This is a genomic window from Bacillus coahuilensis m4-4 (assembly GCF_000171615.1).
Taxonomy (GTDB): Bacteria; Bacillota; Bacilli; order Bacillales; family Bacillaceae_K; genus Bacillus_T; species Bacillus_T coahuilensis.
This window is the reverse complement of the sequence record NZ_ABFU01000042.1, coordinates 1-57,671: the sequence shown is the minus strand read 5'-3', so window position 1 is coordinate 57,671 and position 57,671 is coordinate 1. Positions and strand designations below refer to the sequence as shown.

The window sequence follows — 57,671 nt, the reverse complement described above, 5'->3', positions numbered from 1 at the left end:
GACTACTCGAAGGGAATCCTTTGGAAGATCTTTGAACGTATAGATTCCTCTATTGTTCAACTTAGTGTTTAACCACTTTTCTAAAGCCTTTCCTTTATATAAGCCTAATTGAAAGTATATGGATAACCATTTACCAACAGGTCCTGGTATGAGTTGAAGACTCGGGTCTAACAGTTCTGCAAATTCAGTTTCATTCATTATTTGAAGCATTTCATCACTTGAATAGCCTGCTGCAATAAAGGCTGAAATGATTGAACCCGCACTGGTGCCCGCCACACGCTCGAACGTAAATCCGCGCTCTTCAATTGATTTAACAGCTCCGATTAAAGCAAACCCCTTTATTCCTCCTCCTGAAAACACTCCATCAATCTTCATTCTCCTGTCTCCCTTAGAAGTGACTTGTTACAGTATAAGAAGTGGGATAAGAAGTTTAGAACAAAAATTATCAGGTGCTAGACATTCAATCATATGTATATAGGTTGTCATTCTCTTTACCTAGAGAAATATTCTTTGAGCTAATTCCTCAAGATTTTCTCCATCTTTTTTCCTTTGGCTAATTCATCAATAAGCTTATCCAAGTATCGAATCTCTCTCATCGTTGGTTCTTCTATTTCTTCTACTCGAACACCGCAAATGATACCTTTAATCAACTCTCGTGAAGTGTTCATTTGCGGGGCATGTTCAAAAAACGTTTCAAAGTCTGTCTGTTTTTCAAGTTGCTCCTCAAATTCTTCTTGTGTGTAACCTGTTAGCCATCTGATAATCTCATCCACTTCCGCTTTTGACCGTCCTTTTTTCTCAGCCTTCGTAATATAATGGGGGTACACTGTTGCAAAACTCATGGTATATATTTTATGCTTCGTCATAATCAATCCTCCTAATTTGTATATGGTTTAATGATTCGATCAAAACTAGAATCTATAATTTATATCTATCATTTGTAATATTTTCATGCCTTCTACAAAACCTAAGATAGGAGGTGATAACATGGAAAGACAAGAAAAATCAAAAGAGATTGGGCAAAAATCTGATTCAATGAATACCGTTGATCAAGGACTAAACCTAGTTGCACAAGTAATCAATAATGTAACAGGGATTGATAAAGGGAACGATGGAAAAGTTGAATAAGATTAAAATGGAGCGCCTTTGTAGGCGTTTTTCTCATCATGTTTTTTATTGTCTACCATGTCCATAGCTCATTTTTTTAATTCAGCTAATACAAATGTTTCTCTTTTCAGCCAACTATTATCCCGAAATTGACTCATAAGCATCTTATTTTGGGTGATAGCTTCTTCAAGGGTAACCCATTTAGGATTGAACTCTAGAAAATCTTCATAGTCATCCAGTTGTTGAGAAACTCGTTTTTTGTTGGATAGTTCACACCAATAGTAATGGGAAGTCATCTGAAACATGAGAGTATGGATTCGTTTAAATGTGTTGCTGCTTACAAATTTGCTCTCTTCAAAGAAAATGCCCATCTTTATTCCTCTTGATCTTTAGAATGTTTCATATTGGGCTATAAGGTTATCACTTCATTTTAATTGGCTAAAGGAAAACATTTGATAAATAGGATTTAAATCCTTGTAAGTAAGAGTAAGTAATATGTAGTGACTACTGCTTGAATATCTACTTTTTCCAACCATAGTACTTGTTACAAGCAATGTATCTATTGTATTACCTAGTTTTATCTATCTTTTCTTTTTGAAAAGAATCATACACCAGTATACAAGGATGTATAGTAAACCAATAATCACAAGTAAACTCCAAATTTCTCCTTCCAGTAACTTGCTTATCAGATACTCTAGTTCATTCATTCCCTCATATCTAGACATACTATTCAATATGCCTACAATTGGAATTAAAATTGTGACAACAATGGTGAAAAGGGCAAGCTTATACCGTTTCTTTGAGCGTAAATTCCATATAGATAGTCCAATGGTCGAAAGTAAAAATAAGTAGAATAGAACCCAAACGAATTGAGGTAATGTTTCCCAGTACATTTTTATTCCCCCTTTCTATCATCGGTAATATTTCCTACCACTACCAATTATCCATTATTTTCTAAATATTCACAATACAAAAAACTAAGAACTATGATAGAAAAAAGAGCGCACATATCACTAATGATTGGCACCCTTTTCCCTTAATGAATCACTATTATTAGTTCGCCCGGAACTTAGGCTGTCCTTCTAATATCATCTACATAAAATTTAAAGTCTGAGCTAAAATGGCTACAAATAAACTTATGAATAAAGTAAGAAGCCAATTAATTTTTTTTGTTCATATTTAAGAGAATATTTAACACTGTACCTATACACATACAAAGTATAAAGACAAATAAAAACATAATTAAGAATTCCATAGCTTATACCACCTCTTAATAAATAGATAAGGGGACAGGGACTTTGTCCCTCATAAATAGACCACTATCCATATTCTCCTTTTTAATAGTAAGAAAGATTATGAATCTTAAGTTTATCAAAAAATATACGTATCTCAAAACATTAATTTTATTATTTACAATTTTCTGCTAATAATGTAAAGTTTAATAGAAGTTAAATTATGGAATATGATGATAGGTAGGGAAAAATCTATGTATTTGAACATCAAAATAATAATGAAAATAATTACTCTTAGTATTACTATTCTTTTTTTGTGGGGGCTGCCCAAGATAGGAAGTCTACTATCTAACCGCCCGACTATAGAATTCACCCTTATAATCGGTGTGTTAATTACATTGTGTGTATTTTATCTTCATGCAACTGGTCTTAGTCTTTCAAATCGTGAGGATGATGAGGTAGAAATTAGAAATGATTTTTATCGGTCACTTTCATTTTGGACAGCCTTTATTTATACGTGTGTAGCATGTTATCACACTTACCAACTATATTATCGTTTTGTTTGATCAACGATTTAAAATCCCGAGTTAATGGTAAGAATCTCAGATTTTTAGCCAATGAATATTCATTCTATCGGATTACTATTAGCCAATTTCAAGCTTCTGTCAAACTTTAGATTAACTTTAACGGCTACAATGTAAATGTTATAAAAATTGAAATAAATCGGTCCAGATATATCAAATCTCCCACCCCGGTACTGTACAGTGATTCTTCATTAGAACTTACTTCATTTTAATAACACTATTTAAAATGAAGTAGTATATATAACTTTTCAAATTAACTTCAATTATCTCTGTCCTCTCATCTAATACCAATTATTTCAAATTATTAAAAATCCAGCAAGCCCCTAATCTACAATCTAGACCTAAATTTGAATAACCATAACAGTCCACTTACATTACACTAAACTGATATTTTCAATGATTATTCTAGATTGCAAAATAGATCTCTACCAAAAACACCCCTTTAGATCCTATCAATCTAAAGGGGTAAAAGTTAATGCTGAATGAGTATGATTATAACCCACACTTCAGCTGTGCATTACAGTTCGTACATGTATTACACCCACCGATTTCTTCAACGGTTCCTTTTCGGCAAACTGGGCATGTGTTTCCTACTTCAGAACCAATGGTTACGTTAGTAGAGCGTAATTCTTGGATGGTATCAACTAGAACCACTTTGGCTTCCTCTGTTTTGTGTTCTTCTTCAAATGTGTTGTCTTCCGCTTTTAATGTTAGTACCTGTGCGTCACGGCTTCCGTCAACGTATACGGTACCACCTTTTGCTCCACCTTTATACAGACGCTCATACACCTTTTCAACTTGTTCCACCGTATATCCCTTTGGTGCATTCACTGTTTTGGAAATAGAGCTGTCGATCCAGCGTTGGATGACACATTGAACATCTGCGTGTGCCTCAGGCTTTAAGCTCATGGCTGTTGCGAACCAATGAGGGAGAGCGTGAGGATCTGCATCAGGATGATGATCTAAATATTCTTGAACAATATCCGCTTTCACTTCAATAAATTTACCTAGACGACCACTTCTGTAGTACGTAAAGGAGAAATACGGCTCAAGTCCTGTACTTACCCCAACCATCGTACCAGTACTTCCAGTAGGTGCAACAGTTAGTAAGTGAGAGTTACGAATACCGTATGTTAAGATATCTTCACGAATATCCTCAGGCATGCCTTTCATATACCCAGTCTCAGTAAAAGCTTGGCGCAGTCTGTTTGTTTCTTCTTCCGTTGAGCCTTCAAGGAACGGGAAGCTACCTTTTTCTTTCGCAAGATCAATAGATTCACGGTAAGCGGTTGTGGCGATGACTTCAAAGACCTGATCCACTAGTTGATTGCCTTCTTCTGAACCATATTCTTTCTCACAGTAGATTAATAGATCAGCAAGTCCCATCACTCCTAAACCAACACGTCTTTCACCAAGCGCTTGCTTTTTATTGTCTTCTAAAAAGTATGGAGTAGCGTCAATCACGTTGTCTTGCATTCTAACACCAATGGCCACAGTTTGTTTTAGTTTTTCAAAATCTACTGTTTTTGACTCTTTATTTGCGAATTCTGCTAGATTAATGGCAGCTAAGTTGCAGACAGAATATGGAGCAAGTGGTTGTTCTCCGCAAGGATTTGTCGCCACTACTTTTTGCCCATATGCCGTTGCGTTTGTTTTATCGTTTGCATTATCGATAAAGAAGATCCCTGGCTCAGCCGAATACGTTGCACAAATGTTAATTAAATTCCAAAGCTCTTTAGCACGGATGGTGCGATACGTTCTTACAGCATATCCTTGCTTTTCCCATTCACGAACATCTCCAACCTGATGCCAGTTTTCATTGTAATACTTCATTTGCTCTTCGTTGTAACTTTCAACATCTGGGAAACGAAGCTCGTAATCTCGATCTTCTTCTACGGCTTTCATAAAGTCATCTGTTAAACAAACGGAAATATTAGCCCCTGTAAGAAATTCTGCATTATGAACTGTGTATGTTCCACCTTTAGATAACTTTTCTTCTGCATCACGAATAACACCAGCTTCAAATCCACCACATCCAGGAATGGATTTGTAGTTCAAAATACCCTGATACATAGACTTTTCTTGAGCCGTTAGTGGAGTGAACTTCAATTTGTTGGTTGCCGCTTTGCGAATATGCTCGTCTTCTGTTTGTTCTAAAAGGAAGCGAAGAATGCGTGGATTTTGCATTTTACTTATAATGAATTCCACAATATCGGGATGCCAATCTGATAGCATGATCATTTGGGCCCCACGTCTTGATCCACCTTGCTCAACAAGATGTGTCAGTTTGGCAATATCATCTAACCAAGAAACCGAACCACTTGATTTCCCGTTAACTCCTTTAGCTAATGTGTTTCGAGGGCGAAGGGTTGAACCGTTCGTTCCTACACCACCACCGCGGCTCATAATTTCCATTACCTGCTTGCGATGCTCTGAAATGCCTTCTCGTGAATCTTGGACAAACGGCATAACGTAGCAGTTAAAATATGTAACATCCGTTCCTGCTCCTGCTCCATATAATACGCGTCCTGCTGGGACAAACCGCAAATGAACAAGCTCGTTATAAAATTTTTGGAACCATTCTTGACGCAATTCTTCTGTTTTTTCAGCAGAGGCTAGACCTGTCGCATTTCGTTTTGCGATTTGTTCATAATATATTTCTAAAGGTTTTTCAATGACATCTAGGTTTCGTGTCACCACCCCTTTTTTGGCTTCTTCAGGGTGATCAATAGCACCACGATATTCTTCCTCAATTAAAACGTCTGCTGTCTTTTGCTCCCAGTCTATCTTTTGAATAAAGCCTAACCCTCTTGCAGGAAACTTCGGATCATCCTTGATCGTTAAGACAACAAAATCTCCATCAGTCAGCGTTACCTTCTCAGTATCCTTAAATGTGTAACGATCAATCATGACTAAACGAGAAACACCCTTGTGAGTGATGTTCATATCCTCTTTTATTGGGTGTACCTGTGGAAATAATTGAATATCCTTGTTTAAACGTTCTACATTTAATGACACTTTTTGCTCAGAAGCAATTGACATAAATACAACTCCCTTTCTCCTCTGGTACTATCATCTATGGAAATCTAGTTGTATTCTATTAGTACCCATATTTTGAGGTTCAAATCCTCTTTACACAACATTTACACAATATATAGTGTTTGTTCACTTTAGAACTATACTACATATGGATATATCGGTCAATAACCTAAATTTGTGTCAAATCACAAAAAGCAAGATATTCAGAGATATTGCTAGATATTTCGTGAAAAATATCTATTTGAAGCCGTTATAGAATTAATTTTACAGTTGCAAACTTTACAGAATTTCGATAAAGAAAGACAAAAATTTTATAGGGACAATGAAGAAGAGCTTAGAGAATTTCTCTAAGCTCTATTTTCGCAAAATAATAAGGTACTATGTTATCTTCTATAATTCCAATCATGACTTGCATATTTTTCATCTGCTAGTCTTTCAACGTACATTACTTCTTCTTCAGTTAAAGTATAGGGTTTTAATTCAACACTTAATCCTTCTTGAATCCTTTAAAGAATGCTTCTTTTGCTTGCTCGATTGTAATCGTATCTTTGGCAATATCATTAATAGGAACGGCTTTACTCTTAAAGGCCCGCTGCATTCTTTCTTTCACTCGATCATTTGGATAATGGAAGACACTGAATAATTTATCTTCATCTAAATCGAGCAATATTGAACCATGCTGCAGGATGACTCCCTTTTGCCTCGTCTGTGCACTGCCTGCTACCTTACGGCCTTCTACCACCAATTCATACCAGCTAGGTGCATCAAAGCAAACGGATGACCTTGGATTCTTTAACGAGTTCTTTTCTTCTTCTGTTCGAGGAACAGCAAAATACGCTTCAAGTCCTAGATAATGAAATCCTTTTAAGATTCCTTCTGAGATGACGCGATACGCCTCTGTTACGGTTTTTGGCATGTCAGGATAGTCTTCTGCCACAATAACACTATAGGTAAGCTCATGCTCATGAAGAACGCCTCTTCCTCCAGTTGGCCTTCTGACAAAACCTAAACCTAATTCTTTTACTCTGTCTAAATTGATTTCTTTCTCTACTTTTTGAAAATACCCGATGGAAAGAGTGGCAGGATTCCAGCCATAAAAACGAATAGTTGGCGGAATCTTTCCTTCACTATGCCAGTCTAATAACGCCTCGTCTAATGCCATAATTAAAAAAAGGGGAACAATTTCCCGAATCAATATATCTCCATGTTTCCTTCGCCATCCAAATCCCTCTTCCTAGAACAAAATCTTATCATAGTCTACCAAATGTCATGAAAAAAACAAAGAATTGTGAACTAGATGAAATTTACTTTGAAAGATTCACCCGAGATGAATATAATAGAAATAGCGTAGAGAAAAGAGAGGGGTTTCATTAGTGGATACAGTAAGTATTATTTTAATTATTCTAGGAGCTATCATTGTTTATACGGTGGTATCTTACTTTTTACAAAAACGTTCTGTTAAACCGTTAACTCAAGATGAATTTATTGCTGGTTACCGAAAAGCACAGCTTGTAGACGTTCGTGAGCCAAATGAATTCGAAGGTGGTCACATTCTAGGTTCCCGTAACATCCCTGTTTCACAAATAAAAATGCGTATGGGGGAATTCCGCAAAGACCAACCGATCTATTTGTATTGTCAAAGCGGACTTCGTAGTGGACGTGCAGCTCAAATGCTATACAAAAAAGGCTACAGAGATATCTACCACTTAAAAGGCGGCTTCAGAGGCTGGTCTGGAAAAGTGAAAAAGAAATAAGAAGAAGGCTTGAAGGGATATTCCTTCAAGCCTTTATTAATTAGCAGTTGATGAGAATGTAAGTTTATTCTTTCCTGTACGCTTCGATTCATATAATGCTTCATCTGCATAACGGATGATATCTATTCCGTCCTGCTCTTCACTTTTCCAAACAGCTGCTCCTATACTACACCCAATATGAACCGCCCCTTGAGGAAGCTCGAATGGTAAATTTAATCGATGAATCACTTCATCACCTATTTTATTTGCAACATCTTGGTAGTTATGTTCAGAAGTGTGAAGGATTAAAAGGAATTCGTCTCCTCCTATGCGAAAGGCTTGGTCATTTAGGGATATCGATTGTGTTAATCGATTGGCAACCTCTTTTAAAAGAACATCTCCTGCTTCATGACCATATTGATCGTTCACTAATTTGAAACCGTCTAGATCCAAAAATAAATAGGTTAACGTATCTCCGTTTATCATAGCTTGTTTACTTTCTTTTTCTATATACGTATCTAAGTAGATTCTATTATATAAACCTGTTAACTTGTCATGATGAGCGAGAGACTCCATGTCATTTAAATCTTTCACAGATTTCACTAGAGAGGATACTAAGTCACGTAAGGTTGTAGATAAAATCTCTATGTCTTTAATCCCCTTGTACTCGGGGATTTCAACATTTTGACCGAGCATCAATTGATTAGCAGAAATCGTAATTTTACGAAGAGGCTTGGTAAAGAATCCTGATAGGTACCATCCTAAAAATGAGAACAAGACAGCAAAGCCTAATCCGATTAGTAGAATAGATTGTTGAAGATCCTCTAACGGTTGATAGGCAATCTCCTTTGGAATTCGCACAAGGACCGTCCAGCCTAATCCTTCATAATTTTGATACCCTTGACCATAGGAATACCCCGTCACATATTCTTTCTCATCTGGCCATGTCTCTAATTGCCAGTCATTCTTTCCGTTTTGAGCCTGCTGAATACTTCGCAACTCAAGCTTCGAACCAACCATTTTATTTGGACCGAGGAGCACGGTTTCATCTGATTTACTAATAATAAACACTTCTGCACCTTGTAAATTGTTCTCTAAAGGGCGCAGCAGATCGCGTTCCACCTGTTTTGACCAATCCCAGCTTAAATGAGCAGCTAATACTCCAATAGGCTCGCCCTCATCATTTTCAATCGCCCTGCTGATATCTACGAACTTCATAGGTTCTCCGCTTGGATTTGGTAACAAATCGGCAAGCAGCACCGCATCATGCACATCCCCAATAAACCGTCCTTTTATTCCTTCCATATAGACCGGACGCATACTGATATCCGCACCTTTTAGGATGTTATCTGTTGCTGCTATAACCTTTCCATCCTTGTCTGTAATTCCTACCCATGAAAAGGCTGGGAAGCTTTCTTGCAGTTGCTCGAGTAAATTACTCATTTCTTCTATATTGTTTAAGTCTTTAAGTGCTTCTAATTCACTTAGTACTTCAATTTCACCTTCTCTAGACCACATAAAAAAATCTAACTTATCGGCCATTTGATAAGCCGTTGTAGATAAAGAATTTCCAATTTCAGCTGTTACTTTTTCGCTTGATTGCTGACCGATAAAATAACTTAAACTAACCGTTAAAAGAATAATGATAACAGCAAAAAGTAACGCCACAAAAGTGCGCAATTTAATCGTCATATATGAACTCCTATCAATTAAATTAATTCGACATACTTCAACTTCATTCTACATAAACATTATATTCTAACTGTCACACTATTACTAGACTAGATAGAGAGAACCTGATATCTTGACTCCCCCTATATGCCCTAGATCTCCGCAAGTTTACGTAACGTGATGGGGTAATTTTAACTTATTCATCATCGTTTCAGAATCATAAAGAAAAAGGCATCCTGATGGATACCTATTATGAACTATTCCATTAGAAAGTTGACAACTTCTTTAGGATCTAACCATTCCATATAATTAGCGTTTGAGCTAGCCAATACTACAGGATCACCTTACCCATTCATAAGTATTCCTACAACAGGTTCTATTTTATTTGCAAATAAAAAGCAATCAACCTAGCTCATCCCATCTTTTCCAATCCTTTTTATCTCGGATCGTATATTCTGATGATGATCGGTCCATAAACCCTTGCACAATAAATTCCCTTCGTATTGTACAGAAATCTTCATGATAGGTAAGAATCACTTCGTTTAATTCTATTTCATTGTATGTTCTCGTTGAATCCAGCCCTTCTACTATATGTTCTAAAATAATTAATTTCTTTTTTAACTGAGAAGGAATGTATTTTAACTTACCGTCTTTTGTAAAAAAATTATTGATGATGATTTGTTTAACCTCTGGTTCATTTTTCATTCCTGTCCCTCTTTCCTTTTTTCTATCCATTCTTCTCGTAAGATTCCCATCTTAATAGAATCGTAGTATTCACCCTCTACTACTCGAGCTTTTCTAATCCTGGCCTCTTCAACCATTCCTAATTTGTATGCAACTCTCATCATTCGGTCATTCCCAGACCATGTGCTCATTCCTAGCCTATGTAAATTCGTGTGCTCAAACAGATAATCAATCCATAAAGCGTAAGCCTCTGTACCGTATCCGCCATTCCAATAAGAAGGGTCGTATATCACAATTCCTGTTTCAAGCCAGTCAGTATGTTGATCAACCCAATAGCATCCTACTGTACCGATTACTTTTCCATTTGCTTTTATGACGAGAGTAGAAGGAACACCATTTAGTACCCTGGCACTCTCAAAAAAACTATCGTTGAATTCACTTTTGGTCATAAATGGCTCAGGGATATATGGACCATTCCATTTTTTGCCTCTTGTTTTTCTTCTTCAAATTTCCAGTAATATAAGATAGCTATATCTTCTATTGTCGCCTCCGTTAAGGAGACTTTCTTACCTTGAATCGTAATCATTCGTTTCCTAGTTCCCTTCTTCATAGCTGATTAAAAAGCTTCTTATCTTACAGCGAAAGCTGACCCATACGGTACATGCAACAACCGATGAGCCAGCTTCCTGAACATTTATTTTTGGTAACGTAATACAGGCTTTCTAGCCGCTAACGTTTCATCCATTCGTTTTACAACGGTTGTATGTGGAGCTTCCTGGACAATTTCAGGCGTCTCTTCTGCTTCTCTTGAAATTTGAATAAGTGCATCAATAAAATGCATCAAGGGTTTCTTTTGATTCCGTTTCAGTAGGCTCAATCATCATACACTCTTCTACATTTAGCGGGAAGTAGATAGTCGGAGGATGATAGCCAAAGTCCAATAACCGTTTGGCAATGTCTAATGTCCGTACACCCAATTTCTTCAGTCTTCTTCCGCTAATCACAAATTCATGCTTACAATGACGATCGTATGGTAAATCAAAATGAGGGGCTAATCGTCTCATCATATAGTTCGCATTTAAAACCGCGTTCTCTGTTACAGCCTTTAACCCATCAGGGCCCATGGTACGTATATACGTGTACGCACGAACGTTAATACCAAAGTTTCCATAGTACGGCTTAACTCTTCCAATGGATTCTGGTCGATCATAATTAAAGAAATAGCCGTGTTCGCCTTTCTCTAAGACTGGCTTAGGAAGGTAAGGAATTATATCTGCTTTCACCCCAACAGGACCTGACCCTGGTCCACCCCCGCCGTGAGGACCTGTAAATGTTTTATGAAGATTCAAGTGAACAACATCAAAGCCCATATCTCCAGGTCGAGCTTTTGAAAGAACGGCGTTTAGATTGGCACCATCATAGTATAATTTTCCGCCTGCCTCGTGTATAATGCTGGCCATTTCTAGTATATTTTCTTCAAACAAACCTAGTGTGTTCGGGTTCGTCAGCATAAGAGCAGCTGTGTCCTCTCCCACTACACGTTTTAAATCGTCTAAATCAACTAGACCATTTTCATCAGACTTTACGGTAACTGTTTCAAAGCCCGCGACTGTAGCTGATGCTGGATTCGTTCCATGAGCAGAATCTGGTACAATCACTTTCGTTCGGTGGAAATCACCATTTGCTTCATGGAAAGCACGTATCATCATTAGACCTGTCCATTCACCGTGAGCACCAGCAGCAGGCTGTAGTGTCACCGTGTCCATGCCCGTAATTTCTGTTAAATGCTCTTGTAGGTCATACATTAATTCCAAGGCCCCTTGAACACTTTCTTCTGGTTGAAGTGGATGAATATGTGCGAATCCTGGAATTCTTGCCACGACTTCATTGACTTTAGGATTGTATTTCATCGTACAGGAGCCTAAAGGATAGAATCCAGAATCTACACCATGATTACGTGTAGATAGCGCCGTGTAATGTCTCATAATATCCAGCTCTGAAACTTCTGGAAGCTCCGGAGAATCTTTCCTAATAAAGGTTTCTGGTAAAAGCTCAGAAAGATCTACTTCAGGGATGTCTAATACGGGTAAACTATGACCAACACGGCCTTCTTTAGATAACTCAAAAATAAGGGCTTGATTCTCGTTATGCAATGATCGCACCTACTTCCTCTACGAATGTATCAATCTCTTCTTTTGTACGAATTTCTGTAACCGCTACAAGCATATGACCTGATAGCTCATGATCGTCTCTTGCTAGATCATACCCACCGATGATGCCTTTTTCTAATAGCTTGCGATTCACTTCTTTCACTTCAAGTGGAAGCTTAATCACAAACTCATTGAATGACGCCCCTTCATATACCACTTCAATCCCAGCCTTTTTACATGCTTGTTTGGCATAATGAGCTTTTTGAAGGTTTTGAACAGCCATTTCTTTTACACCGTGTTTTCCAAGGGCTGTCATCGCAACGGACGCTGCTAACGCATTTAATGCTTGGTTTGAACAAATGTTAGAGGTTGCTTTGTCTCTTCTTATATGCTGTTCGCGAGCTTGAAGCGTTAATACATACCCTCTTCTACCTTCTTCATCAACAGTTTCCCCAACAAGTCGACCAGGTACTTTACGTGTTAACGCTTTGGTGACAGCAAAGTAACCACAGTGAGGCCCACCGTAAGAAGCTGGAATTCCAAACACTTGAGCATCCCCAACGACAATATCAGCACCTAGCTGACCTGGAGGCGTTAATACCCCTAAGGACATGGGGTTGGATGAAACGACAAACAGACTTTTTTCACGATGAGTGATTTCTTCTACCTTCACAAGGTCTTCCACTCGTCCATAAAAGTTAGGATATTGCACAATGACAGCTGCTGTTTCCCCGTCCATCATAGTATCTAATGCAGAAAGATCCGTAATGCCCTCATGAGAAGGAATCGTCACAACTTCAATGTTTTGCCCCTTACAATACGATTCGACAACCGCTTTGGATTCAGGGTGGACTGCTTCAGAAATTAACACTTTCTTTTTACGCGTATGACCTGCAGCTAACGTGGCTGCTTCTGCTAAAGCCGTACCTCCGTCATACATAGAGGAGTTCGCGACATCCATTCCAGTTAACTCACAAATCATCGACTGAAATTCGAAGATAGCTTGCAGCTCTCCTTGAGAAATTTCAGGCTGATAAGGAGTATACGCTGTATAAAATTCAGAACGAGAAATCACATGGTCCACTATCGAAGGAATGTAATGATCATAAACACCTGCACCTAAAAAGTTGGTGTAGGTTTTGAAATCAGCATTCTTATTGGCTAGAATAGTTAACTCTTTTACTAGAGCCGTTTCTGTTTTAGCTTTTTTAATGTTATATTCTCCTTGAAATCGAACCTTTTCAGGTATGTCAGCGAATAATTCATCAACTGACTCTACACCAATTGCTTCTAGCATTTCTTTTCTATCTTGCTCAGTTGTTGGTAAGTAACGATGCTTCATCCCTATGGACCTCCCTATTTCCTTTTATAGAACGGTGTGGATACGACTTTCGCTTCAACCATTCTATTTCTAATTTCTACATTCACTTCTGTACCCTCTGCTGTATAGTGTGTATCGAGTAGCGCTAACCCAATCGCTTTTCCCAATGTAGGCGATTGAGTACCTGTTGTCACTTCGCCTATTTTCTTTTCACCAACATATACAGCATACCCATGGCGAGGAATTCCCCTGCCTGTCACTTCAATCCCTACAATCTTACGATCTAGTCCATCCTCTTTTTGCTTTTCTAATGGTTTTTGACCAATAAAATTTTCTTTTTTGTGTTTTCACAGCAAAACCTATGCCTGCTTCTAGAGGGGAAATGTCTTTTGAAAGCTCTTGACCATATAGTGGTAAGCAGGCTTCAAAACGTAGGGTATCTCTCGCTCCTAAACCACAAGGAACAAGACCCTTATCTTTTCCTGCTTCTATAATAGATCGCCACAACGTAGCGGCGTCTTTTTGATGACAATAAATTTCAAATCCATCTTCTCCTGTATATCCTGTACGAGAAACTAAGGATGTGACTCCGTCAATCACCACATTCTCTTCAAACTTTAAAAAACGAATCTCACTAAGATCTTTATCTGTGATTGTTTGAAGGATGGCTTCTGCAAGAGGTCCTTGAACAGCTAACTGTGCTGTCTGATCTGAAACATTCTCTATCCTAACATCCTCTTCTACATGGGACACTAGCCACTCTACATCTTTTTCAATATTGCTTGCATTCACGACGAGTAAATATTTTTGGTCACCAAGCTGATACACTAGCAAATCATCAACTGTCCCACCATTGTCATAGCACATTGCCGTATACTGAGCTTTTCCTGGTGATAACTTAGACACATCATTTGTCATAATACGGTTTAAGTAGGTAAGACTATCAGGTCCTGTTACCATTACCTCTCCCATATGGGACACATCAAAAAGTCCAGCCTTCGTTCTAACCGCCTCGTGTTCTTCTTTAATAGAAGAAAATTGAACAGGAAGCTCCCACCCACCAAAATCGATGGTTTTTCCTCCATGCTCACCATACATTTCGAATAATGGTGTTCGTTTTAATTCACTCATCGTCATCCCCCTTTTATTCATTTCGCCGCAACATTCCCAACATTCAGTCTTTAATCCCACTAAAAAAGGACAGAGATATCCTCATACGTACGATGAGAATTCTCTGTCCTTTGACCTGAAAGTTTACCAACTGGTTTCCTCTTGGGTGGCTTCAATCTTTACTGAAGCTCTCTCCAGAGCCGCGTCCAACAAGAGTCTTTTTGCCTGAGAGATTCACAAAATAGATTGCTTGCTCCTTCGGCGCTGAAATATCAGTCTCTCCCCTTGCTGTCATCCGCAACTATTCAATTATTTATAGAACGGAATTAATGGATAATGTTCGGATTTGGCTATTTTAAAAAGATTAAAAACTCTTACAACCATCCTACCACTTCCTTTTCTCTGTATCAATCATTTTAATTCCTGAATACGCTACCAATTCTATTATTCATATTACTAAGTAAACAAAATCTAGAAGATTTATGAATTTTATGATAGAAACAGTTGAATTTATTTAGCTTTTCTACTTATAAGAAACGATCTAAAATGCGAACATTATAATTAAATACCACAGTAACATTAAGTTATTATTCTTTTACATACTGTCATCTTCTTATGGTTATACTACAAAAAAACCCGTTTTAGTAGATCAATAAAAAGGAGAGGCTTTAATGAATGTATCCATCCGGACAGATGACACATGGACAAATGAATTAATGGACCGCTTAGAGCATGATGGCCCTTGGTCGAATTGGGAACTCATGAAGCTATCCACGAATATTGAAAGAAAAAATGTTATTCCAAGCTTTCAGGGACTACAAGCCCCGAAACACTTACCAGATTTCACACCCCTTCCTCATCAACTTGAGGTGGCTCAGCAAGTGGTAGAACGAATGAACGGAAAAGCGATACTTGCTGACGAGGTTGGATTAGGAAAAACAATTGAAGCAGGTCTTATTCTCAAAGAATATATGATTAGAGGACTCGTAAAAAAGGTTCTGATTTTGGCACCTGCCTCCCTTGTTTCTCAGTGGGCTATGGAATTGAATTCGAAATTCTACATTCCTGCCGTCGCGCAAAAAAAGAGTTATGTATGGGATCAGTGTGATGTTGTGGTCAGCTCATTAGATACAGCAAAACGGCAGCCGCATAAGGATAAAATTTACGAACAAAATTATGATATGGTGATTATTGATGAAGCCCATAAATTAAAAAATCACAAAAACGAAAAACTATGAATTCGCTCAAAATTTGAAGAAAAAGTTTTGTTTACTACTGACAGCGACGCCAGTACAAAATAAATTAGAAGAAATATTTCACCTAGTTTCCCTATTAAAGCCGGGGCATCTAGGAAATGAAAGTATATTTGCAGAGAACTATCAAACGGGCAAATCTACAGAAAACGATCAGTATTTAAAAGAACTCGTTAATAAAGTGATGATTCGAAATCGCCGTGAAGATACAGGAATAGAATGGACGAAACGAAAAGTGAATACACATGTAATTGAGTTTTCAAAGGAAGAACAAGAGCTTTATGACAGTATTTTAAACCTTAAAAGCCAATATGACGAATATGTAACGAGTTCTTTCTCCTTATTAACCCTGCAAAGAGAAGCCTGCTCTAGTAGAGAAGCTGTGTACTACACCTTAAAGAATATGCTAGAAAAAGAAGACATATCTGAAAGAATGAAAGAAACCATTCATATGATGCTACAGAAAGTGGATCAGGTTCAAACCAATTCAAAGGCAATGAAAGCTCTTGAACTTATCCGTAGTATTAACGATAAGGTTATTATTTTCACAGAATATCGGGCAACACAGCTTTACTTACAGTGGTTCCTTAAGCAACATGGAATTTCGTCTGTTCCTTTTCGAGGTGGTTTTAAGCGCGGGAAAAAAGATTGGATGAAACAACTCTTTCAGCAGCACGCCCAAGTTCTCATAGCAACTGAAGCCGGTGGAGAAGGAATTAATCTTCAATTTTGCTCCCATATGATTAACTTTGACCTCCCGTGGAATCCCATGAGACTAGAACAAAGAATAGGAAGAATTCATCGCCTTGGTCAAACGGATGATGTGCATATTCACAACTTTGCTGTGAAAGGCACAATTGAAGAGCATATAATGAAGCTACTGTATGAAAAATCCAGCTATTCGAACGCGTAGTTGGAGAACTAGATGATATTCTAACAAAAATAGAATTTGGAAAAATCGAAGACCATCTAACGGATATTTTCTCACAATCTAAATCAGAAGGTGAAATGAAAATAAAGATGGACAACCTTTCTAGCATGATTGACTTTGCCCGGGAAATGAAAGAAGGTGAACAGCATGCAACAAGCTGAAATATATGAGTTTCTTGAAGAATATTTTAATAATAATCAATGTGAAATTGTTGATCGATCACCTGGACACTTGAAGGTGCAGCTAACGATTGATATGGATAAAGAATTAATGAATCGCCCCTTCTACTGGCATTATCTTGAAAAAACTGGCGGCATCCCAAACCCAGCATCTATCACATTTATCACAAATAAAGAAAAGGCTCCCGAAGGGTTAAAAGGGGAATTTATACACTTTGGTTCTCCTCGTCTACATCAATTGTTTCAATCTACTAAAAAACTTGCAGGATTTGTCAGACTCTATGAAAAGACTCCTGTCATGCCAAACAAACAAACTTCACTTTTTCCTTGGTTGTTAGTGAATATTAAAATCTCCTATGAATGTGATACAAAAAAAAAGATAGCTTTCGTTCATATGGCTTAAATTTAATTAACGGTGGGATGAAAGAAGATTTTTTTGACAGATTACTCACAAAGGAACTTCATGCGACAATCCCTGATTTCACCTTCACCCTGACACCAATCATTAAGCCAAAAAGCGGGGTCTCTAGAATATTAAATAGCATTTCAGATGAGCTTAGGCAAGAAGAACACGAGTGGGCAACGGAAGCAAGGAAACGATGGGACGAGGATTTAAGTTTGCTCGATGCGTTCTATAGTGAAGTGGACGAGCTTCCTGAGTCCTATCATATCGAAAAAGAGGCACTAAAAGAACAGTATGAACCACGAATATCATTAGAGATTGTGAACGGGGGAATTATATATTTAAGCTAATAAAAAAAATAGAGCAAGATTCAGTCGTATTACTGAATTCTTGCTCACTTTTTCTTAAAGAATAGCATAATCGCATAAGGAATCATGCCAAACCATCGAAATAGAATTGGTTCCTTCTCTTGCTTTTTTTGCTTTCTCTTTGTGGAACGTTGTTCTTTCGGTTGGTCAAAATGCTTCACAAGTGACTGAGTGATATACTTGATCAAATCATTTAAGGACATCTACTTCACCTCAAATGACAGTTTGGACAATTCAGTTCAGTTTTAGACCTTTAAGAATATGATGAATCGTATTCACGACATCATCGTCTTCTGTGTTGACTTTAAAATGAGCGGCTTCCTCGTAAAGGGCGTAACGACTAGTGTACCTATCAAACAGTTCTCTGTAGCTTGCTCCATTAGATAAGGGACGATTATGATCACCACTCACCCTCTGCCAGATTGTCTCAAACTGACAATCTAACCACACAACGACTCCGTTATCATGCATCCACTTTCGGTTCTGAGAAGATAGGACCATCCCTCCACCCGTTGTTACGATAACATTCTCCTTACTCCCGCACTGTACCAATATTTTTTCTTCCAGCTCTCTGAAATAGGTTTCGCCGTGCTTACTGAAGATAATGGGTATTTCAACGCCTTGCTGATTCACCATTTCTTCATCTGTATCAACAACAGATAGGGCAAGCTCCTTACCAAGCTTTCTGCCAATTGTTGTCTTTCCTACTCCCATAAATCCAATTAAGAAAATCGGTTTCATCATTCGCTTCCTTTCCACTGTAACAATGTTCCTGTGGTATTAGTATATCGGAAAGTCATGCCTTTTTCTCCTTGAGAAGTTTGGGTGGTCAGGTTGATCGTTGTAGTATTTGAAAGAACTTGTTTTTGAAATCTCACGGTTCCCTTGTTCCAGTGTAATTCACCAGATAATGCTTCACTCTCTTTCGCAGTGATTGCCGTTAATAAAAATAGCGATTCTCTTTCCTTTAGTTCATTTAATTCATGGATCGTACGAGTATGAGTGTGAATAATCGATGTTAAACTAACCAAAAACAGTAAGAAGGATGTGGTGAAGAGTAGCGTATAAGGAAGAATATATCCTTAGTTTTTTCTTTTTTATTTAACATAATAAAAGTTCCCACTATAAAATTCTCCACTTTGTGAATGAACCGTTAACGTTACTCCATTTTCAATTTCTTGGAATGTAAAACTTTCAAGCCGTTGAAGCATAATTTCATGACCTTTATGATTTAATTTCCTTCTAATATTGAGCCCATATTTTTCATACGTCACCAATTGACCATCCATAATGAATTCTATTTTATTCGGGCTAATATTCATGCTCTCTGCTTGTAGTACTTCATTTGTTAACGTTTGATGGAATAATGACCACTCAAAAGGGAGAACCGCTAATCTCGTATCGATTTGATGAAGAGAACTAAGTGTTAAATACAATCCTTGTAGAATCATAACAAACAAAATAAATGATACAAGAGTTTCTAGTAAGGTAAAACCATGATTATTTGAGATAGAAGCACTCATGCTTATCCTCACGTTCTAGACAAATGGAAGCATCACTCCCTACAACTATATTAAACGTATTGACAGGAATAACACTCTCCTTTATTTCATCATTCTTAATAAGTTTATTTAAAAGCTGCTCATTTAATATATATAACGCTTCGTTATATTCTTCTCCCTCTCGTAAATGGACAAAAGCAGAGATAGTAAGAAACATCAGGCTTAATACAAAAAGAGTAATGCCCACAGACACGACTGTCTCAGCTAATAAAAACCCTTTTCATTCATAGATTAGATGTCTTCCATGACCAATTTGTACAGTAATGTAATAGGGTTGGTCGTGAACATACAACTTTAAAGTTCCGAACTTATCAACAGTTCCATCTTTGGTATAGGACCAATTTAATAACGAACTATATGGATCTACTTTTACATAATGAGGTAATGGCTTATTCAATAGAATCTCTCCCGTGTTAAAATTTTTTACAACAAATCGATTTACTGATACCAAAAATTGTATATTGGTTTTTTGTGCTCTATTGATGGAAGTGACTTGACTTGAATATAAATCCGATTCTATCTCTTTTAAAAACGAATGAGATTGTACGGTTTTACGATACTGATCGACCACTATTATTCCTAATGATAGAAATATCGAAAACACCACTAATACTAGTAATAATTCTATATAAGTGAATCCTTTCTTACTCATTCCATTGAACTAATGGACACCACTCCATTTGTAACAACAACTCTATCACCATTCGGACAGGTATTTTGATTTGTTTTTAAATACTCTGCAGCAACGAGCTCATCAATCGTCGATGGGACTTCATGCTTTTCTAATTCATACGCTTCCACTTGACCCGATACCATATTCACTAAAGCTTCGCAGCCTTTGGAGTTGATGGAATCACTTTGATCAGATAGATTGGGGACGGTCACAAGAAGAATCATACTGATGATTAATAGAACAATCATCATCTCAATTAGGGTAAATCCTTTTTCATTTTGTTTGAAGCGTTTAGACACGAAAGCTAGCATAGCTATTCCTCCTTAAATAGTTTGAATCATTTGGTACATAGGGAGCATAATCCCTAAATAGACTAAGACTAATAGAAGACCGACCCCTCCAAAGGTTATAGGGTGTATCAGTTTCATAATAAAATCCGTGCGCATCTCCATTCTTTCTATACAAATCGTGCTATACAGCTCTAATTCTTTATACAACTCACCGTTATTCTCACCATGCTTGACCATTACATAAAAATCATCTGTTAAAAGAGGATAATCTTGAAGGATTTCTGGGAAAGAGTGACCATTAATCAGCTGATTTTGAAATTGTTTTGCCATTTCTGCAAATAATCTCTTCGACGATTGCTTTTCAAAGACTTGCAAAGCGTTATTAATCGACATCCCTGTTTTCAGTAAGAAGCCCAATTCCCTCGAAAGAAAGTGGGTTATATAATTTTTTGTGTAAAAGGAAAGGAAGGGAATCATGACTGAAATTGAGGCTTGAGTAAAAGGAGAGGTACGTTTTCTAATTAAATAGACAAGGATTAAGATGAGAGTAAACATCAAACAAAAAAACAAACAAAATAGTAGGTAGAAAATGGAGAAAGAAAACTAAAACCTCTGCCATTCCTGATGCCTTATAATTAAGAGTCTGTCCTAGTAATGAAAATTGAGGTAATAATAATGTATTGATGACCATGATGATGACGATCACTAGTATAATGAGCACAAATGGGTACTGCAACGTTTTTTGTTAATTTTTCTTTTTCTTTCTTTTTTGTAAGTAAGTAATAGCCTCCATCACTTAGGGTTTTACTCATATTTCCATGCACCTCGGCAAAGTATACTTGACTGCAGATGTGTTTCCCGTAACCAATCATTTCAAAGACATCTGCCAAGGAATTCCCACTTAATAATGCATGATTAATCGTACGGACCCATTCTTCTGGAGCTTTTTCTTGGTAATAGAGCAAAAAAATCAAAGCTTCCTTTAAAGAAAAACCATTCTCTAGCATTTGAGCAAGACGGATTAGCGCCTCACCTTGTTTCCTAATCGTAAATTTCTGTTTGGATCGCCCATTTGGAATATTCTCTCTCCGTAATGTATCCAAGAGCCACTCCCTTTCTTAAGCTTTCATCTAAAGAAATAAATTTTTTTCTTGATAATACAGGACTTCCATTATTCAATACATCGAGTAAAGCGGAACCCATAAGAATTTCCATTACACTCGCTCTTCGATTGTGAAACAAGTGTAGACAATGTAGTTTCTCTTCCTCACCACATAAAGGGCATCTAAGACGAACGAGACGCTGAGCGGTTATGCCTACAACCGTTTGAATGACTTCCTCCTTATTCACTCCGAATTCGAGTAGTCTGTGTACAGCCCCTACCGCATTTCTTGAATGGATAGTAGAAAGTACTAAATGTCCACTAAGTGCTGCCCTAACGGCAATATGAGCTGTTTCCTCATCTCTTATCTCTCCAACCATTATGACATCCGGATCGTGCCTCAATATAGCTTTTAGTCCATTTGAGTAGGTCATTCCCGCTCGTTCATTTACTTGTATTTGTAGAAAATCCTCATTTATTTTTTCAATGGGATCCTCAAGGGTAATCACATGGCGATGCAGTTGATCTGAACAGTATTGAACTAATGTGTACAGTAGTGTAGTTTTACCACTTCCGGTTGGACCACTATATAGGAGGAGTCCATGGGGATTTTTTAATAGAGATACTAACTGCTTTGCCATTGTAGGGAATAATAATTGATGTTGTATGGGCTGAAATGAATGTTGAGGTAAGATTCGAATCACTAAACTTTCACGTTGGTAGGAAGACGGAAGAGTTGAGAAACGTAAGGAGTAAGACTGATGGTTGAAGGTAAGATGAAGTGAACCTGATTGAGGCTTTCGTTTCTCTGCAATGTCCATGGAGGCATCATACTTGAAGTGAGCAATCATCCGCTCTCCTTCTTTTGCATGAATAGAGGTGAAGTGAGAGAGCATTCCAGCCGCTCTAAACTGGATGATGTATTCATTTTTTCTTGGTAAAAAATGAATATCTGACACTCCGCAACGAATAGCAGCTTCTATAATACTAACTGCTTTAGTTTGTATGCTCATTTTATTTGATTCACCACCTTTCAAATGAGCTAATGGAAATATTCGCCATCCACTTCTAAACTCCTCTAAAAGACACAAAAAAATTTGCATATTTTTTTCTGATTATGTCATAATAAGATTACATTCATATCAGTGGGCTATAGCCAAGCGGTAAGGCATCGCACTTTGACTGCGACATGCGTTGGTTCGAATCCAGCTAGCCCAGTATTGTTAAGGAGGTGTCAATGACACCTCCTTTTTGTTGTACAACCATTGTACAACAAAAAAGAAAGGGTTTCCCTCTCTTTAACTTGATAATTTCATGATATTTTTTTTATTTCGTCAAGCTTCTAAGAGCTTCTGGATTATACCCAACTACTAATTTTTGTCCATCCGTTAGAATCGGTCTTCTTAATAGCTTCGGATCATCTACTAATAATTTCACTACTTGTGATAGAGGAAGTTCATTTAGATCTAGGTTCAGCTTTTTGTAAGATTCACTTCTTGTCGCTAAGATCTCGTCAATCCCTTCGGTTGTCATTGACAGTAGCTTTATTACATCTTCATAGCTAGGAGTTTCTCTGAATAAATGTCTTTCATTAAAAGCAACCCCTTCTTTCGTTAACCACTTTTTCGCTTTTCGGCAAGAAGTACAGCTTGGATACGTATAAAAGATAACCTCCATGATCAATCTCTCCCTTTTTATTAATAATAGAATCCCGTGAATGCATGTCGACGTTTAAGTTATATTCATTGTATACCTTATGTATAACTTTTGTACACTGATAAGCCTTATAAATTTGTGAACATTTTTTGAACATGAAAGGATTCACATTTCTTCCATACTTTCTTTTGATGAAAAGTTTTATAATAAAGATAAATACGGTGAAGAAGGTGAGATCATGGATCACACGCTCAAAATAACCAACACACTCGCAGATCCAACACGATATGGGATATATCATCATATCTTGAAAACAAAAGAAGATGTAACGGTGCAAGACATTGCAGAAATGTTTCACATCCATCCAAATGTAGCCCGTCTCCATTTAGGAACTAGAAGACGTTGAGCTCATCCTGTCAGATGTCTATAAGACTGGAAAAGGCGGTCGTCCGGGACGTGTATACAGGACGAATGACAAAGTCATTGAATTAACATTTCCTAGAAGAGATTATTCATTGTTAATGGAAATGACTCTTGATTTAGTAGGTTCTTTAGGAAATGAGCATTCTTTTTTAATAAAGGAAATCGGACAAAAACACGGAAGGAAATTAATTGAAGACAAAATAAATCATGCTACAAAGGAGCTAGCTCAGTGGAATTTTGATGAAAAGATGGAGCTATTTAACGAAATATCCCACTCCATTGGGTATTTCACTCGCGTTCGTAAAGACTATGAGGGGTATACTTTATCCTATGAAGTCTATAATTGCCCCTTTAAAGAGCAAGCATCCGCACATCCTGAACAGGTTTGTACTATGCATACAGCGTTTCTTGAAGGAGCATTTAAAACCCTTTTTCAAGTAACAGAGTTTAAGCAAACGGAAAATATGACAAAAAATTGTCCATCTTGTCAATATCACATTTGTATTATGAACTAACCTTTAGAGAATCATTTACTTTTCTTCATTTGTTCCTTATAATAAACATTGACTAAATGTGCAATAAAGGAGGGGGATACATATGGACCGTATGTTTAGAGTTCTTGGTTTTTGGACAGCTATTTTTGCTGTTATGTTCTATCTGGGTGATATGAAGACGACATCATTAATCTTCCTAGGCCAAACAGGATTCTTTATTCTGCTAAGCTATTTACGTTTATCAGAACGTATGTATATTTATGTATTTGGTGCATATTTAACAGTGTTTTTTGCAGGCTTCACATACTGGACAACTTTTATGATGGTTCCAGGAGCTGGCGGACATTAATAATAAAAAACCCCTACAATCAAGTTGTAGGGATTTTTTATTTCTTTTATATTTTTGTAGTAAACCTATTAAAAACTGGCTCTGTTAAACAGAACAGTTAATAGGACAAATAGCCTTACATCAAAATGATGATCTAACTAAGCAAAAATTAAAACCCATTTAAATAAGGATTACTCACCATCTCTTCTTCAATCGTAGTGGTTGGTCCATGTCCTGGTAGGACAATGGTTCTCTCCGGCAAAGATAGTAGCTTCGTATGAATACTCTTCAGTAGTTGATCCATGCTTCCTTTGTATAAATCGGTTCGCCCAATACTTCCTTGGAATAATGCATCACCAGATACAACGATTTCTTCCTTTTCTAAGTAAAAGGATACACTGCCTGGAGAATGCCCTGGAGTCTCCATTACATGAATAACAAAATCATTAAAGGTTAACTGCGTTTCTTCTGATATCACATGTTCGGCTGCGGCTGCTGTTATGCTGTATTGCAAGAAATTTTGAGAGCCGTTTTTCATCCCATCTGATAGCCATGTTTCTTCTTGTTTATGTATATAAACAGGCACCTTATATTGGTTTCTAATTTTGTCTACAGCACCAATATGATCAAAATGAGCGTGGGTCAGCAAGATGGCAAGAGGCTTTAGTCTTTGGCCATCAATTTTGGCCATAAGCTTAGCCGCTTCTTCTCCAGGATCAAAAATTACGCATTCTTTTTGATCGTTGTATACGATATAGCAATTTGTTTGAAGTGGGCCAAGTGGAATTTTCATCCATTTCATACAGTATCATCTCCTCAGCTTTAGTTTAGCATGTTCCTTTTCCACTAGGAAAGAGAAGTTGTCTATTACATCTCGACAAACGGATGAAAAGATAATAAAATAATAATGATGAATAGATGTGCTTTACATAAACAGTTTCTTGGACTGTTTCAAAGATAGCGCTTTACGAAAGGAGCAAATACGATGGGATTAATCATTATTACGGCATTAGCTACTCTTTTAGCTTTATTTGGAAGCATTAGTGCACTTAAAAATAAAACGTTTAGGTATCGTGTTCGGTGTTGGAACTCTTGCTGTGTTCGGATGGTTCACAGTTCTAACGATCATCCATCAAGGCTTCCCTGCTGCTCATTAATGTATGAGAGGGTAAAGTAATGAGGTTTCTCTTAATGAGAAACCTCATTTTTTGTTATTCTTTTCATCCATGATGAGCTTCCAATCGATTGTAAAATGCTCCTTTAGTGCTAGAATCCACTCAGACTGGGAGGTTATATCTTTTTTCACTACTTCACCACCTGATGTTTTCTTTATATACTGATCCGTTAATGAAACTCTCCCCTGATCATTCATCAGACTACATAATTTCTTTTGAGTAAAGATACTGTCCCTATCGGTTTGTGTGATTTCACACATTTCTTCAAATTCATGTAGTGCTCTTGGAGTAGTACTTATTTTAAATAATCTTTCCCATTGTTCTTCCACACGCTTCACTATTATAAACTCATTTTCACTAGCTGTTTTCTCCACCTTAAATTCACCATGATGATCCAGGTGAATACATCTATCTTGAATAAGAAGTGGGGTTAAGAATCCTCCCCCAACACCTACGTCAACTAAGTATTGGTGGTCTTCTATGTTCACCATTAAGGCTAGATGAGAACAGTCCCGGTTCCAGGATTGTTTATCTTCATTCCAAAATCGAGCAGAGATATAGTGCACATCATAAAAAAGCTCTTTTAAGACACTATACAAAAGACTATTTACTTCAAAACATAACCCTCCACGATGGTTCCCTAGTATTTTATGTATGACTTCCTCAGGGTTCATAGAGAGTTTCTTACCCACATGGATGTCTAAGTTTTCAAAAGGGATATGATACAAATGTTGTTGATGTATGGAAGAAAGTAATTCATGCTGTGATAGATTCCTATAATCTGTGATCCCAATATACGTCAAATAATCCTTACTAATCATTTCAAGATTCCTTTCAAGAACAGTCATTTTAAAAAAGGAAGCCAAGCGGGCTCCCTTCTACAAAGCTACGACAACTTACTCTCTACAGCTTTCACTTTATCTTCCATCGTTCTCTTCTTATCTCGGCGGTCATCGATTCTTAAATTGGTAGCCACTCTCTGTATCCCTTTATTAAATGGTGCTTCATGAATTGCTTGAACCACTTCTAATAATACAGCTAGCTCTCCTTCAATTAACGTATTCATAGGCGTTAGCTGAAAGCGAATCTTTCCTTCAGCTTCATATCTCTTCAAAATGTTTTGGATATCTGCCACATAATCACTCACACTCGGCGATGTGGTTCCAATCGGTATAACTGTTACGTCAATAATAGCCATTAGAAGTTCGTCTCCTCTGCATATAATATCATTTCCTTTTTAGTACCAGTCTCCATTTCAATCATAGTCGAAAGATAATATCCATACAAGCACCTCGTACCATTTGGACTACACTCAATCGGCTGATTTTCTATTCCATCTAAGGACGTCTCTCTTTTCCCAGTAGCCATGTTCCACTTTTCTAGTCGAAACCCTTCAACGTATGTATCAATTTGGCCACTCTTATTTGGAGTGAAAATAAACAAACTGTCCTCCATTATTTCCATATGAGGAATAAGCCACCCTGAATAAGTTGAAATCGAAGGCAATTCTACAGAGAAGGCGGGAAAATCCTCAACGGTTACTTCAGCTGTCTTAGAATCATTTTCTATTGTCATCCGTAATACACGATTATTTTCTGCTGTGGCATAAAACAGTGATTCGTCGAGTATTTTCCGGTCAAACTCTTCCGTATCTTCCTCCACTAATGGTGCCATAAGCTTAATTTCATCCCATGATGTATCCTGGTACAAAAAGTGTTGGTCATCCCTCCAAAAAAAGAAAAGGAGGATATCCCTTTAACTCCTTCTGTTGATTTGATTGAAGATCAAGAAGATATGTTGAGTACTCCCATGATTCATCAAAGGCCGCTACCAAAAGTTTAAAAGGATTTACTGGATTCCATGAAAAGGACAATTCAGCTGAGGGGATGGTGTATGTGTACTCCACTTTTCCATCCAATGTAAAAAGCTCAAGCTTCGCTTCGTAAGTAGAAGGCGAGGAATGAATAAGAATATTCCTCTTATTCTGATGAACAAAGCCTTGTACAAATGTACCTTCTCCAATAAATAACTCTTCCCGAACACCTGTATACAAATGGTACTCTACAATCTTATATGTAGACCCACTATACTCCACGATAATTATTCGATCATCGTCAACCCAGTCCACAACCTGAACCTGTTCTTTGCTACTTACAGTTAATGGTATCATCTCTTTTTCTGTCTTTTTACTTTAACCTCTTTGTTTGATTCTTCATTTAAATGTACCTGAGGAACTGAATCTGAATCTGACTCTGACTCTTGACATCCGTGAAGGAGAGGAATGAGGCACAAGATTATTATAAAAGCATAGTTCTTCATTGTCACTCTCCCCTTACCATTCGTCTCTACTAATAGACGTATTATATCGGTAAAAAGTTTACAAAAAAAAGAAAAAAGCCCTTAGACTTTTTTCTAACGATATAACGCAACTAAAATTATTCCTACTACTCTTTCGTAAATGTTTTGAAATTGTGAGAGTGGTAATGGGTTAATACCTAGTCCTGCTTCAATTGTAAAGCCTGCTTTTTGAAATTCTTTTATAAACCAATCTTTATACCCTGCATAACTATCGACATATCTTATCGATCGGTACCCACTAACTCGTTCAAACATTTTTGCTAATTGTACAGACTCCTCTGGCTCTAATCCTTCATATCCCCAATAAAATTCTTGTCCTTGTGTATGAAAGGCAAGAAGTCGGTCAAATCCTCTATCCTTCGCTAATTCTGCCATGGCGATAGCCTCGGGTTCTGTTAACGGAGCATCTCCTGGGTAATCCCGGTAGGCAGGTGACTTTTCTTCTTTGCGTTCCTTTTCTACCTCCCATTTTGCAGGATACTGATTGTTTAAATCTACTCCTCTTATATTTGCTTTCCACCTAGAAAAATCAGAGCTGCCTTTATTCATTTCGATTAATTGTTGCTTTCTTTCTGCAGGTGGCCCATCAAGCACTAAATTTACTCCATCGGGATTCACCATTGGCACTATCGAAAGAGTGACGGATTGATAAATTGGTAACATCGATATGCCTCTTATGGGATTTCCATTTGTTAAAGACAAGGCATAATTATTTAAAAAAGCTAGTAGCAGAGAGGTGGTAATCCATTCGTTAGCATGAAACGAACCATCAAAGTGAACCTGTTTCTTTCCCTTTCCAATCACAATTTCATATATGGGCAATCCATCAACACTCTTTCCTATGGTATTTGCCTTTAAGAATGGATAGATTTCAAGTAATCGATTCAGAGTATTTTCCAATTTACTAAATGTAAAAGCCTGCTGCCCTCTTTCAATTGGAGACGTCACTCTAACAGGTACTAAAATGTCTTGTCCTACCTGTAAATTAGATGGTGACGTATCTTGATTAAGAAGTAACAATGCATCCACATTCATATTTCTATTGTTTGCGATACTCCATAAGCTATCACTTTTTTGAATCGAATATCGTTCAACATAGAAGCCAGGAATTTTAATGCTCTGACCGATTTGAAGACTATAGACATCCATATCCCTGTTACTATCTAATAGTAAAGGTAGTGGCATATAAAACAATTGACTATAATACCATAGTGAATCTCCTTGACGAACTTTCACATCCATTTCTTTCCCTCCATTTCTCTCCTTTATAACGTTTATGAAGGGATAGAGAAAAGGATGACAAAAAAAGCTTGCGAGATTCTCGCAAGCTTTCCTTTATTCTTCCATATATTCAGGATCTTCAATGATGCCATTCTCACCGTAGAAGCGCAACAAGTCTCCATAAATAATCTTATCCGAATAATCTAATTCTGTTTTTACACGTTCACTGAACCTATCACATTCAGCTTTATCGATTGGTTCGCCCGAATCTTTATCCCAGCACGCTTCTCCAGCAAACACTACCTCATCTGTAATGAAACGTCCATCACGTAAAATAAGGAAGTCTTCATGATCAGGAGAGAATAAGTCTTGACCAAATTGTAAATCACCTTTTGAGTCAATTCCAAGTAAGTGAAGTAAAGTTGGACGAATATCAATTTGACCACTCACATCAGAAATAGTTTGAGCCTCAACACCTGGAATATGAATGATAAATGGAACCTTTTGAAGTTCAGTCGTCACATAAGGTGTAACCTCAGTTCCTAAGTACTGCTCCATCGCGGCATTATGGTTCTCAGAAATCCCATAATGGTCACCATACATGACAATAATGGAATCATCATATATACCGCTTTCTTTTAAATCTTCAATAAATAATTTAACAGCCTCATCCATATAACGTACGGTCTGGAAATAACGATTCAATGTTCCAGAATTAGAATCAAACTCATCAATATACTTATCCTCTTCATCTAATGTGAAAGGATAATGATTTGTTAAAGTAATCATCTTTGTAAAAAATGGTTGTGGCATTTCCTTCATATGCTCTACCGATTGTTCAAAGAATGGAATATCCTTTAAACCCCAGTTCACTGAGTTTTCATCATTTACTTCATAATCTGGTAAGGAATAGAAGTAATCATATCCAATCGCATCATACATTAAGTCACGGTTCCAGAAGCTCTTATTATTCGCATGCATAGAAGATGTATAATACTCATGTTTATTTAACTGCTCCGTTAACGAGTGATATTCATTTCCTGCATGAGTAAAGAATACTGCTCCACTATTTAAGGGATAGAGTGAATTATCCACAATAAACTCTGAATCCGATGTTTTTCCTTGTGCAGTTTGATGATAGAAGTTATCAAAATAAATGCTTTCTTTAATAAAGTCATTTAAGAATGGGGTTACTTCTTCACCGTAAACATCATTATTAATCACAAACGACTGAATGGATTCTAATGAAATCATAATAACATTCTTGTCTTTTGCAATACCAAACAACTCATCATTTGGTTCAACATAATTGGCTGCCAGATAATTGTCAATCTCACTTAATTCACTACCATCAGCTAGCGCTCTTTGAGCACTAGATTTCGATTGTAAATAAATATCGTAGAGATGATAATTAAATGTTCCAATGTTTTTCACTAGCATCTCTCGGTCAAATGTTCTAGTTAACAACTCAGGACGTTCAGATTCTGAAAGACCCAAGTTAAAGAAAAGAATCGCAATAGATGCAAAATAATAGGCTCTACGCTTATTACGTTTAATGCTTTCAAATGAAAGGAATGCTGGTTTCAGCTTAATTAACCCAGCCAGTATCACTACATCTAAAAAGTATAAAGAATCCGTCCACTTTATGGTTGCAGAAGCACTACTACCTAAATCTGAAAAATTACTTGTCTGGAACAAAACCGGTAATGTTAAGAAATCTGTAAAGAAACGGTAGAATGCTACATTACCATATACCACAATGGACAGAATAATCGTTGTTACCATAACATATCGTGTTCGTTTACGTTCTGTTTTAATAAAATAACTAACTCCAAAGATTAATAGCAAGAAGCTAATTGGATTGATAAACAGGATGAACTCCTGCATACTATTTTCAATTGTTATAGAAAAGCTAGTTTTATAGACGATATACGTTTTTATCCACACGAGAATGGTAGCAACTATCGGAAGGGATATTATAAATTTCTTCCTACTACTCATACGTTCAACCTCCAAAATGGTTCATTTTCTATTTATTTGTTTACAATAATTTACTTATATTTCAAGAATCAAAGACTATCTTAATACTTTTTTAACAAAAATCAAACAAAAATTTATTTATATAAGTTATAATGATGACTTATACCTTATCAAAAAGCAAGATTTATTTTTTGGATATTTCTATCTAAACATATTAAACGAACAAAAAGACTCCTTTTGGGAGTCTTTTTGTTCGTTTAATACATTCTTAGAAATTAAGCTTTCACTTTATTCTTGACTAACCAACCAGCACCAATAGCTCCTGCATCGTTTTCTAGAGTAGCTATAGCTAATTGTGTAGAGGTTGCAACAGTTGGGAATGCAAATTTGCGGAAATAGCCTTCCACTGCTTCAATTAGTATATCCCCGGCTTTTGAAACGCCACCACCAATTACAATTTTTTCTGGATTCAGAGCATTCCCTAAGTTAGCTAAAGCAAGACCTAAATAAAAGGCTAGCTGATCTACGACCTGCTTTGCGACATCATCCCCTTCTCTCGCACAATCAAAAACATCTTTCGCTGTGATGTTTCCGCTCTCTTCTAAAATGGTACGAAGAGAGGAATCTTCATGATTCGTTATCAGGGTATCATTGGCTAAACGTACAACACCTGTTGCAGACGCAACCGTTTCTAAGCATCCTGTTTTACCACAGTTACATGGATATCCGCCCTCCGGGACAACCGTAATATGACCAATCTCTCCTGCAGCTCCTTTGCTACCATGAACAATGTCTCCATTTGTAATGATTCCGCCCCCGACACCTGTACCAAGTGTAACCGCTATCAAATCTTTGGCGCCATTTCCTGCACCCTTCCACATCTCACCAAGTGCCGCACAGTTTGCGTCATTATCAATAACAGCAGGCAAACCTGTTTCAACTTCTAGCATGTCTTTTAAAGGAGTATTTTTTTCCCATCCTAAATTCACTGCTTCAAAGATAATTCCTTTTTCCATATCAACTGGTCCAGGGGCACCCATGCCTATTCCTAAAATTTTTTCTTTCGTTTCTTGTAATACTTCTAGCTTTTCATCCATTGCTTTTGCTATATTCACAATAATATTTTTTCCGTTATTAGAAACATCAGTCGGTATCTCCCATTTTTCAACAATTTCACCGTAATAGTTTAAAAATGCGAGCTTTGTTGTGGTTCCACCTAAGTCTACTGCCGCTATCCATTTTTCAACCATATTCATCACCTATTATCCCTTCAATTGTCTCTGTATTTCTTGTCTTAATAAAAGTAGAGCCATCTGAAAATCTCTTGGCTCAATTAATTGCGATCGATTAAGCTCCTTGATTTCTTCCTCCATTAATTGAAGATCGGATACTCTATCGCCAACATAAATAATCGTTCCGTATTTTTTTAATTAATTGCTGAACATCATAGATTGAATTCATTTCCATCACCACTTTAAAGTATAGTGGAAAAGGAGTGTGTGAACAAGGTCACAAAAAAGGATTTGTTGTGAATTTTTTTGATATATTAACTCAAGCTTTTTTTGGAGAGTAGACTTTCGAAATCCTAGTCCTAGTTCTATTCGTTGCTCTTTTCTACTTCTTTTGGATTTCCCTTACCATTTTCCATAGAACTAAAAAAAGCAGCAAACATTATGTTTACTGCTTTTTCAATATGCGCTTAACGATCTGGATCCCGAGGGTTTAAAAACCTTGGTCTTCTATTTTTAATGGAAGAGGTGACCTTACAAGTACATCCCGCATGGCTCTATAGTTAAATGGGATAAATGGCCATAAATAAGGAACTCCAAACGATTTCATTGATGCTAACAGGATAATCCAAAGGGTTACACCAATGACGAAACCAGGTAAGGCAAATATACCTGTTAGGACTAGTAACAGTAAGCGAACAATTCGGTTTGCTAAACTAAGCTCATAGCTAGGTGTTGAAAATGTTCCAATCGCAGCAATGGCCAAGTAAAGAATAACCTCATTAATAAACAAGCCTACCTCTACTGCAACCTGCCCAATCATTAAGGCAGCGACAAGACCCAATGCCGTAGCTAGAGCTGAAGGGGTATGAATGGCTGCCATCCTCAATATGTCAATTCCTATTTCAATGATGATGAACTGTAATAGTAACGGCACCTCCCCTAGCTCGTTAGGTCCGACAAATTTTGCCCAGTCTGGTAACAACGTCGGTTGGATCGCGAGTAAATACCAAAGAGGTAATAAGAAAACAGAAGCCCAAACTGCTACAAATCTTACGAATCGAAGATATGCTCCAACAACTGGCTTGTTCCGGTACTCTTCTGCATGTTGTAAATGATGCCAAAAAGTAGTAGGAGTAATTAACACACTAGGAGTTCCGTCTACAATGATACAAACATGTCCTTCATATAGATGAGCCGCCGCCGTATCAGGGCGCTCAGTATACCTGACCATAGGATATGGATTCCAGTGCCTTCCCGATATGTATTCCTCTAGTGTTTTCTCTCCCATAGGTAATCCATCTGTATCTATTTGACTTATACTATCTTTAACACGCTTCACGAATTCAGCATCAGCGATCTCTGCCAAGTAACAAACAACAATATCTGTTTTTGAACGCCTTCCAACCTGCATGTATTCCATGCGTAATGATCGATCTCTAATTCGCCTTCTTGTTAGGGCTGTATTGAAAACAATTGTTTCGACGTAGCCATCTCTAGATCCTCGAACGACTCTTTCTATGTCAGGTTCTTGTGGACCTCTTACTGGATAGGTTCTAGCATCTATCAAGATAGCTTTGTCAACGCCTTCTACTAATAAGGCAGTTGGACCCGCTAGCACACCGTCTACCACTTTCGTTAAATCATCAACAGACTCTACCTCGACGTAAGGTATATACGTTTTTAATAGCTTCTCTAATGGCTCTTCTTCGAGCTGATCTGGCGTTAAGTCAGCTAATAGCTTCATAATGTAATGAAGAATATCGTCCTTAACGAACCCATCTACGAGATACATGGCCATTTTTCTTTCTGCATACAAAAGGTCTAGTTGAATGACATCAAAACTTTCATCAACGGCCAATATGTCATTTAAATAATCTATATTTTCTTGAAAATGTTTGGAAACTTTTTTACTTTCTCCAAAACACTACCTCCTAAGACATGCGACACTTTTACCATCCTAGACAAGGAGGAAGAAATTCATACGTGTCTTTCATATTTCTACGAGTTCATTCATAAAGTAAAAATAGCTTGTATACATAAATTACAGGGGAGTGTCAAAAGTATGAAGAGAATCGTTCTCGTAGTAATACCCCTTGTTCTCATTCTTTTGGTCATATGGATGAAAGGGTCGACTGTTAAAGAGAGCATTATTTATTTTCCAATTGACGAGGATGCTCGATTTGAATCGGCTACTACATTTCTTTCATTAGAAGAAAAAAAAAGAATGGTCATTTTAGAGTTCGATGGGATATTCAGTCTAAACTAAATGAACAGGCGTATTTACGCCAAGATATTAGCCTTTTATTTATTAATGGCCGTTTAAAGGGGTTAATCAATGAATGGGAACAAAATACGGATCAAATGATTGAAGAAACCGTTGTGGAAGGAAAAGAAAGCAGTCTATTCGAAGCGATCACATTTCATTACGGAGAACTCCATGAACAAAACGATTTGATCACCTCTGCTCAACTTATGTCAAAGGACTCTCTCTATATCATTGATTCCAATTTCAGTCCATTGAATTCTTTTAGAACTCCCCAAACGGATTCAGAAAAAGAATGGAAGGATATTCTAGATCGTGTAACGACTCAGCAATTAGAATCCGCGTGGGAGAAGAGCCTGCAAGAATTGTCCATCGATAAGGATAACTTTAACGTTTTTACCCTTTCTGAACTTGTTGATTATAATGAACGGCCGCTCCCAGGCTTTACAGAAGAGGAAACAGAGAGACTTATCGGCAACCTTTGGGAGGGATTATATAAGAATTACTTTCTTGGAATAAAAAAAGAAGAGTGGTGAAGTAGTTGAACCTTTTGACAGCACCATCCCTCTTCTATTAATAAGTAAAGACAAAAAATTTCTATATGTGTTAATCATTAAAGATAATGAACCTGTTATATTTAAGCAAGTACTAGAAGAATCTTGATATGACCGGTATCCATAAGGATACAAGGAGAAACAAGATTGTACCCGTTACATAATAAAGTTGAGATACACTTTTCTTTCTAGGAAAATAGACAATTCCTGTTGCAATGAATCCACCCACTAATCCACCGATATGACCTGCATTATCTATACCAGGAACAGTGAAGCCTAATACAAGGTTTAGTCCTACAATCACTAGGATGTTCATTCCCATCGTTCTAAAAAAGACTTGAGGAAATGTATAGCCAAAGTATAATAACGCTCCAAAGCACCCAAAGATTGCACCACTTGCACCAGCAGATAAACCAACAGGATTAAAATAAAAACTAGCGATACACCCAATGATTCCTGCCAGTAAGTAAATAAATAAAAATCTCCATTTACCGAATATCTTTTCAACTTCTCTACCAATCAACACTAAGGCAAATGTATTCATAAGCAAATGAAAGAATCCAATATGTAAAAATATCGGTGTAATAAAACGCCACCATTCTCCTTCTAGTATCAGTGGGTTAAATTTTGCCCCAAAAAACACTAATGTTTCGGGATTGGTGCTTCCCCCAAATAACTGTAAAATGAAAAACATAAGAACTTGAATACATGCAAACATATATGTAAAGAAAGGATTGGCTGTTTGAAATAATTTCCGGTCTTCTTTTACCTTATGATTAGCTAGGTTGATGGCTTCCTTCTGTTCTCTTTGTACATCAAATAAGTCAAGAGGGGACGGGATCGCAATAGTTCCATTAAATTCTATAAGATTGATAAGATCCTTTATTCCTGAACTGACATTTTCGTCGCTGAGTAGAATGGGTTGAACTTCAATCTTTTGATATTGATTATTCATATAGCTTCGTTCTACTAGTTCCAATTGATCTAAAGGAGGATGATTAGAGATGTATACATTAACAATCTTTACTCTCCGTTTTAGAAATTTTTTCGTAATTCTTTCTCCATTGGCAACCGTTCGATCTAAGTCTTTCTTCATCCAATTTCCCCAATCGAGATTGTAGCGTAGTAGACGAATAATCGGTGCCTGCTTTTGGCTTAGGTTTTCAAGCCACAGCTCGTTTTGACTCTCAGACAGACTTACTACCCGGTAATTTCCTTCCTGAATGAAAGTGCTGGTAAGCTTCCAAAATAAGAAGTCTAATTGTAAACTCAAGACCCACCACTTCTTTCTTTTACAAATTTCATTGGGATCATTCTTCTACATTATAGGATTTGTTTATTCCTTCGAACTGGTATCACTAGGAAGAACAAAACTAGATTAGTTTAACGATACCTAATTAAACTATAACGAAAGAAGGGTGAAGAAGTAAAGAAAGGACTCTTCTTCTTCTTTTAGAATGACATAAAAAAAGAACCTCGTTAAAGGTCCTTCTTACTGAAATGTATTTCGAATGAAGAGGGAACGTAATCCCGGTACATTCATAGATAACTTAATGGCATAAGCACGGATACTTGGATTTCTTAGTAAATAGTTTAGCAAGCGGTAACGATTTTTATAAAGTGCTGAGATCGCAATCGTCAAGACAATATACTTGTAGATGGTTTTCATTATGTATCCCTCCTATCCTTAGGGTTTCACGGATAAGAAGAAAATATTCGATTTAAATTTATTCAACATCTTTCACAGCATCTAATGTCTCTTGTAACACATTAACAGAATGCTGAAACTTTTTCATTTCTTCTTCATTCAATTGTAATTCAATGATTTTTTCAATCCCGTTCCGGTTTACAACCGCTGGTACTCCAATATAGATATCATTTGCTCCGAATTCTCCTTCTAAGTATGCTGACACAGTTAAAATACTGTGTTCATTATGGAGAATCGCTTTTGTGAGTCTAACAAGACCCATGGCAATCCCGTAATAGGTAGCTCCTTTTTTTTCTAATAATATGATACGCTGCATCACGAACGTTTTGAAAAATAGTATCAAGTTCTTTTTCATCAAACTCGTCTTTATCCTTTACCCAATCTAGAATGGCACGCCCTCCAATATCAGCATGACTCCAAACGGGTAGCTCAGTATCCCCATGCTCTCCAACAATATAGGCATGAACATTCCTTGTATCGACATGAAAATAATCCCCAAGCATGTATCTAAAACGAGCGGTGTCAAGAATCGTACCTGATCCTATCACACGTTCCTTCGGTAACCCTGAAAACTTCCAAGTCATGTATGTTAAGATATCTACAGGATTAGTCGCCACCAAAAAGATTCCATCAAAACCACTTGCCATCACTTGTTCTACAATATTTTTAAATATCTTTGTTATTTTTTTCTACTAAGTCCAATCTGGTTTCACCAGGTTTTTGGTTAGCACCCGCTGTTAATACAACAAGATCTGCATGCTCACAATCCTTGTAATCACCATACCAAATCTTAGTAGGTGAAGACGTAAAGGCTAAACCGTGATTTAAATCCATTGCATCCCCTTCAGCTTTATCTTTGTTTAAATCCACCAGTACTAGTTCTTCTGTGACACTTTGATTTAATAAAGCAAAAGCATAGCTAGACCCTACAAATCCTGTTCCTACAAGAACCACTCGATTTACTCGCTTCTTCATGCTTTACCTCCTAATTTATTCATAAAATTCTAAAGTAGGCTTAACTCTATCGATACTGCAACAAGACCTCCAGATAATGAAGCAAGAAAATTAACGACCTCGTTGTTTACTCCCTTCAAGCCTTTTACTTTCTTCGTTGTGAACCCACAGTGCATCTTTTTCTCTGTTCGACTATAACAAGATGGACATTCAAATTCTTCTTGGACAAATGCTCCAATCATCGAGTCCACTAGGCTACCAATAACACCTGCAATCAATAACCCCACAACCATTGAATCCTTCATCTCTACAAGTACCCCAGCAGTCAGAGCAATTAAGCATGCACCTAAAAAAGAAACAGCGGTTCCCCAAATGGTAATGGCTCCAGAAGATCCTTTTTCAACTCTTTTAAAATTTCTAAGAGAGATTGGTGATTTGGAACTCAATGTCCCAAGTTCTGATGCCCATGTATCACTTGTCGAAGCAGCTATTGAACCCACAAAACCAATGAACCAAAGCTGTGAAGGATCAAATATGTACATGACGGTAAATAAAACGGCAGGTCCTCCGTTCGCTATCACTTGCTCTGCATCACGCTTTGAAGATTTCACTAACTTTTCATTCATCATACTTTTTCTATTTCTACCAATTATTGAAAACAAGCTAGATGTAGCAAAAAACATCGCAACAATAACTAGTCCATTCAGTTGAAATGCTTCATAGAATAAGATACCCATTCCGCCAGCAAGAAATGCCCCCCAACTGCTTAAAAGGTGGAAGCGATTCCCCATTACACATCCTACTAAAAGTAGTAGGATAATTATGTAGTCTTCGTGCATGATAGTAATCCTTTTTCAGTTATTAAAAATTGCACAGGTTGATCGTGAGGTTCAACTGGAATCTCTTCATTTAGCTGAACAGAATAAGCAAAAGACAATGTGACAGGTGAATGTATATTAAGAAATCTGTCATAATACCCTCCTCCAAAGCCAATTCGATATCCTTCAGAATTAAATACAACTCCAGGAACAATCAATAAATCAATCGTTTCAGAATCCATTTTCTCTGTTACGAATGGATTGGGTTCTACTAAATCTAGATAGGTGTTGTGCAATTGATCAAATGAATGAATTCTGTAAAATTCCATTTGTTTAGTTTCTGTAAGGCATACTGGGGCCACTACTTTTTTTCCGTCATTCCAAAGAAATGGAATTAAGGATCTTGTATTCCATTCATTGTTCCTCGAGATTGTAATGCCTATTGTAGTGGCTTGTTGGTAAATATCACTATCCCTAAACAGATGGATCATTTCCTTATTCCACTGACTTCTTTGAACTTCAGAAATATGCTTCATTTTATCTAAAATTTCTATGCGTAATCTTTTCTTATCACTCAAAGAGAATCCTCCCTTCTAGCCAAATTTCCTCTATACCTACCATACTAAATAAACATAAACGTTTCACTACTATTTTCTTTTCTTCAATATGTTCTAAAACACTCATCAATCTCTTTTAATCATGATAAGTATATGGAGTATCAAAAGGAGGAATTAAATTAAAACAAAAAAAACAGCGAAGAAATCTTCGCTGTTACTTTGTTTCACGATGGATAGTGTAGCGCTTTAATCTTGGGCTGTATTTTTTAAGCTCAATACGGTCAGGATTATTACGTTTATTTTTAGTTGTAATATAGTTACGATCTCCGCTCTCAGTGCAAGCTAATGTAATATTTACACGCATGTTATTTCCCTCCAAACTCTAAATCATTTATCAGTCCATACGACTTTTATATAATATCATTTTTGAAGGGGAAATGCTAGTGTGTTTTTTATTGCATAGTGAAAATTTAATAATTCATCTCGGTCATGACCAGTTAAGCAACCGATAGACCCCTTTGCCTCTTCAAATTCACCTAATTGCATGGAGAATCTAACAATGGAACATGATTTTTGATTGGATAGAGGAAAATACATATGTTTGTTTTGAAGAATTCTTTCTAAACCATGTACCAGTAAATAATCAAGCGGGACAAGCTCAAGAGTTACCGTTCCTTTAGTTGCCCATCCACATTGTAAAGACAACAAGTCGTCAAACTGGTGCCAAATGATGGAATGAATAGGTGAAACAAAACTTGTTTCACTATTCACACTTTGTGAAAGTTCTAGTAAAAAAATAATCTCTAAATGGTCACGATAAGCACCATTATTTGATATACAAAATGTAAGCTCTTCACCAATAATATTAGAATCTCTATCAAGGGTAATATCAATATTTTGTGAAAGCTTATTCTTTTTATCTACACTAATATACTCTAATTGGTTCTGTTTCAATAGAAATGCTTCAATTCCATACAGCGTATTCTCTTGTAAACATTTATTATAGTAGTTCATTGCGCCACCTTCTGCCACTTTTGAATCTTCTGATAATAGTAATTGGCGTACTCTCTAGATAAACTTCTCTTCATGCTATAAGAATAGATAACAACACTAGATGGTGAATGGTTTTTGATGACTGTATAACAATCGTCTTGATGGTTAATTTTTTATTCCATGAAGGATTTCAAGTTTTTCTATAGGTGTTGAATGAATTAATAATTCTAAAACGGTTCTTCTTACGTGAGAAGGACAGTCAACGACCATCCTAGATACAAATCGATTACTGGGATGAACAATAGGATTGGAATGCTCTTTGACGATTTTTTCATATTCTTCATGGGTACCTATATCTCGCCAGTATTCTGAGGTAATATATCCGTAAATTGCTTCGTTTCTCTCAATTATTTTAGGAAATAGATCGGTGGCAAAATCAACAGGACCTGATAAATTGTGCTTTAAAAAAACCTTTGGATCGAGAATATACATGCCAGTGTTTATATATCCTTCGGTTTCTTTTGGTAGTTCAGGTTTTTCTTCAAATTTCTTTATTTGTTGGTTTTCGTTTACTACACATACACCAAACTGTCGTATGTCATTCATTTTCTTAATGGCTAATGTAACCAAGGCATTTTGATTTCTATGATATTCAATCATGTCTTTAATATCGATGGTCGAAAAAGAGTCTCCACTTATCACTATAGAAGTTTCTTTTGAAGATAGGTTCCTTAAATAATGCACCTGCTGTTCCTAATGGTTCAGTTTCAACTAAGTAAGTTATCTCTACCCCGAGCCGTGACCCATTTTGAAAATATTTTTGAATTTGTTCAGATTTATAGCAGGTTGAAATATATATAGATGTAATTCCTGCTTCTCTTAGCCTATTAATTGTATGTTCCATTACAGGCTTTCCGCCTATTGGAACAAGAGGCTTAGGAATTAGGGACGTATATGGCCTTAATCTTTTTCCTTCACCACCAGCTAGAATGACTCCGATCATACAGAAACCTCATTAATTGTATGTTCCAGGACTAAGTCTTCAAAAAGCTGCTTCGTTTGCTCCGCAACTCTTTCCCAGCTATATAATTTTTCTGCCACCTTATACCCTTCTTCTCCTAGACTCCTTCCTTGATCATGTAAGGATAGTACATGTCTAATCTTAGCAGCTAAGTCTTCTGCATTTCCTGGCTCAAAATGGAAGCCTGTTTTTCCGTCTTTTACAATTCCTTTTAAGCCACCCGTTTTTGCCACAATGACCGGTTTTTTCGCTATCATTGCTTCTAGTGCAACAATACCAAAAGGTTCATAGGAACTTGGGAATACCGCGCCAACTGCATGCTCTAACCATATCTCTTTTTCTTCATCCGTCACATACCCTATAAATTTTACACGCTTATCCAACCCACTCTCAGAAATTTTACGCTGATACATTTCAAGTAGAGGACCTTTTCCGCCAATAACAAAATGCACTGTATCCGGTAGGTAATCCAATGACTGAATCATCACGTCATACCCTTTCTCATAAACCATTCTCCCAACTGAGAAAAAATAAGTTTGCTCATATTCAATTGGTTTGTATGGAAGGTTAGATTCTTTTACATCCACTGAAATGCCATTTGGAATAATGGTTAGTTGTTTGTTGTATTGAAAAACTTGCTCTATTTCTTCTTTCATGTATGAACTGCAGACTATAATCTCATCTGATTGGTGTACTAATTGGTATTCTTCATTGTGAATAGCTTTTTGTAATTCGGTGTAAATTCCATTATTTCGTCCAAATTCAGTTGCATGCACTGTCGATATTAACGGAAGCTGATAGTCTTCTTTCAAAACCCTTGCACATTCTCCCACTAACCAATCATGTGCGTGAATGAAGGCAATTGGATGGTGGTCAAATATTGTACTAATCATTTGTAGCATCGAAAGGTTTAAGTCCTTTATCCATTTCAAAAATTGTCTTTCATGTGATTGTAGTGGCCCAGTTCGATAAACATGGACACCATCCATTAGCTCATACGGCAATGTATTCTCCGTTTTTGCTGTAACCACCACTACCTCTAAGCCAAGCTCGACCAATTGCTTAGACAAATGATAAACATGTCTTGATAATCCTCCTACTACATTAGGCGGAAATTCCCACGTTAACATAAGTACGGCAGGTTTATGATTCATTCTTCTTCGACGTGATCTCCACTCTATAGAGTATGATAGAGATGGGGTTAACCATTTCAAGTCTATTTTCCCTTTTTCTATCCCCTTACAAATCTTGTTGAACTCCTCTTCAATTACAGCGGCATAATCATCTTCTTGTAGCTGAAGCAAAGAAATATAGTTTACCCAAAGTGAAACAATCTTGTGGAACAATGGTGTTTGGCTGCTAATGGTGACCTTAGAAAACATTCTTTCCATTTCATGAATTACAGGTAACTTCCTTATAAATTTATCAGATAAGATAACCCTTCCTTCATCGGATGACGATGTAAATTCCTCTTTAAAGTAGGGAACTTCTCCTGTACTATTTTCAATAGGTCCTATTGTTTCGTATAGATCTATACAAATATCCTTTTGGTATGATTTCTTCACTTGATGCATGAATAACCTATGAGGGGATAGAAACGACGCATGTGGATTGGATTCAGTTTGGAAAGTGAAAATAGAATGAACTTGACATTTTACCAGATTTTTATCGATACCAGGCATGAACGATAAAAAGGGTAACCAGAACTCTCCTTGAAACTGTCCAAATAGTTGTTCATATAAATCAATACTCGTTTGAACCTGAATAGTGATTGCTTCTTCAGTAAGATGATGAGTTATTGGGAAAGATGAGATGGTTGTTGGAATTAACTCGAGTTTAGGTATTTTAGTAAGTTCTTTAAAGAAATCAATGATCGATGTTGGAGAGCTAAACCATGTGCGATATAGCTTGGTATCAGTTGATCTAGAAGTCGGTAGTAATAGATGATCCATTTCAGTTTTAAATTCAGCACGTGCTGTCATTTCTAAAAATGCCGGATTAATGACAACACGCTTAGAATCTTCCACTTTGTTTAATGCTTCCAAAAGAGAATTCAATTCCTTCAAAACATTGACTAAAAATGCTTCCTTTTTCTCTTCATCAAGGAGGTGAAAAGGAACACTGTGTAGTTTAGGAACAAAAATTGTCGTCATAGTGATTCCTCCTTTACTACATAATAAGAATAGGTGCTTACATGCTCTATCCAGTTCGGTTCTGAATCCGTTTCTTGTAAGAACCTTACCAACGGTTCTTGATTTGTTCCTCTTATTGTAGAAGCAGGAGTATGAATACAATTAGAACGTAAATACGAAAAGAAAGACCCGCTTCCATCTTTTACACCAAGATCAATACAATAGGAGCGGTTTCCTTTTAGTCCAGAGAAAAACCAATCCCTTTGCTCCGTTCGTACATAGGTATCAGTATAATAATGGGCATTATGACCATTAAAGACGATATCTGTCACATCAAATAAACGAAGCGTAAGTACTGTTTGAGGTGTGACTTGAGAGAGTATATATGAGGATAGATGCCAATAACAATATATTCGAGTAGGATGACTAAAAGTGATATGAAAATAAGATTCAGATTTTTTTCTCCAAAGTGATTTTACAGGAAGAACGGAATTCACTCTTTTCTTTATACCTTGACGAGCTGGTTTGGTATTTTCTTTTACGACTGTAGGTGTAGAAGATACTTCTTCTTTTTCGGCTTCTAGTTGCTTTTGATATTTAATCCATTGATACTGAACTTTACCTACTGTAGTATTCAAATTTGCCGCTATCTTTCTAAACGATAACCCTTGTTTACGATATTCAATGATTTCCTGTAACAACTTGTCCACCTCTTTAATCGTAATTAATTATTATATGAAAATGTTATACATTTTATGCATGTATTCTTACTTAATATCGTACCATCCATTGATAACTCTAACAATGTACGCATTTTGTCGACCAATAGATAATTGGACTAAATGTAGTCATAATAAGGAAATACCATTCAATGTTTTTTAAAATGAATTCTATACGACAATTTCATCAAAAAAAACCGAACAAAAAAACACAGAAACTTTCGTACTTTATAAAGGAAGTTTTTGTTAACATTAAGATTGAGGTGAAGTAATTTGAACATATTATTTCTTAGTTTGTTCGTCATTTCCATTATTCTATTCATCGTAAGCTTTTTCCAAGAAGATCGAATGAAAAGAGTAGAAATGGACTTAGAAGAGTTATCAATAAACATGATTCAGGAGCATTATCAATTGAAAAAAAGGCTATCGCTCGTGGAGGAAGAAATTCTGGTAGTACAACCACAACCTATAGTCCACAAGCCTATAACCGAAGTAAATGCTATCCTTAAAAATCAAGTATTGAATTTACATGCTCAAGGTATTCCACTTGAACAAATTTCAACACAATCTTCTCTTCCAATCCATCTGGTTGAAAAGATTATAACGAATTCGAATTAAAGGAGTAGAAGAATGGATAAACGTACGACTAGAGCATTTTCAATCGGTTTACTTGTCGCAACTCTTTGTTTGTATACAATCTATCAATTAGATGGAGAAGATCGAGATGCGGCTGTGAGTGAAGCAGATATGATAAAATTAGAACAACAAATACAGAGCTTAGAAGAAAAGCTAGCATCTGCTGAATCAACACAGGAACCTACTGAGGAGACAAATGAAGAAGCGGCTGAGGAGACGAACGAAGCCCCAACAGAAGAAACAGAAACAACTGAACAAGAAGAAAAAAATGACGTGAAAGAAGTTACGGTAACAATTGAATCTGGTGTTTCCATTGGAGAGATTTCCTCGAGACTTGAAAGCGAAGGTTTTATTGAGGATCAATATGATTTTAATAACTTTCTAAAAGAAAAAGGTTATGAACAGAAGATACAGCTAGGAGAGTTTAAAATCACTAGCGATATGAACTATGACCAAATAGCAAAGATCATCACTAAACAAAACTAACGATAAACAATAGTAAAAGCAAGAAGCTTCCTACTGAGGAAGCTTCTCGCTTTTTATTCATTGTAGAAAATCTTAATCGTTTAGATCATATCGTTTGCCTTTAACTAAGTAAATGATGTTCTCTGAAATATTCGTAACGTGATCTGCAGCTCTTTCTAAGTATCTACTGATAAATGATAACTGCGTAATCTGACTTGTCATTTCAGGATGGTCAATATTAAGAGCTAAAAGCTCTTGAATTGTTTCACCATATAATTCATCAATCCTGTCGTCGATCTCGGCAACTTTTTTAGCTTTCACCACGTCTTCATCCATATAGGCATCAATGACTAACTGAACCATCTCTGACGTTAAACGGTGCATTTGGCGAATGTGAACGATTGGCTTTATTAAAGGTTCTTTTCCTATACGAATAGTCGATTTCGATATATTTACTGCATAATCCCCAATTCTTTCTAAGTCACCAGCTATTTTTATGGCAACAATTAATCTACGTAAGTCTGTTGCAACTGGCTGTTGCTTAGCAATTAATAGTATAGCAAGATCATTGATTTCTTCTTCTAATACATTTAACTTACGATCATCATCCATGATCTGAAGTGCTAATTCCATATCCTGCTGGTCTAGAGCATCAATAGAATGCTTTAAAGCCTCAACAGATAGATTTCCTAAATCAATTAGTTTTTGTTTTACTTCAAAAAGTTGATCTTCAAACTTTCCGCGAATTATACTCACCTCTATGCCCCCCCATGTGTAAAAATAAAGTCGTACGGTATGTACGACTTTATTTTACCCATTATATCATAATTATTAACCGAATCGACCTGAGATATAATCTTCTGTTCTCTTGTCACTTGGATTTTGGAAGATTTTATCTGTCTGATCAAACTCAATAACTTCTCCATTTAAGAAGAACGCTGTTTTATCGGAAATACGTGCTGCTTGTTGCATATTATGAGTAACAATAATGATACTGTAGTCCTTCTTTAAATCTTGAACTAACTCTTCAACTTTTAAAGTAGAAATTGGGTCAAGCGCAGAAGTTGGCTCATCCATTAAGATAACATCTGGCTCAATAGCTAAACATCTTGCAATACAAATACGTTGTTGCTGACCACCAGAAAGTCCATAAGCATTTTCATGTAATCGATCTTTTACTTCGTCCCAAATTGCGGCACCACGTAAGCTCTTTTCAACGATTTCATCAAGAACCTTTTTATTTTTAATTCCGTGAATTTTTGGACCGTACGCGATATTTTCATAAATAGATTTAGGGAATGGGTTAGGTTTTTGGAATACCATTCCTACTTTTGTACGTAATGCCTCAACACGGTAATCATTGTCAAAAATGTTACGACCGCGGTATAAGATTTGTCCAGATGTTTTAACAATTGGTACTAGTTCTGTCATACGGTTTAACGTCTTAACGTACGTAGACTTCCCGCATCCAGAAGGTCCAATAATAGCCGTAACCTCATTCTCCATAATATCTAAATTAATATTTTTTAGTGCCTGCTTGCTTCCGTACCAAAGGTTTAGTTCCTTCGTTTCATAAACCGGCTTTTTATTTTGAACTTGTTGCTCTGATTGTTGTTTAGTTTCTTTATTTGCTAATGTAATCTCCATAATTGAAGACCTCCTCCATCCAAACTTGTCAACCTAATTAGTAGCGTTGCGAAAACTTGTTACGAATAAATACTGCAATGGCGTTCATTAAAATGAGTAGAGCTAGCAATACAATAATACCAGCTGCAGCTAAGTCTTGGAATTCTGCTTGCGGTCTACCAGTCCAGTTGTAAATTTGCATTGGTAGTGCTGTAAATGTATCTAATACAGAGCCTGGTAAGAATGCTAGGAATGTAGGAATACCAATTACAACTAATGGAGCCGTTTCTCCAATAGCACGAGATACAGCTAATATGGTCCCTGTTAAGATTCCCGGAATGGCTGACGGTAAAACAACACGAATGATTGTTTGCCACTTAGTAGCGCCCATTCCAAAGGAAGCATCACGAAGTTCTCCAGAAACCGATCGAATCGCTTCTTGTGAGGCAACGATGATAACAGGAAGTATCATTAAGGCTAACGTTAATCCAGCAGCTAAAACAGACGTTCCAAAAGCAAATACACGAACGAAGATTGTTAAACCAAGTAATCCAAATACAACAGAAGGTACACCTGCTAGATTTGAAATATTTACTTGAATAAAGTTATTAATTTTGTTTTGTTTTGCATACTCTTCTAGGTAAAGAGCAGTCCCTACTCCTAGTATAAAGGATACTGGAGCAACAACGGCCATTAACCACATAGAACCTACTATAGCAGCTTTAATTCCTGCAATTTCAGGTTTTCTTGATGCAAAATTTGTAAAAAGTCTAAACTAAGATAACCAAATCCTTGAGTCAGTATCCGGTATAGTAGTACAGCTAAAACAAGTAGCCCAAATGTGGTTGCAGCAAAGAAAATCCACTTAAAAATAGAATTCTTGTTTAGTCGGGAAGACATATTTTTTTCAACTGCATCATGATCAATGTATCTCATATTAATATTCCTCCCTAAATCGTTTAGAGATGAACTGAGCTAATAAGTTCATAACGAGTGTAAATACAAATAGTGTAAATCCAACGGAATAAATACTATAGTATTTCACTGTACCGAATCCAGCATCCCCAGTCGTTACTTGTACGATGTATGCTGTCATCGTTTGAATTGATTCCGTCATATTCCAGTCAAGTGATGGTGTAGCACCACCTGCTACAGTAACGATCATTGTCTCACCAATTGCACGTGAAACAGCTAATACGATAGATGCCACTATTCCTGAAATAGCAGCTGGTAATACAACCTTCAAGGTTACTTCTAATTTCGTCGACCCCATTGCTAGTGCGCCTTCTCGCATTGCATTTGGAACAGAAGACATAGCATCCTCGGAAAGTGAAGCAATCATTGGAAGAATCATAATACCTACTACAATACCAGGACTTAACGCATTAAAGATCGCTAAATCTGGAATGACGTTCTTCAAAACTGGCGTTACGAACGTTAAAGCAAAGAACCCATAAACAATCGTGGGAATTCCCGCAAGAACTTCTAATACCGGTTTAATAATTCTTCTAGAACGATCTGTTGCATACTCACTCAAATAAATGGCTGCAGCCAACCCTAATGGAATAGCTACAAGTGAAGCAATTAATGTAATTTTTAATGTACCCACTACTAGAGGTAATACTCCAAAAGTAGCCGTTTCACCAAATGGATACCATTTGGTTGCTGTTAAGTATTCTGAAATCGGCACAATGCTAAAGAATGTTACCGTTTCAAAAATTAAGGTTAGAACGATTCCTAAAGTTGTTAGTATCGACACAGAAGCGATAACAAATAAAATTGCTGGAATCATTTTTTCAATCATTTGGTTAGTTCCAGAAGACTTCTGTTCAATCATCTGTTGTACAGATTAGTTTTTTTTTGTATCCGTTGTAGCCAATTTGAAAACCCCTTTCAGTTACATGACAAGATGAGAAGCTAAGAGCCGCTTCTCATCTTGTCTATTCATCACAAATCGTTAATTATTTTAAACCTTCTAATGTGCTAAGAGCTTCTTCGTAAGCAGCATCTTCAAGTTTAACATATCCTACTTCTTCAGAAAGAGTAGCAGAATTTTCTATAACAAATTTAACATACTCATAAACGTGAGCATCTTTAACTGCAGCGTTATCAACGTAGAAGAATAATGGACGAGAAAGTGGAGCATATGATCCGTCTTCTACAGTTTCAGCAGTTGGTTCTACTGGACCTTCACCATTGTCGATAGGAACAACTTTAAGAGAATCTTGGTTTTCGATATAGTATGCATAACCGAAGAATCCAATAGCGTTTTTGTCACCAGTAACACCTTGCACTAGAACGTTGTCATCTTCAGAAAGAGTAGCTGCTTCAACCATTGGCTCTTCTTCTAAGATTTCTTCGTTGAAGTAATCAAATGTACCAGAGTCAGTTCCTGGAGAATAGAATTTGATTTCTTCTTCAGGCCATCCTTCACGGATATCAGACCATTTTTTAGCTGTGCCGTCTTCTTTCCACATCATAGCTAATTCTTCAACAGTTAGGTAGTCTACCCAGTCGTTTTCAGTGTTAACTACAACAGAAAGACCGTCGTTAGCTACTTTGAATTCAGTCCACTCGATACCTGCATCAGCAAGTGCTTGTACTTCTTCGTCTTTGATTGGACGAGAAGCATCAGAGATTTGAGTTTCACCAGCTGTAAATTTCTCGAATCCGCCGCCAGTTCCAGATAAACCAACTGTTACGTTAACATTTGGGTTAGCCATCATGAACTCTTCAGCTACTGCTTCCATAATTGGATAGACAGTAGAAGAACCATCGATTGTGATGTCACCTTCAAGAGTCGCTTCTTCAGTTTCTGTAGCTTCTCCTTCAGTACCTTCTGTTTCTGTTACTTCTGTGTTTTCTGTTTCTGTTTCTGTAGTTTCTTCACCACATGCACCTAGTAATAGTGCAGAACCGATGATCGCTGACATAGCTAAAAACTTAAAATTTTCATTTCCTAAATTCCCCCTAAGAATTATAGTTAATTTGTCTTACGAGTTATAGATTAATAGATGACTATTAATTCGGTTTTAACATATTGTTAAGACTTTGTAAATTCGACTTTTTTTGCGGAATTTTCGTAGCAAATTGTCAAATTCCCTATAATTAATTCGTAAGCAAATCAACTTGATTGTTGAAAAGCCTGTGCTTTTAGTATTAACTGTATTTTCCCCCCTATTCATGGAATATTATTTTTAGTGATAATCTGCAAAAAAGCTCCAAAACTTATTCAGAACTTTGATAGATAATGTCAACGTTAGATTTAGATGGTTTTCTATTGTTCTTCAGGCTCTTCAACCACTAATTCTTTCTTTTCCGCTTCGGTTTGCTCTTGTGTCTCTTTGATATTTCTTCCTTCTTTTAATTCGAAGTATTTCTTTAGCATTTTTTGTGCAATTACTTTTTCTGAATTAAACTTATCATCATCAATATCAGCCCACGGAAAAATAAACGGAAAAACTCACTTCTGGATTATCATAAGGAGCAAACCCGATTAGAGTATGGGTTTCTGTTTCTATTCCATAGTAGTCTCTGTAAGGTCCATAATATAAACTTTGTGCAGTTCCTGTCTTACCAGCGGCTGTAAAGTCAATAACTATTGGATATTTAAAGTACGAAGCAGCTGTTCCTTCATTTCCGTTATATACTTCATACATGCCTTTTTTTGACCTGCTCTATTTCATCCTCTGTAACATTAACCGTATTCATGATTTTGGTTTCCATTTCTTGATAAACAGGACCAAGTTCTTGATCTAATGATGGTTCTCTTAATTCTTTTACAATCTTCGGAGCTACCCTTGTACCACCGTTAGCAACGGTTGATATATATTGTGCCATTTGCATAGTAGTGTACGTATCATATTGTCCTATTGCCAAGTCAAGTATTTGCCCCCCTTGCCAATTATTACTTTTTAACCCTGTAGCTTCATTAGGTAAATCAATACCTGTTGAAACCCCTAATCCGAACTGACTAAGATAATTTCTAAAGGTTTGAAATTCACCTGTAGATACATCAATGGGCATATCTGGGGTATAATATGGTTCTCCAGCTAGACGTAAAGCAATTTTAAACATATAACCATTGGACGACTTTTCTAACGCCCCTATATCAGTGAATGTTCTAGTTCCAGAAAACCACGATTTTTTACATTTGGAACTCCTTTTAATTGGATTGGTTGATCAACAATCCTCTCTCCAGGTGTTAATATACCTGCCATGTAGCCAGATAAAATTGTCGCACCCTTAACTGCAGATCCAAACTCATGGGCGGATTGGAAAGTTCCAGCCGTATCATCATACAATTCGTAGTCTTCATCTGTTTTCACCCAACGCTTTCCTGACATAGCCAATATCTCACCAGTATCAGGCTCCATCATAACAAAATAGCCACGATCTAACATAGGTAAATGACGCCCTGACTCTTTGATCTTTTCCATTTCTTCAACCATCAACTCTTCTAAGTAAGCTTGAAGCTCCATGTCTACAGTCAGGACTAAATCTTTGCCCCTTTGTCCCTCTGTAATCGTCTCAGTTGACAATACATTTCCAGCTTTATCTGTAATATTTCTCACCTTACCAGGTTGACCTTTTAATACATCTTCATATTGTAATTCTAAATAACTTTTCCCCACTCTATCATTTCTCAAGTAGTCTCTTGATAAATAATAGTCAAGCATATCACTCGGCAATCCTTCTGTTGAGGAGGTTACTTTACCTAAGATGGAGCTTAGAGTATTCCCAAATAAATACTCTCTTTCCCAGTCTGTAACCGTGTTGATACCAGGTAATAAGGATAGATGTTCACTCACTTTTGCCATTTCTTCAGGTTGAATATTTGTAGAAATCGTTTGAGGTGAAAGTGCGTAGCCACTGTTCATTTTAACAAAGAGATTGACAATCTCCATTTCACGTTCATCTTTTCGTATGGCATTTAAATCTGAAATCGGGATTCTATCAAGCTGCAATGCGTAAATTTCTTTTATTTGCATCCTCAATTTCTTCATCATTTTTTTATCTGATCTATTTCTTCACTCCTAACTAATTCCAAAGCTTCTTCTGGATGAGTAATTAACCAGTAATCTTGTAGATCACGGTCTCTAATCTTTTCAAACTCATCAAGTTCTTCTTCTACCTCTAAAAATTTACTTAATTGACCAGCAACTTCTAGTACTTCTTTCGTTGAAGTTGACATCGACTTTGTATACGTTATGGCAGGAACTGGCGTATTATCTACAACAACATTTCCATAGCGGTCATACATTTTCCCCCTAGGAACGGTTGTGTTTACGACAACTTCCTCTGTTTTCTCAATTTCCTTTTGATAATTTTCACCGTGAACAATTTGGACAATTCCTAATCTGAGGATCAACGCTGAAAAAAGAAGAAACACAGCAAAAAACAACACGTTTAACCGTATTTGAACATGTGTTTTTTCTTCTTTCTTATTTTTTTTTCGGTCATTACCAACCACCAATTTATTCACCCTTCCTTACTACTCTATTTCCATTTTAATAAAATATTAAAATTTATCTATAAGCAAGAAGGATTATTAAAGCATCTAAAATTTTAAAGGGAACTTTTTGCTAGATCTCAACATTCTTAACAAAAAAATAGATAATAAAATGTCCTGCTCCCAAAACAATTAAGAGATAGGAAATACTTTGTTCTGGAGAGAAAAAGTTATGGCTAAAAGAAACGATAGAATAGATACAATTCTTCCTCCGTTTAAAAAGACTTCCCGTACTACTATGTATTCAATTCTCATTTCAGCCGCCTTCCATGCCTTACCAATCACATCATAGGTGGTAGAAATATAAGGCACGAGTAAGATAGGGTAGGCCACTGCTATCACAGCTGCATAAATGAGTAATCTTGGATAGGTGACGTTAAAGGCAATAAGAAATATGCTAGCAAATAAAATACTTCCTCCTAAAAGGATAAATTTTTCCTACTATCTTTCTTTATTGTACGTGAGGCAACGTAATAGACCACAAAGGCAATTCCTGAGTTAATTAATCCAAAAGTACCAATTGCCATTTCACTGCCTGTAGATACATATACAAATACGGATATAACAAACAAAAAAGTTCCCTCTCTGAGACCTTGAAAGAAATGAGCAGAAGTAATTAACTTCCAGTTCTTATTTTTACTTCGTTGTTTTAGTATCTCCACAAACCAAAACCTTCCATTAGCAGGTCTCCGTTTTAAAGAGAAACTAAAGAAAAACTGCAAGTGAAAACAACCCTAAAGAAAGACCGAATACAATAGTATACCCCTGGTATGATACAAAATTAGAGATAATGTAACCTGCTAGTATAGGTCCTATCATTCCACCACTCGAAGTGAGAATCCCTTGAAAACCATTGAAAAAGTCTCTTGTTTCAGGTTCTGTAATTTCGAAAGTTAGGACATTATATGCTAGCCAATAGAAGCCATAACCCGTTCCCAGTAATGCTCCTAGAAGCAATAAGTAATCAGCTGCTGCCTCACTAATCACTAATACCGTAATATAAAATAACGTTAAAAATATGACTCCTAGCCTAAGTACGATGACACGATCAATTTTCTTTGCCCATCTCCCTGCTAGGATGAATGTGAGAGGCTGAAATATTACAATGGTTAAATTGTATAACCCAAGATCGAAATACTCACCTGTTTGTTTCCACAGATATATATTGACAAATGTATTGGATAACGCGATGCTTAATGAATACAATCCACCAATCATTAATAACAGGATAATATCCCTTGTCAGTTCAACTTCTCCAACAACCTTCTTGATTAATCCGTTCATGTTAAACTCCCCTTTTCCGTAATGCTATTGTTTGAAAACAAAAGGGTAACTATACAATAAAACTGGATTCTTTCAAAAATGCACCGTTTGCATTCTAAACCGCATCGTTCATCTATACATTTCAGGATTTTCTCCATAAAAAAGAGATTGCCCTACATTTGGGCAATCTCTTTTTGTAGAATCATTTATTATTTTGCTTCGTTGTAACGAGTGTTAACAGCATCCCAGTCTACAACGTTCCAAAATGCGTCGATATAATCTGGACGACGATTTTGGTAATTCAAGTAATATGCATGCTCCCAAACGTCAAGTCCAAGAACCGGTGTTTTACCTTCCATAATAGGAGAATCTTGGTTTGGTGTACTTGTAATTTCAAGCTCACCATTGTTTACGATTAACCATGCCCAGCCTGAACCAAAACGACCAGCTGCTGCAGCTGCAAATTGTGATTTAAACTCGTCAAAGCTACCGAATTTATTGTTAATTGCTTCACCTAGCTCGCCAGTTGGATTTCCTCCTCCGTTTGGTGAAAGAATTGTCCAAAATAATGAGTGGTTAGCGTGTCCTCCACCATTATTACGAACAGCTGTACGTGCAGATTCTGGAACCGCATCAAGGTTTGCAATTACTTCCTCTACTGACTTACTTAGAAGCTCATCGTGACCAGCTAATGCATCATTTAACTTTGTTACATATGCGTTATGGTGCTTAGTGTGATGGATGTTCATTGTTTCCTTGTCAAAATGTGGTTCTAATACATCGTAAGCATATGGTAATTGTGGTAGTTCGAATGCCATAAAAAAATTCCTCCCTATGTATGGTTTATCCCTTAGGATATTTCCATTTTAGATTACCAAATATTTTTTCTACTATCAAACATTAAGGCCTGACTATAACACAATGATGAAAAAATATAGAATCATGATAAATTGTAGAAAGCCTTTTGTAACAACTGAGCTTACGAATCCTACAACAGATCCAACGCCAGCCATCCCTGCATCTTTTACCGATCTCTTATTAAAAAGTAATTCTCCTAAAAAGGCTCCTAAAAATGGTCCTATAATAATTCCAAATACCGGTATGACAAATGGACCAATTAGTATACCAATGGTACTGCCCCATACTCCAGCTCTCGAGCCCCCAAATTTTTTTAATCCTACATAATTGGCTAGATAATCAGCGGCGAATAGTAAAACGAATAACAGTCCTTGAATTGTCCAAAATAGAGGGCCAAAGGGCTCAAAAGAAAATAAAAAACCATAGGCAATGAATCCACCGACTAAAAACACCACGCTTGGAATAATAGGATAGATCAGTCCTACAAAAGAAATGATAAACAATGCACCAACGACAAACCAATAAATAATTTCCATTTGAATCACTCCATTAAAAAAGGTGAGCTCTAGAAAGAGCCACCTTTATTTTATACAGTACATTGAAAAAAGGAAATGCTTATTGATTTAGTTCAATAATACCTTCTGCGATATTAACGGCATGATCTCCAATTCTTTCTAAATTACTGATTATATCTACAAAGACAATTCCTGCTTGACCAGAGCACAATCCTTCATTTAAGCGAAGAATATGCTGCTTTCTTAATCTTCTTTCCATTTTATCAATAATATCTTCTTTTTCTACAACCGTTTTGGCTATGTCTGTATCATTATGATCTAAAGAAGAAAGGGAAAGTTCAACTGTCTCAATCGTTAAGAAGAACATCTCATGAAGTTCTTTCATCGCTTGGTCCGTTATTTTCACTTTACTTGCCAAACGATAGTCGACAAGTTCTACAATGTTTTCAAAATGATCTCCAATTCGTTCGATATCTCTAACCGCATCTACAAGCTGTGAGTGCTTTGAAGACTCCACTTCAGATAGTGAAGATGAAGAAAGTTGAACTAAATAGTTGGTAATCTTTTTGTCTAAGTTATTGATGGCGTCTTCAATTTGATAAGCGCTATCTGAATATCTGCCTTGACTTGAGTTCAAATATTCAAACGTTTCTTGTAACCCTACAATCGCAAATTGCCCCATTCGTAACACTTCTTCTTTTGCTTGTCCAATCGCAATAGAAGGAGATTGCTCTATGAACATCGGATCTAGATGCTTCGCCTTATATTCAATAATTGAATCTTCACCAGGTATTAACTTGGTTACAACAAAAGCTAGCACACCAATGAATGGTAATTGTATCAGTGTATTGGTAAAATTAAATGTTCCATGTGCAAAGGCAATCGTCATTTTTGGGCCAAGATCTAATTGTAACGTTAAATACTCAATAAATAGCTGGAATGGTACTAATAATATGACAAACAAAGTTGTCCCAACAATGTTAAATAACACGTGGGTTGCAGCTGCTCTTCTTGCCGCTATCGAAGTGCCAATTGCAGCTAACACCGCTGTAATCGTTGTTCCAATGTTATCACCAAAAAGTACTGGTAACGCTGCGTCAAGAGTAACAAGATTTTCTGTATATAGTTCTTGTAATATCCCAATCGTCGCACTTGAAGATTGAACGATTACCGTAAATAATGTACCAACCACGACACCTAAAATTGGATTATTACTCATATTGATTGTCAGCTCTTGGAAAGCCTCTAAGCTTCTAAGTGGCTTCATCCCTCCACTCATTAACTCAAGACCATAAAACAATGCTCCAAATCCAAATACGACCTGACCTATGTTATGTAGCTTTTTATTCTTAAAGAAAAACAATAGAATAGCACCAGCAGCAATAATTGGCAGGGAATATTCCCCAACGTCAATTCCAATAATAAATGCTGTTACTGTAGTACCAATATTAGCACCCATGATAATACCGATCGATTGACGTAACGTCAAAAACCCTGCACTTACTAACCCAACAGTAATAACAGTAGTAGCAGAACTACTTTGAAAAAGTATGGTTACGATGATCCCTGCTAAAACACCCACAAAAGGATTCGTCGTGAACTTATCCAAAATATCTCTCAATTTATCACCAGCAGACTTTTGCAGTCCTTCTCCTAAAACTTTATACCAAATAAGAAAATCCCGAGTCCTCCAAGAAATTCAAATATCATTTCTTGCCAATTTAAATCCACAAATTTCAACCCCTAAAATAATGTCAATTAAACCCTCTTCTATTCTACTAATAAATCTATTAGTGTAAATAATTATTAATCTATATTTACATTTAATTAATAATCAAACTTACTTATTGCATTTGTGTTACTTAAGATTGAATTTTCAGTTTTAAAATTATCCCTTGTTTCGCTCACTTATTTCAGAATAGAATAGTATAGAAAGGAAAAGGAGGGAAATTATGAATATATTTATGCAATGTATTAAAAGTTTATATTCACCGCAAGACATAGCTAAGTTTAGATTTCAAGGTATCGGAAAGACCATTCTGTACATTTTCTTTCTAGTATTCCTTACCTCAGTTGTTTCCTATTCTTACTTTGCATTTCAAATGAATAAAGTTGTGCAAGAGGGGATGGAATATATAGAAACTGAGGTTCCTGAATTTGAAGTAATTGATGGAGAACTCATAACAGACCTTACAGAGCCTCAAATTTTTTATGATGAGGAAGCTGCCCTTCAATTTATCGTTGATTCAAACGGTGAATGGACATCAAGAGATGTAGTAGCTGAAGAAGTCGATACGATTGCACTGCTTCAAAACGAAATCATCATCACCTCTGCTGGCGAAGTACAAACAATAGATTATACGATGATTGGGAACTTAACTAAAGCGGATGTACTTAGCTTTTTTGACTCTATTGAATCTCTTAAAGTAATCTTTATTCCAATCATTTACTTATTTTATTATCTAGTTGCCGCTGCAGGGACGTTTATAAAGATTCTAATTTTCTCTCTGATTGGGTTACTTTTTGCTTCTATCTTGAAAAGAAAACTTAAATATGCGCAAAGTTTTAGAATAACAGCTTATGCTATTACCTTACCGACGTTTCTATTTACACTGATTGGAATACTTCCACTCACCTTACCTTTTGGATTATTACTTAACTGGATTATTACGATGACCATGCTCTATCTTGCCATTAGAAGCATGCCTAAACCGAAATCAGTTGAATAAAATATGAGAGGGTGACTTAAAAGGTCGTTAAAAGACGATTTTTTTGAGGCACCTCTTTATTATTATTATTATTATTATAGAATTTTCAC

Annotated in this window: 56 protein-coding genes, 1 tRNA gene, 14 pseudogenes and 2 riboswitches (1 of these 73 running past the window's edge); of the genes and pseudogenes, 14 read left to right on the top strand and 57 right to left on the bottom strand. The window is 36.6% G+C overall.

Going from position 1 to position 57,671, the window contains the following annotated elements; translation table 11 throughout:
* Positions 1 to 375 (bottom strand): annotated as a pseudogene (locus tag M44_RS22400) (patatin-like phospholipase family protein) (it extends 509 nt beyond the left edge of the window).
* A gap of 140 nt (positions 376 to 515) precedes the next feature.
* Positions 516 to 866, bottom strand: a complete 351-nt coding sequence (locus M44_RS10805) for a DUF2200 domain-containing protein (protein WP_010173510.1) — start codon at positions 864 to 866, stop codon at positions 516 to 518.
* Between the two features lie 121 nt (positions 867 to 987).
* On the opposite strand from M44_RS10805, the gene M44_RS27515 reads away from it, so the two are divergent.
* Positions 988 to 1,128, top strand: a complete 141-nt coding sequence (locus tag M44_RS27515; RefSeq protein ID WP_010173508.1) for a hypothetical protein — start codon at positions 988 to 990, stop codon at positions 1,126 to 1,128.
* A 68-nt stretch (positions 1,129 to 1,196) separates the two neighbouring features.
* Here the strand turns inward: M44_RS27515 and M44_RS22395 are convergent, their stop codons facing one another.
* The 4 genes and pseudogenes from M44_RS22395 to M44_RS22390 form a co-directional block, all read right to left on the bottom strand.
* Positions 1,197 to 1,478: an NUDIX family hydrolase gene (locus M44_RS22395; protein WP_010173506.1), complete on the bottom strand. Its 282-nt coding sequence runs from the start codon at positions 1,476 to 1,478 to the stop codon at positions 1,197 to 1,199.
* A 210-nt stretch (positions 1,479 to 1,688) separates the two neighbouring features.
* Entirely contained in the window at positions 1,689 to 2,000 is a 312-nt protein-coding gene (locus M44_RS10790; protein ID WP_010173504.1) for a hypothetical protein, read from the bottom strand.
* 1,415 nt (positions 2,001 to 3,415) lie between these two features.
* The gene (locus M44_RS10785) at positions 3,416 to 5,965 is read right to left on the bottom strand and encodes a vitamin B12-dependent ribonucleotide reductase (RefSeq protein WP_010173500.1); all 2,550 of its coding nucleotides are present in this window, start codon (positions 5,963 to 5,965) and stop codon (positions 3,416 to 3,418) included.
* 380 nt (positions 5,966 to 6,345) lie between these two features.
* Positions 6,346 to 7,182, bottom strand: a pseudogene (locus tag M44_RS22390) (lipoate--protein ligase family protein).
* A 153-nt stretch (positions 7,183 to 7,335) separates the two neighbouring features.
* Between M44_RS22390 and M44_RS10775 the strand changes: the two are divergent.
* Positions 7,336 to 7,716: a rhodanese-like domain-containing protein gene (locus M44_RS10775; RefSeq protein ID WP_010173496.1), complete on the top strand. Its 381-nt coding sequence runs from the start codon at positions 7,336 to 7,338 to the stop codon at positions 7,714 to 7,716.
* 36 nt (positions 7,717 to 7,752) lie between these two features.
* Here the strand turns inward: M44_RS10775 and M44_RS10770 are convergent, their stop codons facing one another.
* The 6 genes and pseudogenes from M44_RS10770 to gcvT form a co-directional block, all read right to left on the bottom strand.
* The gene (locus tag M44_RS10770) at positions 7,753 to 9,387 is read right to left on the bottom strand and encodes a diguanylate cyclase domain-containing protein (protein WP_010173495.1); all 1,635 of its coding nucleotides are present in this window, start codon (positions 9,385 to 9,387) and stop codon (positions 7,753 to 7,755) included.
* A 381-nt stretch (positions 9,388 to 9,768) separates the two neighbouring features.
* Entirely contained in the window at positions 9,769 to 10,071 is a 303-nt protein-coding gene (locus tag M44_RS10765; RefSeq protein WP_010173494.1) for a DUF2087 domain-containing protein, read from the bottom strand.
* Positions 10,068 to 10,636, bottom strand: a pseudogene (locus tag M44_RS22385) (GNAT family N-acetyltransferase). Before M44_RS22385 ends, M44_RS10765 begins: the two are co-directional and overlap by 4 nt.
* A 108-nt stretch (positions 10,637 to 10,744) precedes the next feature.
* A pseudogene (gene gcvPB / locus M44_RS22380) lies at positions 10,745 to 12,203 on the bottom strand (aminomethyl-transferring glycine dehydrogenase subunit GcvPB).
* Positions 12,196 to 13,542 carry an aminomethyl-transferring glycine dehydrogenase subunit GcvPA gene (gene gcvPA / locus M44_RS10750; protein ID WP_010173484.1) on the bottom strand — a complete coding sequence of 449 codons (1,347 nt, stop codon included), beginning with the start codon at positions 13,540 to 13,542 and terminating at the stop codon, positions 12,196 to 12,198. Before gcvPA ends, gcvPB begins: the two are co-directional and overlap by 8 nt.
* 14 nt (positions 13,543 to 13,556) lie before the next feature.
* Positions 13,557 to 14,652, bottom strand: a pseudogene (gene gcvT, locus M44_RS22375) (glycine cleavage system aminomethyltransferase GcvT).
* A gap of 101 nt (positions 14,653 to 14,753) precedes the next feature.
* Positions 14,754 to 14,831, bottom strand: a riboswitch (glycine riboswitch).
* 3 nt (positions 14,832 to 14,834) lie between these two features.
* Positions 14,835 to 14,926, bottom strand: a riboswitch (glycine riboswitch).
* 376 nt (positions 14,927 to 15,302) lie between these two features.
* Here gcvT and M44_RS22370 point away from each other — a divergent pair.
* Positions 15,303 to 16,976 (top strand): annotated as a pseudogene (locus M44_RS22370) (DEAD/DEAH box helicase).
* Positions 16,963 to 17,747: pseudogene (locus M44_RS22365) on the top strand (YqhG family protein). Before M44_RS22370 ends, M44_RS22365 begins: the two co-directional pseudogenes overlap by 14 nt.
* A gap of 44 nt (positions 17,748 to 17,791) precedes the next feature.
* Here M44_RS22365 and M44_RS26235 read toward each other — a convergent pair.
* The 10 genes from M44_RS26235 to comGA all read right to left on the bottom strand — a co-directional run bounded on the left by M44_RS26235 (position 17,792) and on the right by comGA (position 22,405).
* Complete coding sequence (locus M44_RS26235) at positions 17,792 to 17,968, bottom strand: YqzE family protein (protein WP_010173479.1); 177 nt, start codon at positions 17,966 to 17,968, stop codon at positions 17,792 to 17,794.
* 31 nt (positions 17,969 to 17,999) lie between these two features.
* The gene (locus M44_RS10725) at positions 18,000 to 18,509 is read right to left on the bottom strand and encodes a shikimate kinase (protein ID WP_081447507.1); all 510 of its coding nucleotides are present in this window, start codon (positions 18,507 to 18,509) and stop codon (positions 18,000 to 18,002) included.
* Positions 18,506 to 18,796: a competence type IV pilus minor pilin ComGG gene (comGG, locus tag M44_RS10720; protein ID WP_010173477.1), complete on the bottom strand. Its 291-nt coding sequence runs from the start codon at positions 18,794 to 18,796 to the stop codon at positions 18,506 to 18,508. Before comGG ends, M44_RS10725 begins: the two co-directional genes overlap by 4 nt.
* Before the next feature lie 66 nt (positions 18,797 to 18,862).
* Positions 18,863 to 19,288: a competence type IV pilus minor pilin ComGF gene (gene comGF, locus M44_RS10715; RefSeq protein WP_010173476.1), complete on the bottom strand. Its 426-nt coding sequence runs from the start codon at positions 19,286 to 19,288 to the stop codon at positions 18,863 to 18,865.
* Positions 19,266 to 19,520: a hypothetical protein gene (locus M44_RS10710; RefSeq protein WP_040365401.1), complete on the bottom strand. Its 255-nt coding sequence runs from the start codon at positions 19,518 to 19,520 to the stop codon at positions 19,266 to 19,268. The genes comGF and M44_RS10710 overlap by 23 nt, the downstream gene beginning before the upstream one ends.
* A gap of 27 nt (positions 19,521 to 19,547) precedes the next feature.
* The gene (gene comGD / locus M44_RS10705) at positions 19,548 to 19,979 is read right to left on the bottom strand and encodes a competence type IV pilus minor pilin ComGD (RefSeq protein WP_010173474.1); all 432 of its coding nucleotides are present in this window, start codon (positions 19,977 to 19,979) and stop codon (positions 19,548 to 19,550) included.
* Positions 19,976 to 20,311, bottom strand: a complete 336-nt coding sequence (comGC, locus tag M44_RS10700) for a competence type IV pilus major pilin ComGC (protein WP_010173473.1) — start codon at positions 20,309 to 20,311, stop codon at positions 19,976 to 19,978. The genes comGD and comGC overlap by 4 nt, the downstream gene beginning before the upstream one ends.
* 12 nt (positions 20,312 to 20,323) lie before the next feature.
* Positions 20,324 to 20,767 carry a type II secretion system F family protein gene (locus tag M44_RS10695; RefSeq protein WP_272941193.1) on the bottom strand — a complete coding sequence of 148 codons (444 nt, stop codon included), beginning with the start codon at positions 20,765 to 20,767 and terminating at the stop codon, positions 20,324 to 20,326.
* A gap of 158 nt (positions 20,768 to 20,925) precedes the next feature.
* Complete coding sequence (locus M44_RS10690) at positions 20,926 to 21,393, bottom strand: type II secretion system F family protein (RefSeq protein WP_010173471.1); 468 nt, start codon at positions 21,391 to 21,393, stop codon at positions 20,926 to 20,928.
* Positions 21,332 to 22,405: a competence type IV pilus ATPase ComGA gene (comGA, locus tag M44_RS10685; RefSeq protein ID WP_010173470.1), complete on the bottom strand. Its 1,074-nt coding sequence runs from the start codon at positions 22,403 to 22,405 to the stop codon at positions 21,332 to 21,334. Before comGA ends, M44_RS10690 begins: the two co-directional genes overlap by 62 nt.
* Positions 22,406 to 22,538: 133 nt before the next feature.
* Here comGA and M44_RS10680 point away from each other — a divergent pair.
* Positions 22,539 to 22,610: transfer RNA gene (locus M44_RS10680), tRNA-Gln, on the top strand.
* 108 nt (positions 22,611 to 22,718) lie between these two features.
* Here the strand turns inward: M44_RS10680 and M44_RS10675 are convergent.
* On the bottom strand, positions 22,719 to 23,069 hold the full coding sequence (locus M44_RS10675; protein ID WP_010173469.1) for a Spx/MgsR family RNA polymerase-binding regulatory protein: 351 nt from the start codon (positions 23,067 to 23,069) through the stop codon (positions 22,719 to 22,721).
* Positions 23,070 to 23,286: 217 nt separating this feature from the next.
* Here M44_RS10675 and M44_RS27000 point away from each other — a divergent pair, with 217 nt between their 5' ends.
* The 3 genes from M44_RS27000 (at position 23,287) to M44_RS10665 (ending at position 24,314) form a co-directional block, all read left to right on the top strand.
* Positions 23,287 to 23,454 carry a helix-turn-helix domain-containing protein gene (locus M44_RS27000; protein ID WP_155814948.1) on the top strand — a complete coding sequence of 56 codons (168 nt, stop codon included), beginning with the start codon at positions 23,287 to 23,289 and terminating at the stop codon, positions 23,452 to 23,454.
* Positions 23,455 to 23,569: 115 nt separating this feature from the next.
* On the top strand, positions 23,570 to 23,986 hold the full coding sequence (locus tag M44_RS25335; RefSeq protein ID WP_237705268.1) for a methanogen output domain 1-containing protein: 417 nt from the start codon (positions 23,570 to 23,572) through the stop codon (positions 23,984 to 23,986).
* Between the two features lie 82 nt (positions 23,987 to 24,068).
* Positions 24,069 to 24,314 (top strand): DUF2626 domain-containing protein, encoded by a 246-nt coding sequence (locus M44_RS10665; protein ID WP_010173468.1) that lies wholly within the window; start codon positions 24,069 to 24,071, stop codon positions 24,312 to 24,314.
* 148 nt (positions 24,315 to 24,462) lie between these two features.
* On the opposite strand, the gene M44_RS10660 is transcribed toward M44_RS10665, so the two are convergent.
* Positions 24,463 to 25,095 carry an MBL fold metallo-hydrolase gene (locus M44_RS10660; protein ID WP_010173466.1) on the bottom strand — a complete coding sequence of 211 codons (633 nt, stop codon included), beginning with the start codon at positions 25,093 to 25,095 and terminating at the stop codon, positions 24,463 to 24,465.
* 183 nt (positions 25,096 to 25,278) lie between these two features.
* Between M44_RS10660 and M44_RS26230 the strand changes: the two are divergent.
* Positions 25,279 to 25,450 (top strand): annotated as a pseudogene (locus M44_RS26230) (DUF2759 domain-containing protein).
* 44 nt (positions 25,451 to 25,494) lie between these two features.
* On the opposite strand, the gene M44_RS10650 reads toward M44_RS26230, so the two are convergent.
* The 9 genes and pseudogenes from M44_RS10650 to M44_RS22350 all read right to left on the bottom strand — a co-directional run bounded on the left by M44_RS10650 (position 25,495) and on the right by M44_RS22350 (position 34,138).
* A complete protein-coding gene (locus tag M44_RS10650; protein ID WP_010173462.1) occupies positions 25,495 to 26,334 on the bottom strand; it encodes an arylamine N-acetyltransferase family protein in 840 nt (279 codons plus the stop codon).
* 20 nt (positions 26,335 to 26,354) lie between these two features.
* On the bottom strand, positions 26,355 to 26,666 hold the full coding sequence (locus M44_RS10645) for an MTH1187 family thiamine-binding protein (protein ID WP_010173460.1): 312 nt from the start codon (positions 26,664 to 26,666) through the stop codon (positions 26,355 to 26,357).
* Positions 26,666 to 27,178, bottom strand: a complete 513-nt coding sequence (locus M44_RS10640) for a YqgU-like beta propeller domain-containing protein (protein ID WP_010173459.1) — start codon at positions 27,176 to 27,178, stop codon at positions 26,666 to 26,668. The genes M44_RS10645 and M44_RS10640 overlap by 1 nt, the downstream gene beginning before the upstream one ends.
* Positions 27,179 to 27,188: 10 nt before the next feature.
* Positions 27,189 to 27,638 (bottom strand): YqgU-like beta propeller domain-containing protein, encoded by a 450-nt coding sequence (locus M44_RS10635; protein ID WP_010173457.1) that lies wholly within the window; start codon positions 27,636 to 27,638, stop codon positions 27,189 to 27,191.
* A gap of 242 nt (positions 27,639 to 27,880) precedes the next feature.
* A complete protein-coding gene (locus M44_RS10625) occupies positions 27,881 to 29,068 on the bottom strand; it encodes a M14 family metallopeptidase (RefSeq protein ID WP_010173453.1) in 1,188 nt (395 codons plus the stop codon).
* A gap of 93 nt (positions 29,069 to 29,161) precedes the next feature.
* The gene (locus M44_RS10620; RefSeq protein ID WP_010173451.1) at positions 29,162 to 31,048 is read right to left on the bottom strand and encodes an LTA synthase family protein; all 1,887 of its coding nucleotides are present in this window, start codon (positions 31,046 to 31,048) and stop codon (positions 29,162 to 29,164) included.
* A gap of 254 nt (positions 31,049 to 31,302) precedes the next feature.
* On the bottom strand, positions 31,303 to 32,277 hold the full coding sequence (locus M44_RS10615; protein ID WP_029326842.1) for an ROK family glucokinase: 975 nt from the start codon (positions 32,275 to 32,277) through the stop codon (positions 31,303 to 31,305).
* A 12-nt stretch (positions 32,278 to 32,289) separates the two neighbouring features.
* A pseudogene (locus tag M44_RS26225) lies at positions 32,290 to 32,488 on the bottom strand (YqgQ family protein).
* Between the two features lie 238 nt (positions 32,489 to 32,726).
* Positions 32,727 to 34,138 (bottom strand): annotated as a pseudogene (locus M44_RS22350) (spore germination protein).
* Positions 34,139 to 34,321: 183 nt separating this feature from the next.
* Between M44_RS22350 and M44_RS25330 the strand changes: the two are divergent.
* A complete protein-coding gene (locus M44_RS25330) occupies positions 34,322 to 34,525 on the top strand; it encodes a hypothetical protein (protein ID WP_010173444.1) in 204 nt (67 codons plus the stop codon).
* A 95-nt stretch (positions 34,526 to 34,620) separates the two neighbouring features.
* The gene (locus tag M44_RS25325; RefSeq protein WP_010173443.1) at positions 34,621 to 35,058 is read left to right on the top strand and encodes a hypothetical protein; all 438 of its coding nucleotides are present in this window, start codon (positions 34,621 to 34,623) and stop codon (positions 35,056 to 35,058) included.
* Between the two features lie 112 nt (positions 35,059 to 35,170).
* On the opposite strand, the gene M44_RS22340 is transcribed toward M44_RS25325, so the two are convergent.
* From M44_RS22340 to M44_RS10545, 11 genes and pseudogenes are all read right to left on the bottom strand, one after another.
* The gene (locus tag M44_RS22340; protein ID WP_010173442.1) at positions 35,171 to 36,349 is read right to left on the bottom strand and encodes a rhomboid family intramembrane serine protease; all 1,179 of its coding nucleotides are present in this window, start codon (positions 36,347 to 36,349) and stop codon (positions 35,171 to 35,173) included.
* A gap of 219 nt (positions 36,350 to 36,568) precedes the next feature.
* On the bottom strand, positions 36,569 to 36,745 hold the full coding sequence (locus M44_RS26995) for a hypothetical protein (RefSeq protein WP_010173441.1): 177 nt from the start codon (positions 36,743 to 36,745) through the stop codon (positions 36,569 to 36,571).
* Between the two features lie 58 nt (positions 36,746 to 36,803).
* A pseudogene (locus tag M44_RS22335) lies at positions 36,804 to 37,759 on the bottom strand (L-lactate dehydrogenase).
* A 29-nt stretch (positions 37,760 to 37,788) separates the two neighbouring features.
* Positions 37,789 to 38,577 carry a DUF92 domain-containing protein gene (locus M44_RS10585; RefSeq protein WP_010173439.1) on the bottom strand — a complete coding sequence of 263 codons (789 nt, stop codon included), beginning with the start codon at positions 38,575 to 38,577 and terminating at the stop codon, positions 37,789 to 37,791.
* The gene (locus tag M44_RS10580; RefSeq protein WP_010173438.1) at positions 38,559 to 39,134 is read right to left on the bottom strand and encodes a 5-formyltetrahydrofolate cyclo-ligase; all 576 of its coding nucleotides are present in this window, start codon (positions 39,132 to 39,134) and stop codon (positions 38,559 to 38,561) included. Before M44_RS10580 ends, M44_RS10585 begins: the two co-directional genes overlap by 19 nt.
* A gap of 193 nt (positions 39,135 to 39,327) precedes the next feature.
* Positions 39,328 to 39,477: a 50S ribosomal protein L33 gene (gene rpmG / locus M44_RS10570; protein WP_010173436.1), complete on the bottom strand. Its 150-nt coding sequence runs from the start codon at positions 39,475 to 39,477 to the stop codon at positions 39,328 to 39,330.
* A gap of 56 nt (positions 39,478 to 39,533) precedes the next feature.
* A complete protein-coding gene (locus M44_RS10565; protein WP_059283098.1) occupies positions 39,534 to 40,127 on the bottom strand; it encodes a hypothetical protein in 594 nt (197 codons plus the stop codon).
* A gap of 144 nt (positions 40,128 to 40,271) precedes the next feature.
* Positions 40,272 to 40,808 carry a sugar phosphate nucleotidyltransferase gene (locus M44_RS29465; protein ID WP_010173433.1) on the bottom strand — a complete coding sequence of 179 codons (537 nt, stop codon included), beginning with the start codon at positions 40,806 to 40,808 and terminating at the stop codon, positions 40,272 to 40,274.
* A complete protein-coding gene (locus M44_RS29460) occupies positions 40,771 to 41,109 on the bottom strand; it encodes a sugar phosphate nucleotidyltransferase (protein WP_010173431.1) in 339 nt (112 codons plus the stop codon). Before M44_RS29460 ends, M44_RS29465 begins: the two co-directional genes overlap by 38 nt.
* Positions 41,106 to 43,280, bottom strand: a complete 2,175-nt coding sequence (locus tag M44_RS25310) for a glycosyltransferase family 4 protein (protein WP_010173429.1) — start codon at positions 43,278 to 43,280, stop codon at positions 41,106 to 41,108. Before M44_RS25310 ends, M44_RS29460 begins: the two co-directional genes overlap by 4 nt.
* Positions 43,277 to 43,960, bottom strand: a complete 684-nt coding sequence (locus tag M44_RS10545; RefSeq protein ID WP_010173427.1) for a DUF4912 domain-containing protein — start codon at positions 43,958 to 43,960, stop codon at positions 43,277 to 43,279. The genes M44_RS25310 and M44_RS10545 overlap by 4 nt, the downstream gene beginning before the upstream one ends.
* Before the next feature lie 291 nt (positions 43,961 to 44,251).
* Between M44_RS10545 and M44_RS10535 the strand changes: the two genes are divergently transcribed.
* A complete protein-coding gene (locus tag M44_RS10535; RefSeq protein ID WP_010173423.1) occupies positions 44,252 to 44,596 on the top strand; it encodes a hypothetical protein in 345 nt (114 codons plus the stop codon).
* Between the two features lie 12 nt (positions 44,597 to 44,608).
* Positions 44,609 to 45,100, top strand: a complete 492-nt coding sequence (locus M44_RS10530; RefSeq protein ID WP_010173421.1) for an endolytic transglycosylase MltG — start codon at positions 44,609 to 44,611, stop codon at positions 45,098 to 45,100.
* A gap of 72 nt (positions 45,101 to 45,172) precedes the next feature.
* Here M44_RS10530 and phoU read toward each other — a convergent pair whose 3' ends face one another.
* From phoU to M44_RS22300, 13 genes and pseudogenes are all read right to left on the bottom strand, one after another.
* Positions 45,173 to 45,835 carry a phosphate signaling complex protein PhoU gene (gene phoU / locus M44_RS10525; protein ID WP_010173419.1) on the bottom strand — a complete coding sequence of 221 codons (663 nt, stop codon included), beginning with the start codon at positions 45,833 to 45,835 and terminating at the stop codon, positions 45,173 to 45,175.
* A 75-nt stretch (positions 45,836 to 45,910) separates the two neighbouring features.
* Positions 45,911 to 46,726 carry a phosphate ABC transporter ATP-binding protein PstB gene (gene pstB / locus M44_RS10520; protein ID WP_010173417.1) on the bottom strand — a complete coding sequence of 272 codons (816 nt, stop codon included), beginning with the start codon at positions 46,724 to 46,726 and terminating at the stop codon, positions 45,911 to 45,913.
* 37 nt (positions 46,727 to 46,763) lie between these two features.
* Positions 46,764 to 47,641: pseudogene (gene pstA / locus M44_RS22320) on the bottom strand (phosphate ABC transporter permease PstA).
* A gap of 1 nt (position 47,642) precedes the next feature.
* Positions 47,643 to 48,509 carry a phosphate ABC transporter permease subunit PstC gene (gene pstC, locus M44_RS22315; RefSeq protein ID WP_010173411.1) on the bottom strand — a complete coding sequence of 289 codons (867 nt, stop codon included), beginning with the start codon at positions 48,507 to 48,509 and terminating at the stop codon, positions 47,643 to 47,645.
* A gap of 157 nt (positions 48,510 to 48,666) precedes the next feature.
* Positions 48,667 to 49,638, bottom strand: a complete 972-nt coding sequence (locus M44_RS10505) for a PstS family phosphate ABC transporter substrate-binding protein (protein WP_010173409.1) — start codon at positions 49,636 to 49,638, stop codon at positions 48,667 to 48,669.
* 501 nt (positions 49,639 to 50,139) lie between these two features.
* The gene (locus tag M44_RS29000) at positions 50,140 to 50,364 is read right to left on the bottom strand and encodes a penicillin-binding transpeptidase domain-containing protein (protein ID WP_050770966.1); all 225 of its coding nucleotides are present in this window, start codon (positions 50,362 to 50,364) and stop codon (positions 50,140 to 50,142) included.
* Positions 50,357 to 50,815 carry a penicillin-binding transpeptidase domain-containing protein gene (locus tag M44_RS28995; protein ID WP_272941192.1) on the bottom strand — a complete coding sequence of 153 codons (459 nt, stop codon included), beginning with the start codon at positions 50,813 to 50,815 and terminating at the stop codon, positions 50,357 to 50,359. The genes M44_RS29000 and M44_RS28995 overlap by 8 nt, the downstream gene beginning before the upstream one ends.
* Positions 50,812 to 51,714, bottom strand: a complete 903-nt coding sequence (locus M44_RS28990) for a penicillin-binding transpeptidase domain-containing protein (protein ID WP_050770964.1) — start codon at positions 51,712 to 51,714, stop codon at positions 50,812 to 50,814. The genes M44_RS28995 and M44_RS28990 overlap by 4 nt, the downstream gene beginning before the upstream one ends.
* The gene (locus M44_RS28205; RefSeq protein WP_237705264.1) at positions 51,711 to 52,190 is read right to left on the bottom strand and encodes a hypothetical protein; all 480 of its coding nucleotides are present in this window, start codon (positions 52,188 to 52,190) and stop codon (positions 51,711 to 51,713) included. Before M44_RS28205 ends, M44_RS28990 begins: the two co-directional genes overlap by 4 nt.
* A 100-nt stretch (positions 52,191 to 52,290) precedes the next feature.
* Positions 52,291 to 53,501, bottom strand: a pseudogene (locus M44_RS22305) (MFS transporter).
* A gap of 188 nt (positions 53,502 to 53,689) precedes the next feature.
* On the bottom strand, positions 53,690 to 54,298 hold the full coding sequence (locus tag M44_RS10490; RefSeq protein ID WP_010173405.1) for a superoxide dismutase: 609 nt from the start codon (positions 54,296 to 54,298) through the stop codon (positions 53,690 to 53,692).
* A 93-nt stretch (positions 54,299 to 54,391) separates the two neighbouring features.
* Positions 54,392 to 54,874, bottom strand: coding sequence for a DUF456 domain-containing protein (locus tag M44_RS10485; RefSeq protein ID WP_010173404.1), 483 nt, complete (start codon positions 54,872 to 54,874; stop codon positions 54,392 to 54,394).
* A gap of 79 nt (positions 54,875 to 54,953) precedes the next feature.
* Positions 54,954 to 56,563: pseudogene (locus tag M44_RS22300) on the bottom strand (Na/Pi cotransporter family protein).
* Positions 56,564 to 56,805: 242 nt separating this feature from the next.
* Between M44_RS22300 and M44_RS10475 the strand changes: the two are divergent.
* On the top strand, positions 56,806 to 57,582 hold the full coding sequence (locus M44_RS10475) for a DUF1189 domain-containing protein (RefSeq protein WP_010173400.1): 777 nt from the start codon (positions 56,806 to 56,808) through the stop codon (positions 57,580 to 57,582).
* Positions 57,583 to 57,671 lie beyond the last annotated feature (89 nt).

Coding starts and splice junctions, on each gene's coding strand:
- M44_RS10485 (WP_010173404.1), bottom strand. CDS start 54,874: ATGGAAATTATTTATTGGTTTGTCGTTGGTGCATTGTTTATCATTTCT.
- M44_RS10665 (WP_010173468.1), top strand. CDS start 24,069: ATGGACCGTATGTTTAGAGTTCTTGGTTTTTGGACAGCTATTTTTGCT.
- M44_RS10805 (WP_010173510.1), bottom strand. CDS start 866: ATGACGAAGCATAAAATATATACCATGAGTTTTGCAACAGTGTACCCC.
- M44_RS22395 (WP_010173506.1), bottom strand. CDS start 1,478: ATGGGCATTTTCTTTGAAGAGAGCAAATTTGTAAGCAGCAACACATTT.
- pstB (WP_010173417.1), bottom strand. CDS start 46,726: ATGGAGATTACATTAGCAAATAAAGAAACTAAACAACAATCAGAGCAA.
- M44_RS27515 (WP_010173508.1), top strand. CDS start 988: ATGGAAAGACAAGAAAAATCAAAAGAGATTGGGCAAAAATCTGATTCA.
- M44_RS10625 (WP_010173453.1), bottom strand. CDS start 29,068: ATGGATGTGAAAGTTCGTCAAGGAGATTCACTATGGTATTATAGTCAA.
- M44_RS10620 (WP_010173451.1), bottom strand. CDS start 31,048: ATGAGTAGTAGGAAGAAATTTATAATATCCCTTCCGATAGTTGCTACC.
- M44_RS10530 (WP_010173421.1), top strand. CDS start 44,609: ATGGATAAACGTACGACTAGAGCATTTTCAATCGGTTTACTTGTCGCA.
- comGA (WP_010173470.1), bottom strand. CDS start 22,405: ATGAGCATACAAACTAAAGCAGTTAGTATTATAGAAGCTGCTATTCGT.
- comGC (WP_010173473.1), bottom strand. CDS start 20,311: ATGCTAGCTTTCGTGTCTAAACGCTTCAAACAAAATGAAAAAGGATTT.
- M44_RS10565 (WP_059283098.1), bottom strand. CDS start 40,127: ATGAACTACTATAATAAATGTTTACAAGAGAATACGCTGTATGGAATT.
- M44_RS29000 (WP_050770966.1), bottom strand. CDS start 50,364: ATGTATGAAGTATATAACGGAAATGAAGGAACAGCTGCTTCGTACTTT.
- M44_RS10725 (WP_081447507.1), bottom strand. CDS start 18,509: ATGATGAAACCGATTTTCTTAATTGGATTTATGGGAGTAGGAAAGACA.
- M44_RS25330 (WP_010173444.1), top strand. CDS start 34,322: ATGAAGAGAATCGTTCTCGTAGTAATACCCCTTGTTCTCATTCTTTTG.
- M44_RS10790 (WP_010173504.1), bottom strand. CDS start 2,000: ATGTACTGGGAAACATTACCTCAATTCGTTTGGGTTCTATTCTACTTA.
- M44_RS10615 (WP_029326842.1), bottom strand. CDS start 32,277: ATGGTTGAAAAATGGATAGCGGCAGTAGACTTAGGTGGAACCACAACA.
- M44_RS25335 (WP_237705268.1), top strand. CDS start 23,570: ATGGAAATGACTCTTGATTTAGTAGGTTCTTTAGGAAATGAGCATTCT.
- M44_RS29460 (WP_010173431.1), bottom strand. CDS start 41,109: ATGATCGGAGTCATTCTAGCTGGTGGTGAAGGAAAAAGATTAAGGCCA.
- M44_RS10770 (WP_010173495.1), bottom strand. CDS start 9,387: ATGACGATTAAATTGCGCACTTTTGTGGCGTTACTTTTTGCTGTTATC.
- M44_RS10475 (WP_010173400.1), top strand. CDS start 56,806: ATGAATATATTTATGCAATGTATTAAAAGTTTATATTCACCGCAAGAC.
- M44_RS27000 (WP_155814948.1), top strand. CDS start 23,287: ATGGATCACACGCTCAAAATAACCAACACACTCGCAGATCCAACACGA.
- M44_RS25325 (WP_010173443.1), top strand. CDS start 34,621: ATGATTGAAGAAACCGTTGTGGAAGGAAAAGAAAGCAGTCTATTCGAA.
- M44_RS10490 (WP_010173405.1), bottom strand. CDS start 54,298: ATGGCATTCGAACTACCACAATTACCATATGCTTACGATGTATTAGAA.
- M44_RS10505 (WP_010173409.1), bottom strand. CDS start 49,638: ATGTCAGCGATCATCGGTTCTGCACTATTACTAGGTGCATGTGGTGAA.
- gcvPA (WP_010173484.1), bottom strand. CDS start 13,542: ATGAAGCATCGTTACTTACCAACAACTGAGCAAGATAGAAAAGAAATG.
- comGD (WP_010173474.1), bottom strand. CDS start 19,979: ATGAGTAAGAAAGGATTCACTTATATAGAATTATTACTAGTATTAGTG.
- M44_RS10585 (WP_010173439.1), bottom strand. CDS start 38,577: ATGCACGAAGACTACATAATTATCCTACTACTTTTAGTAGGATGTGTA.
- M44_RS26995 (WP_010173441.1), bottom strand. CDS start 36,745: ATGAAAACCATCTACAAGTATATTGTCTTGACGATTGCGATCTCAGCA.
- M44_RS10675 (WP_010173469.1), bottom strand. CDS start 23,069: ATGGAGGTTATCTTTTATACGTATCCAAGCTGTACTTCTTGCCGAAAA.
- M44_RS10645 (WP_010173460.1), bottom strand. CDS start 26,666: ATGGCTATTATTGACGTAACAGTTATACCGATTGGAACCACATCGCCG.
- pstC (WP_010173411.1), bottom strand. CDS start 48,509: ATGATTGAAAAAATGATTCCAGCAATTTTATTTGTTATCGCTTCTGTG.
- M44_RS10635 (WP_010173457.1), bottom strand. CDS start 27,638: ATGATACCATTAACTGTAAGTAGCAAAGAACAGGTTCAGGTTGTGGAC.
- M44_RS28990 (WP_050770964.1), bottom strand. CDS start 51,714: ATGATGAAGAAATTGAGGATGCAAATAAAAGAAATTTACGCATTGCAG.
- M44_RS10660 (WP_010173466.1), bottom strand. CDS start 25,095: ATGAAATGGATGAAAATTCCACTTGGCCCACTTCAAACAAATTGCTAT.
- rpmG (WP_010173436.1), bottom strand. CDS start 39,477: ATGCGTGTAAATATTACATTAGCTTGCACTGAGAGCGGAGATCGTAAC.
- comGF (WP_010173476.1), bottom strand. CDS start 19,288: ATGAGTGCTTCTATCTCAAATAATCATGGTTTTACCTTACTAGAAACT.
- M44_RS25310 (WP_010173429.1), bottom strand. CDS start 43,280: ATGACGACAATTTTTGTTCCTAAACTACACAGTGTTCCTTTTCACCTC.
- M44_RS10785 (WP_010173500.1), bottom strand. CDS start 5,965: ATGTCAATTGCTTCTGAGCAAAAAGTGTCATTAAATGTAGAACGTTTA.
- M44_RS10695 (WP_272941193.1), bottom strand. CDS start 20,767: ATGATTCCCTTCCTTTCCTTTTACACAAAAAATTATATAACCCACTTT.
- M44_RS26235 (WP_010173479.1), bottom strand. CDS start 17,968: ATGTCCTTAAATGATTTGATCAAGTATATCACTCAGTCACTTGTGAAG.
- M44_RS10765 (WP_010173494.1), bottom strand. CDS start 10,071: ATGAAAAATGAACCAGAGGTTAAACAAATCATCATCAATAATTTTTTT.